The organism is Ruegeria sp. YTSC192 (assembly GCF_059609705.1).
Genome location: NZ_JBXWMG010000006.1, coordinates 168,117 through 223,010 on the forward strand (window position 1 = coordinate 168,117; position 54,894 = coordinate 223,010).

General features: G+C 58.2%; 61 protein-coding genes, 1 tRNA gene and 1 other RNA gene (2 of these 63 running past the window's edge). 25 read left to right on the plus strand and 38 right to left on the minus strand.

The window, feature by feature from the left end; genetic code table 11:
* The 3 genes from AC2FD8_RS10960 to AC2FD8_RS10970 all read right to left on the minus strand — a co-directional run.
* On the minus strand, window positions 1-208 hold the 5' end (the start) of the coding sequence (locus tag AC2FD8_RS10960; RefSeq protein ID WP_496856044.1) for a 50S ribosomal protein L21. The gene continues 431 nt to the left of window position 1, outside the view; only the first 208 of its 639 coding nucleotides appear in the window; it begins with the start codon at window positions 206-208; the stop codon falls past the left edge of the window.
* A gap of 219 nt (window positions 209-427) precedes the next feature.
* Window positions 428-1,228 carry a DUF2059 domain-containing protein gene (locus AC2FD8_RS10965; protein WP_496856046.1) on the minus strand — a complete coding sequence of 267 codons (801 nt, stop codon included), beginning with the start codon at window positions 1,226-1,228 and terminating at the stop codon, window positions 428-430.
* Window positions 1,228-2,070: a DUF2059 domain-containing protein gene (locus AC2FD8_RS10970; protein WP_496856048.1), complete on the minus strand. Its 843-nt coding sequence runs from the start codon at window positions 2,068-2,070 to the stop codon at window positions 1,228-1,230. The genes AC2FD8_RS10965 and AC2FD8_RS10970 overlap by 1 nt, the downstream gene beginning before the upstream one ends.
* Before the next feature lie 123 nt (window positions 2,071-2,193).
* On the opposite strand from AC2FD8_RS10970, the gene AC2FD8_RS10975 reads away from it, so the two are divergent.
* The 3 genes from AC2FD8_RS10975 to AC2FD8_RS10985 all read left to right on the plus strand — a co-directional run bounded on the left by AC2FD8_RS10975 (window position 2,194) and on the right by AC2FD8_RS10985 (window position 4,647).
* A tRNA-Ser gene (locus tag AC2FD8_RS10975) sits at window positions 2,194-2,283 on the plus strand.
* 606 nt (window positions 2,284-2,889) lie between these two features.
* Window positions 2,890-3,444, plus strand: a complete 555-nt coding sequence (locus AC2FD8_RS10980) for a hypothetical protein (protein WP_496856050.1) — start codon at window positions 2,890-2,892, stop codon at window positions 3,442-3,444.
* A gap of 174 nt (window positions 3,445-3,618) precedes the next feature.
* Window positions 3,619-4,647 carry an alcohol dehydrogenase catalytic domain-containing protein gene (locus AC2FD8_RS10985; protein WP_496856052.1) on the plus strand — a complete coding sequence of 343 codons (1,029 nt, stop codon included), beginning with the start codon at window positions 3,619-3,621 and terminating at the stop codon, window positions 4,645-4,647.
* Between the two features lie 62 nt (window positions 4,648-4,709).
* On the opposite strand, the gene rpsI is transcribed toward AC2FD8_RS10985, so the two are convergent.
* The 3 genes from rpsI to AC2FD8_RS11000 form a co-directional block, all read right to left on the minus strand.
* Entirely contained in the window at window positions 4,710-5,195 is a 486-nt protein-coding gene (rpsI, locus tag AC2FD8_RS10990; protein WP_170450743.1) for a 30S ribosomal protein S9, read from the minus strand.
* A gap of 6 nt (window positions 5,196-5,201) precedes the next feature.
* Window positions 5,202-5,660, minus strand: coding sequence for a 50S ribosomal protein L13 (rplM, locus tag AC2FD8_RS10995; RefSeq protein WP_298383233.1), 459 nt, complete (start codon window positions 5,658-5,660; stop codon window positions 5,202-5,204).
* 162 nt (window positions 5,661-5,822) lie between these two features.
* Window positions 5,823-7,226, minus strand: a complete 1,404-nt coding sequence (locus AC2FD8_RS11000; protein ID WP_496856055.1) for an aminotransferase-like domain-containing protein — start codon at window positions 7,224-7,226, stop codon at window positions 5,823-5,825.
* A gap of 99 nt (window positions 7,227-7,325) precedes the next feature.
* On the opposite strand from AC2FD8_RS11000, the gene AC2FD8_RS11005 reads away from it, so the two are divergent.
* Window positions 7,326-7,553, plus strand: coding sequence for a DUF1127 domain-containing protein (locus AC2FD8_RS11005; RefSeq protein WP_496856057.1), 228 nt, complete (start codon window positions 7,326-7,328; stop codon window positions 7,551-7,553).
* Between the two features lie 66 nt (window positions 7,554-7,619).
* Here the strand turns inward: AC2FD8_RS11005 and AC2FD8_RS11010 are convergent, their stop codons facing one another.
* Window positions 7,620-8,063 carry a PaaI family thioesterase gene (locus AC2FD8_RS11010; RefSeq protein ID WP_496856059.1) on the minus strand — a complete coding sequence of 148 codons (444 nt, stop codon included), beginning with the start codon at window positions 8,061-8,063 and terminating at the stop codon, window positions 7,620-7,622.
* A gap of 58 nt (window positions 8,064-8,121) precedes the next feature.
* Here AC2FD8_RS11010 and AC2FD8_RS11015 point away from each other — a divergent pair, with 58 nt between their 5' ends.
* From AC2FD8_RS11015 to gluQRS, 4 genes are all read left to right on the plus strand, one after another.
* On the plus strand, window positions 8,122-8,907 hold the full coding sequence (locus AC2FD8_RS11015; protein ID WP_496856061.1) for an enoyl-CoA hydratase: 786 nt from the start codon (window positions 8,122-8,124) through the stop codon (window positions 8,905-8,907).
* Window positions 8,908-9,177: 270 nt separating this feature from the next.
* Window positions 9,178-10,518, plus strand: coding sequence for a methylenetetrahydrofolate--tRNA-(uracil(54)-C(5))-methyltransferase (FADH(2)-oxidizing) TrmFO (gene trmFO, locus AC2FD8_RS11020; RefSeq protein ID WP_496856062.1), 1,341 nt, complete (start codon window positions 9,178-9,180; stop codon window positions 10,516-10,518).
* Between the two features lie 37 nt (window positions 10,519-10,555).
* Window positions 10,556-11,170, plus strand: coding sequence for a class I SAM-dependent DNA methyltransferase (locus AC2FD8_RS11025; RefSeq protein WP_496856064.1), 615 nt, complete (start codon window positions 10,556-10,558; stop codon window positions 11,168-11,170).
* Entirely contained in the window at window positions 11,167-12,039 is an 873-nt protein-coding gene (gene gluQRS / locus AC2FD8_RS11030; protein WP_496856066.1) for a tRNA glutamyl-Q(34) synthetase GluQRS, read from the plus strand. The genes AC2FD8_RS11025 and gluQRS overlap by 4 nt, the downstream gene beginning before the upstream one ends.
* Window positions 12,040-12,094: 55 nt before the next feature.
* On the opposite strand, the gene hisI is transcribed toward gluQRS, so the two are convergent.
* The gene (gene hisI / locus AC2FD8_RS11035) at window positions 12,095-12,484 is read right to left on the minus strand and encodes a phosphoribosyl-AMP cyclohydrolase (RefSeq protein ID WP_496856067.1); all 390 of its coding nucleotides are present in this window, start codon (window positions 12,482-12,484) and stop codon (window positions 12,095-12,097) included.
* Between the two features lie 48 nt (window positions 12,485-12,532).
* On the opposite strand from hisI, the gene AC2FD8_RS11040 reads away from it, so the two are divergent.
* On the plus strand, window positions 12,533-12,985 hold the full coding sequence (locus AC2FD8_RS11040) for an iron-sulfur cluster assembly scaffold protein (RefSeq protein WP_496856069.1): 453 nt from the start codon (window positions 12,533-12,535) through the stop codon (window positions 12,983-12,985).
* 58 nt (window positions 12,986-13,043) lie between these two features.
* Window positions 13,044-13,682, plus strand: coding sequence for a MarC family protein (locus AC2FD8_RS11045; protein ID WP_496856071.1), 639 nt, complete (start codon window positions 13,044-13,046; stop codon window positions 13,680-13,682).
* A 188-nt stretch (window positions 13,683-13,870) separates the two neighbouring features.
* Here the strand turns inward: AC2FD8_RS11045 and AC2FD8_RS11050 are convergent, their stop codons facing one another.
* The 5 genes from AC2FD8_RS11050 to sciP form a co-directional block, all read right to left on the minus strand.
* On the minus strand, window positions 13,871-13,993 hold the full coding sequence (locus AC2FD8_RS11050; protein WP_419737977.1) for a hypothetical protein: 123 nt from the start codon (window positions 13,991-13,993) through the stop codon (window positions 13,871-13,873).
* A gap of 113 nt (window positions 13,994-14,106) precedes the next feature.
* Window positions 14,107-16,197: an ATP-dependent DNA helicase RecG gene (gene recG, locus AC2FD8_RS11055; protein WP_496856073.1), complete on the minus strand. Its 2,091-nt coding sequence runs from the start codon at window positions 16,195-16,197 to the stop codon at window positions 14,107-14,109.
* On the minus strand, window positions 16,194-18,446 hold the full coding sequence (gene ligA, locus AC2FD8_RS11060) for an NAD-dependent DNA ligase LigA (protein ID WP_496856075.1): 2,253 nt from the start codon (window positions 18,444-18,446) through the stop codon (window positions 16,194-16,196). Before ligA ends, recG begins: the two co-directional genes overlap by 4 nt.
* A gap of 125 nt (window positions 18,447-18,571) precedes the next feature.
* Complete coding sequence (ctrA, locus tag AC2FD8_RS11065) at window positions 18,572-19,288, minus strand: response regulator transcription factor CtrA (RefSeq protein ID WP_170466869.1); 717 nt, start codon at window positions 19,286-19,288, stop codon at window positions 18,572-18,574.
* Window positions 19,289-19,372: 84 nt separating this feature from the next.
* Window positions 19,373-19,666: a CtrA inhibitor SciP gene (gene sciP / locus AC2FD8_RS11070; protein WP_496856077.1), complete on the minus strand. Its 294-nt coding sequence runs from the start codon at window positions 19,664-19,666 to the stop codon at window positions 19,373-19,375.
* A 128-nt stretch (window positions 19,667-19,794) separates the two neighbouring features.
* Here sciP and mnmA point away from each other — a divergent pair, with 128 nt between their 5' ends.
* Window positions 19,795-20,940 (plus strand): tRNA 2-thiouridine(34) synthase MnmA, encoded by a 1,146-nt coding sequence (mnmA, locus tag AC2FD8_RS11075; RefSeq protein WP_496856079.1) that lies wholly within the window; start codon window positions 19,795-19,797, stop codon window positions 20,938-20,940.
* On the opposite strand, the gene AC2FD8_RS11080 is transcribed toward mnmA, so the two are convergent.
* From AC2FD8_RS11080 to AC2FD8_RS11170, 19 genes are all read right to left on the minus strand, one after another.
* Window positions 20,937-21,482: a carboxymuconolactone decarboxylase family protein gene (locus AC2FD8_RS11080; RefSeq protein ID WP_496856081.1), complete on the minus strand. Its 546-nt coding sequence runs from the start codon at window positions 21,480-21,482 to the stop codon at window positions 20,937-20,939. The genes mnmA and AC2FD8_RS11080 overlap by 4 nt on opposite strands.
* A gap of 80 nt (window positions 21,483-21,562) precedes the next feature.
* On the minus strand, window positions 21,563-22,138 hold the full coding sequence (locus tag AC2FD8_RS11085; RefSeq protein ID WP_496856083.1) for a hypothetical protein: 576 nt from the start codon (window positions 22,136-22,138) through the stop codon (window positions 21,563-21,565).
* Window positions 22,131-23,297, minus strand: coding sequence for a lipid-A-disaccharide synthase (gene lpxB, locus AC2FD8_RS11090; protein WP_496856084.1), 1,167 nt, complete (start codon window positions 23,295-23,297; stop codon window positions 22,131-22,133). Before lpxB ends, AC2FD8_RS11085 begins: the two co-directional genes overlap by 8 nt.
* On the minus strand, window positions 23,297-24,091 hold the full coding sequence (locus tag AC2FD8_RS11095; protein WP_496856086.1) for an LpxI family protein: 795 nt from the start codon (window positions 24,089-24,091) through the stop codon (window positions 23,297-23,299). Before AC2FD8_RS11095 ends, lpxB begins: the two co-directional genes overlap by 1 nt.
* 4 nt (window positions 24,092-24,095) lie before the next feature.
* Entirely contained in the window at window positions 24,096-24,881 is a 786-nt protein-coding gene (gene lpxA / locus AC2FD8_RS11100) for an acyl-ACP--UDP-N-acetylglucosamine O-acyltransferase (RefSeq protein ID WP_496856087.1), read from the minus strand.
* Window positions 24,878-25,351, minus strand: coding sequence for a 3-hydroxyacyl-ACP dehydratase FabZ (gene fabZ / locus AC2FD8_RS11105; RefSeq protein ID WP_496856089.1), 474 nt, complete (start codon window positions 25,349-25,351; stop codon window positions 24,878-24,880). The genes lpxA and fabZ overlap by 4 nt, the downstream gene beginning before the upstream one ends.
* 75 nt (window positions 25,352-25,426) lie before the next feature.
* Entirely contained in the window at window positions 25,427-26,011 is a 585-nt protein-coding gene (locus AC2FD8_RS11110) for an OmpH/Skp family outer membrane protein (RefSeq protein ID WP_496856091.1), read from the minus strand.
* A gap of 6 nt (window positions 26,012-26,017) precedes the next feature.
* The gene (gene bamA / locus AC2FD8_RS11115) at window positions 26,018-28,336 is read right to left on the minus strand and encodes an outer membrane protein assembly factor BamA (RefSeq protein WP_496856093.1); all 2,319 of its coding nucleotides are present in this window, start codon (window positions 28,334-28,336) and stop codon (window positions 26,018-26,020) included.
* 170 nt (window positions 28,337-28,506) lie between these two features.
* Window positions 28,507-28,635: a hypothetical protein gene (locus AC2FD8_RS11120; protein ID WP_496856095.1), complete on the minus strand. Its 129-nt coding sequence runs from the start codon at window positions 28,633-28,635 to the stop codon at window positions 28,507-28,509.
* Window positions 28,636-28,715: 80 nt separating this feature from the next.
* Window positions 28,716-30,068, minus strand: a complete 1,353-nt coding sequence (gene rseP / locus AC2FD8_RS11125) for an RIP metalloprotease RseP (protein ID WP_496856096.1) — start codon at window positions 30,066-30,068, stop codon at window positions 28,716-28,718.
* Between the two features lie 4 nt (window positions 30,069-30,072).
* Complete coding sequence (gene dxr / locus AC2FD8_RS11130; protein ID WP_496856098.1) at window positions 30,073-31,245, minus strand: 1-deoxy-D-xylulose-5-phosphate reductoisomerase; 1,173 nt, start codon at window positions 31,243-31,245, stop codon at window positions 30,073-30,075.
* On the minus strand, window positions 31,245-32,027 hold the full coding sequence (locus AC2FD8_RS11135) for a phosphatidate cytidylyltransferase (RefSeq protein ID WP_496856100.1): 783 nt from the start codon (window positions 32,025-32,027) through the stop codon (window positions 31,245-31,247). The genes dxr and AC2FD8_RS11135 overlap by 1 nt, the downstream gene beginning before the upstream one ends.
* Window positions 32,024-32,755, minus strand: a complete 732-nt coding sequence (gene uppS, locus AC2FD8_RS11140) for an undecaprenyl pyrophosphate synthase (RefSeq protein ID WP_496856102.1) — start codon at window positions 32,753-32,755, stop codon at window positions 32,024-32,026. Before uppS ends, AC2FD8_RS11135 begins: the two co-directional genes overlap by 4 nt.
* A gap of 10 nt (window positions 32,756-32,765) precedes the next feature.
* On the minus strand, window positions 32,766-33,329 hold the full coding sequence (gene frr / locus AC2FD8_RS11145; protein WP_170373774.1) for a ribosome recycling factor: 564 nt from the start codon (window positions 33,327-33,329) through the stop codon (window positions 32,766-32,768).
* Between the two features lie 168 nt (window positions 33,330-33,497).
* A complete protein-coding gene (gene acuI / locus AC2FD8_RS11150) occupies window positions 33,498-34,493 on the minus strand; it encodes an acryloyl-CoA reductase (RefSeq protein WP_496856104.1) in 996 nt (331 codons plus the stop codon).
* A 101-nt stretch (window positions 34,494-34,594) separates the two neighbouring features.
* Window positions 34,595-35,698: a dimethylsulfoniopropionate demethylase gene (locus AC2FD8_RS11155; RefSeq protein ID WP_496856106.1), complete on the minus strand. Its 1,104-nt coding sequence runs from the start codon at window positions 35,696-35,698 to the stop codon at window positions 34,595-34,597.
* The gene (locus AC2FD8_RS11160; protein ID WP_496856108.1) at window positions 35,699-36,226 is read right to left on the minus strand and encodes a DinB family protein; all 528 of its coding nucleotides are present in this window, start codon (window positions 36,224-36,226) and stop codon (window positions 35,699-35,701) included.
* A complete protein-coding gene (locus tag AC2FD8_RS11165; protein ID WP_496856110.1) occupies window positions 36,226-36,930 on the minus strand; it encodes a DUF1326 domain-containing protein in 705 nt (234 codons plus the stop codon). Before AC2FD8_RS11165 ends, AC2FD8_RS11160 begins: the two co-directional genes overlap by 1 nt.
* 4 nt (window positions 36,931-36,934) lie before the next feature.
* Complete coding sequence (locus AC2FD8_RS11170; RefSeq protein ID WP_496856112.1) at window positions 36,935-37,726, minus strand: DUF2182 domain-containing protein; 792 nt, start codon at window positions 37,724-37,726, stop codon at window positions 36,935-36,937.
* 84 nt (window positions 37,727-37,810) lie between these two features.
* Between AC2FD8_RS11170 and AC2FD8_RS11175 the strand changes: the two genes are divergently transcribed.
* The 9 genes from AC2FD8_RS11175 to AC2FD8_RS11215 all read left to right on the plus strand — a co-directional run bounded on the left by AC2FD8_RS11175 (window position 37,811) and on the right by AC2FD8_RS11215 (window position 44,721).
* Window positions 37,811-38,542 (plus strand): FadR/GntR family transcriptional regulator, encoded by a 732-nt coding sequence (locus AC2FD8_RS11175; protein WP_496856114.1) that lies wholly within the window; start codon window positions 37,811-37,813, stop codon window positions 38,540-38,542.
* Between the two features lie 127 nt (window positions 38,543-38,669).
* On the plus strand, window positions 38,670-40,070 hold the full coding sequence (locus AC2FD8_RS11180; protein WP_496856115.1) for a selenium-binding protein SBP56-related protein: 1,401 nt from the start codon (window positions 38,670-38,672) through the stop codon (window positions 40,068-40,070).
* A 13-nt stretch (window positions 40,071-40,083) separates the two neighbouring features.
* A complete protein-coding gene (locus AC2FD8_RS11185; RefSeq protein ID WP_496856117.1) occupies window positions 40,084-40,734 on the plus strand; it encodes a hypothetical protein in 651 nt (216 codons plus the stop codon).
* A 75-nt stretch (window positions 40,735-40,809) separates the two neighbouring features.
* On the plus strand, window positions 40,810-41,460 hold the full coding sequence (locus AC2FD8_RS11190; RefSeq protein ID WP_496856118.1) for a TenA family protein: 651 nt from the start codon (window positions 40,810-40,812) through the stop codon (window positions 41,458-41,460).
* A gap of 18 nt (window positions 41,461-41,478) precedes the next feature.
* Window positions 41,479-41,841, plus strand: coding sequence for a DUF4345 family protein (locus AC2FD8_RS11195; RefSeq protein WP_496856120.1), 363 nt, complete (start codon window positions 41,479-41,481; stop codon window positions 41,839-41,841).
* A gap of 25 nt (window positions 41,842-41,866) precedes the next feature.
* Window positions 41,867-42,239, plus strand: a transfer-messenger RNA (tmRNA) gene (gene ssrA, locus AC2FD8_RS11200).
* A gap of 100 nt (window positions 42,240-42,339) precedes the next feature.
* The gene (locus AC2FD8_RS11205; protein WP_496856122.1) at window positions 42,340-42,771 is read left to right on the plus strand and encodes an ester cyclase; all 432 of its coding nucleotides are present in this window, start codon (window positions 42,340-42,342) and stop codon (window positions 42,769-42,771) included.
* Between the two features lie 161 nt (window positions 42,772-42,932).
* Window positions 42,933-44,186, plus strand: a complete 1,254-nt coding sequence (gene chrA, locus AC2FD8_RS11210) for a chromate efflux transporter (RefSeq protein ID WP_496856124.1) — start codon at window positions 42,933-42,935, stop codon at window positions 44,184-44,186.
* Between the two features lie 76 nt (window positions 44,187-44,262).
* Window positions 44,263-44,721 carry an SspB family protein gene (locus AC2FD8_RS11215; RefSeq protein ID WP_496856126.1) on the plus strand — a complete coding sequence of 153 codons (459 nt, stop codon included), beginning with the start codon at window positions 44,263-44,265 and terminating at the stop codon, window positions 44,719-44,721.
* 29 nt (window positions 44,722-44,750) lie between these two features.
* Here AC2FD8_RS11215 and AC2FD8_RS11220 read toward each other — a convergent pair whose 3' ends face one another.
* Window positions 44,751-45,266, minus strand: a complete 516-nt coding sequence (locus AC2FD8_RS11220; protein WP_496856204.1) for a hypothetical protein — start codon at window positions 45,264-45,266, stop codon at window positions 44,751-44,753.
* A 240-nt stretch (window positions 45,267-45,506) separates the two neighbouring features.
* Here AC2FD8_RS11220 and fumC point away from each other — a divergent pair, with 240 nt between their 5' ends.
* From fumC to AC2FD8_RS11240, 4 genes are read left to right on the plus strand one after another with little or no spacing between them, the layout of a single operon-like run.
* Window positions 45,507-46,901: a class II fumarate hydratase gene (gene fumC, locus AC2FD8_RS11225; protein WP_496856128.1), complete on the plus strand. Its 1,395-nt coding sequence runs from the start codon at window positions 45,507-45,509 to the stop codon at window positions 46,899-46,901.
* On the plus strand, window positions 46,901-47,077 hold the full coding sequence (locus AC2FD8_RS11230; protein WP_496856130.1) for a DUF4169 family protein: 177 nt from the start codon (window positions 46,901-46,903) through the stop codon (window positions 47,075-47,077). Before fumC ends, AC2FD8_RS11230 begins: the two co-directional genes overlap by 1 nt.
* Window positions 47,074-47,295, plus strand: coding sequence for a ribbon-helix-helix domain-containing protein (locus tag AC2FD8_RS11235; RefSeq protein WP_496856132.1), 222 nt, complete (start codon window positions 47,074-47,076; stop codon window positions 47,293-47,295). The genes AC2FD8_RS11230 and AC2FD8_RS11235 overlap by 4 nt, the downstream gene beginning before the upstream one ends.
* A gap of 58 nt (window positions 47,296-47,353) precedes the next feature.
* On the plus strand, window positions 47,354-47,956 hold the full coding sequence (locus tag AC2FD8_RS11240; RefSeq protein WP_496856133.1) for a DNA-3-methyladenine glycosylase I: 603 nt from the start codon (window positions 47,354-47,356) through the stop codon (window positions 47,954-47,956).
* 3 nt (window positions 47,957-47,959) lie between these two features.
* On the opposite strand, the gene AC2FD8_RS11245 is transcribed toward AC2FD8_RS11240, so the two are convergent.
* From AC2FD8_RS11245 to AC2FD8_RS11260, 4 genes are all read right to left on the minus strand, one after another.
* Window positions 47,960-48,841: a fructose bisphosphate aldolase gene (locus AC2FD8_RS11245; protein WP_496856135.1), complete on the minus strand. Its 882-nt coding sequence runs from the start codon at window positions 48,839-48,841 to the stop codon at window positions 47,960-47,962.
* 73 nt (window positions 48,842-48,914) lie between these two features.
* Window positions 48,915-50,264, minus strand: a complete 1,350-nt coding sequence (locus AC2FD8_RS11250) for a cytochrome P450 (protein ID WP_496856137.1) — start codon at window positions 50,262-50,264, stop codon at window positions 48,915-48,917.
* Window positions 50,261-51,463, minus strand: a complete 1,203-nt coding sequence (locus AC2FD8_RS11255) for a hypothetical protein (RefSeq protein WP_496856138.1) — start codon at window positions 51,461-51,463, stop codon at window positions 50,261-50,263. Before AC2FD8_RS11255 ends, AC2FD8_RS11250 begins: the two co-directional genes overlap by 4 nt.
* Before the next feature lie 55 nt (window positions 51,464-51,518).
* Complete coding sequence (locus tag AC2FD8_RS11260) at window positions 51,519-52,271, minus strand: cytochrome c biogenesis CcdA family protein (RefSeq protein ID WP_496856140.1); 753 nt, start codon at window positions 52,269-52,271, stop codon at window positions 51,519-51,521.
* A 105-nt stretch (window positions 52,272-52,376) separates the two neighbouring features.
* On the opposite strand from AC2FD8_RS11260, the gene AC2FD8_RS11265 reads away from it, so the two are divergent.
* Entirely contained in the window at window positions 52,377-52,610 is a 234-nt protein-coding gene (locus AC2FD8_RS11265; RefSeq protein ID WP_496856142.1) for a sulfurtransferase TusA family protein, read from the plus strand.
* Window positions 52,611-52,661: 51 nt separating this feature from the next.
* Here the strand turns inward: AC2FD8_RS11265 and AC2FD8_RS11270 are convergent, their stop codons facing one another.
* Window positions 52,662-54,894, minus strand: the 3' portion of a protein-coding gene (locus tag AC2FD8_RS11270) for an Rne/Rng family ribonuclease (RefSeq protein WP_496856143.1). It continues 611 nt past the right edge of the window; the window shows 2,233 of its 2,844 coding nt (coding positions 612-2,844); its start codon lies off the right edge, out of view; it ends in the stop codon at window positions 52,662-52,664.

Sequence of the window (54,894 nt, forward strand, 5' to 3'; positions counted from 1 at the left end):
TGTCACCTTTGATCTGATCGATCACTTCGGCCTGTACGCCTGCGCCATCAACGAAAGGCGCACCAACAACAGGCGCGTCGCCGCCCAGCATCAGAACATCGTTGAATTGAACTTTTTCACCTGCGTCGGCAGCCAATTTTTCAACACGGAGCACATCGCCCGCCTGAACCTTGTACTGCTTGCCGCCAGTCTTGAGGACCGCAAACATGCGTCTTTCCTTTTCTAACCCGCGTTCTGTGGTCCCCTAGCGGGTGTTTTTGGCCCCAAGAAACTTGCAAGCCACCTCGAACAGCGTGCCCTGTTTGGGCTATGTGGAAGACCCCGCGAGGTTTCGAAGGGTCATATAATAACGACACCCGGCGCGGAGAACCGGCCGGGATGCGCGCTTATCCACATAATGAAAAGCAAAGTCAACACCCAAGACCGGTCATAGATCCGAGGATTGCCACACCTGCGCCACCGCCGCGCCCAGACGGTACGAGATCCCATCAAACATCTCGTCAAAGCCGTTGAACAGGGCCGCGTTCAGCGCCTGCCCGGTCTCGGTGCGGGAAAACGCGATATTCTCACGCATCTCAACCTCGTCCAGCGGTTGATAGGCCATAAGCAGAAAGGAATACAACCATGTGGTCGTTTCAGCCGTCACTGTGTCTTTCTGCGCCAGCAACCCATCCAGAACCTCTTCGTATTCAGCCAGACTGTCGCCGTAGAGTCCCAGGAAGAAGTTGTAGTCCGCACTCAGCGAACCTTGGACATTCTGGTCAATCAGGTCGTTCGCGCGGATATATTCCTCGACCAGTTCGAACCGGGGCGAGTCGGGTTCCGTGCCCTCATAGGCCTCATTCGCCATCTCTTCGATCGCCTCATCGGCAAAGGCTTTGCGGGCAGAATTCTCCAGCGTAACGATCGCCTGCCCCAGATCGCTCTCGAAGAAAACAATTGCCTGATCCATCTGCTCTTTCGTCATACCCTCGGCGAAGGCTTCGGTCAGACGGGACTTCATCCAAGAATGGTTATAGATCTCCTCAACCTGATCGTGAAACAGCGGGCCTCCGTCACCATCCAAAAGGCTCTCTTCGAGTTCCTGCTGATGGACCATGCCTTCGTCGATCAAAATTCTCACAACCTGATCCAGCTTCATGGCATGGGCCAGCCGATTGGCCCGCTCATTCGCGACAGCTGGCAACGCGCAGAGAAACGCCACGACTAAGGCAAGTGCCAGACGCATCAGATATCCTGAGCCGGATGAAGGTCAGCCATCCGAACTGCCAGAACCTCGAACCGCATGGCCATGATCTCGTACTGGATCGCGTTCAAAAGCTCATAGACCTCTTGCATCAGGGGCTGTTCAAGCGCCTCGGCATAAGCCTCGACCTCGGCGTCCGAGAAATCCTGATAGGTGTAAGCCGCCCCTGCCAGCGCCGACAGCTGCAAAGCCTGACGCATCCCGGCCTCATTCTGCCGCAGCATCAACCGCAGCTCATCCGCGTCCAACTGCAGATCGATCACACCAGACGCACTGGCCGCCAAAAGAAACCGCAATTGGATTTCCTGCAAGGCGCGCAGCGAGGTCCCGCTGGCATCTATCGCAGTGTTCATCCGCTTGAGCTGCTCCACCCGGGGCGAGCCATCCTGCACCAGGCCAGCCACGATCTCCTGCCCCTCCTGCTGCTTGGCCTCTTCATCCTCATTCAAATGCGCGGCGTTTTCGACCTCGACCAGTCTTTGCCCCAGATCCGAGGCATAAAACTCGACCGCATGGGTCAGCGCCTCATCGCTTAGCGTCTCTTCGAGAATCGAGACTGCCGTTTCGTGCATGAGCTTGGTATCGAACACCTCTTCGGTCAGGCGGGTCCAGTCCGATCCGAAGCCATCAGGATCAATGCCTAGCATCTCGGGGGCAGATCCCGACGCCAGCGCGATACTTTCCAGCGCGACATCAAATCCGGTGGTATTCAGGAAAGCTTCGATCCGGTCGCGATTGGCCGCAGCCGAAGAAACAGGGACCAAAACAAGCGCGACAAGCAGCGCGAGCAATGGGACAACAGAACGCTCAACTCGATTTCTCATACTTATCAGCCTAGGTGTTTTGTTGCGGCTGGCAATGGAAAATCCAAGGAATGTGAATTCTGGGAATTTTCTGCTTGCACCCCTGCGCGTTCCTCACTAAATCCCCCCCTCACAGACCCCCGCGGAGAGGTGCCGGAGTGGTCGAACGGGGCGGTCTCGAAAACCGTTGTGGGTGCAAGCCCACCCAGGGTTCGAATCCCTGTCTCTCCGCCATAATTTCCACATGGCAGCTTTGTTTCACAGACTGACAGGTCCGTCGTCGTTTCACAGACCGACAGGTCCGTCGTCGTGCACAAAGAGAGGGGCTGGCTAAGACCCCCTCATCCAGCCCCCCTCACACCACCCCTCACATTCAACCACAAAGTGAGAGATCAGTGCCTCTATAGGCCGTTAGGCCAATTTCTTAAACAAGACGTTACTGGCTATTTCGGCAAACGAACCCGATAGCAATCCCCAAAATGTCTCAATTACCCTGTCTGACAGGAGCGTCGGTCATTTCGAGATCATTGGCAGTGAAGTCGATCACACAAGACAATAAATTCAACCAAGCGGTAAAAATAATCTTGAGCAGGCTGCACTTAGCCCAGCTCTCTCGTGCGTGGCCACTTCTGCAACGGCTGGACAAGACGGGGCGCTGCGATATCTTCGAAACGCAAGGCAAGGCTGTGACCGGTTGGCGTTTTGTTGCCATATCGGGCCGCCCAATCAGCGTAGCTTGGCCCAAACAGGTATTCTGCTGAGAAATCACAAGAATTCCCCCTTTGCGTCGTCCTAGAATTGAAACATCCCAGCGACACAAATTCCAAAAGGAGACACATAATGTCGCGCACTTTTCTAATCATCATCGTCCTCGTCGGTCTTGGCGCGGGCGGGTATTTCTATCTCAACCAACCCGAACCAACCCCGGCTGAAAGGCTTGAGGCCGCAGCCCAAGATGCAGGCGACGCGGTCAGCGAGGCGGCCTCGGCCGTACAGGATGCAGCAAATGAAGCGCTTGAGTCGGCTTCCGATCAAGCCAGCGAAGCGGCGTCATCCCTGACTGACCAAGCGTCAGAGGCTGCGTCATCTGTCGCGGATCAGGCCACGGATGCAGCCAACTCGATCGCGGACCAAGCGTCTGAGGTCGCGGATCAAGCCGGCGATCAAGTTGCTTCGCTGGCCGGGCAAGGCCAAGAGCTGTTCAATTCCTGGGTTCAGGACGGCATGCTGACAGCTCAGAGCTTCGACTATGAAGCCATGGTCGCCTCGGTCCAAGACAGCGAGATGGCACAGGGTGTCAAAGATCAGGTGATCAAGATCCTGGACGAGATCAAGGCCTCGCCCGAGGCAGTTCTGACCAAGCTTCAGGACCTGCAAAATGCGATGAGCCAATAAGGGGCGGGCCGTCCCTGGCGGCCTTCACCACATGCCGCAACGTTAGCTTGCAGCAGAATTGACGCGGCGCGGGGCTTTTGTTTGGCTTGATCCAACCAAAACCCCGCGCCGCTTTTCTTTGCCTTAGGGCTGCAACCTGACCCGGTTGCCCAGGCGCAACTCAAGGACCGAGAAATGACCGATTTGCCTTCCTCGATGCGCGCCGTTGTCTTGAAACATGACGGCTATTCCGGAACCATGACAGGCCCCGCAATCAAAGACGCCGCCGAGTGGTTGGATGATGCCGAATTGCCCGTCCCTGCCCCTGGTCCGGGACAAGTTCTGATCCGGCTGCGCACTGCCTCGGTCAATCCGTCAGACATTCACTTCATCAAAGGCGAATATGGCCAACCCCGTACCAGAGGCGCCGCTGCAGGCTTTGAAGGCTGCGGTGATGTCGTGGCCGCTGGAAAAGGGGCGGAAGGCCTGCAGGGCCAGCGTGTCGCCTTTGTCGCCGCCGGTTCAGGGGCGTGGGCCGAATATGTCGTGACCCAGATGCAAATGTGCATCCCTCTTCGACCGGACATCTCGGACGATGACGGGGCTGCGCAGATCGTCAATCCTCTGACCGCGATGGCCATGGTCGATATGGCCAGGGAAGACGGCGACGCGTTTGTTGTTTCAGCCGCCACAAGCCAATTGGGCAAGCTGATGTGCAGCCTTGGGCGGGATCTGGGCTTGAAACCCATCGCCATGGTGCGGCGCGCTGAAACTGCTCCGATGCTGAAAGAGCTGGGTGCAGCGGAAGTTCTGGTCACAACGGATGCTGACGTTACGCACCAATTTGCCGAACTGAGCGCCAAACTGAAGCCACGCGTCTTTCTCGACGCCGTTATGGACCCGCTATCCGAGCAGATTTTCTGCGCCATGCCCAATCGCGCGCGCTGGATCTGCTATGGCAAACTTGGCAGCGACGCCCCGACCCTGACCCAAACGGGGCAGCTGATCTTCATGGGCAAACGGATCGAGGGGTTCTGGCTGACCAACTGGATGATGACCACCCCTCCGGCTGACCAGATGCGCGTTGTGGCCGAGGTTCAGGCACGCTTCGCGGACGGGCGCTGGAAAACGGATGTATCCGAGCGTCTGACGCTGGGTTCCCTGATCTCCAACCTTGCGAACGCTTTGAAAACGAGCGACGGGAAAGTGATGATCACGCCCTAACCCCTTAAACAGAAAAAGGGCCCGCGCTTGCGAGCCCTTTTGAAATTCGTTTTTCGCAGCGATTAACGCTTGGAGAACTGGAACGAACGACGCGCTTTGCGCTTACCGTATTTCTTACGTTCCACAACGCGGCTGTCGCGGGTCAGGAAGCCAGCGGCTTTCAGAGCACCACGCAAGCTGGGATCGTACAGCTGCAGCGCTTTCGAGATGCCGTGCTTGACCGCACCGGCCTGACCGGTCAGGCCACCGCCTTTGACGGTTGCGACAACGTCGAACTCACCTTCTACACCGGCAACCTGAAACGGCTGGCGCAGGATCAGCTGCAGAACGGGACGCGCGAAATACTTGTCCTGGTCTTTGCCGTTCACGGTGACCTTGCCGGAACCCGGCTTGATCCAAACGCGGGCAACAGCGTCTTTACGCTTGCCGGTGGCGTAGGAGCGGCCCAGCTCGTCACGCACGGGTTCACGCGCAATGACTTCCTCAGTCACGGTTTCAACGCCTGCGACGGCGCTCAGCTCTTCGAGAGTATTGATCTGATCAGCCATCGGTCATTAGCTCCGGGTGTTTTTCTTGTTCATGGACTTCACGTCCAGAACTTCGGGCGCTTGCGCCTCGTGGGGATGCTCGGCACCGGCGTATACGCGCAGATTGGTCATCTGCTGACGTGCCAGACGGTTGCCCGGCAGCATGCGCTTGACCGCCTGGGTCACGACGCGCTCGGGGTACTTACCTTCGAGGATCTGCTGCTTGGTGCGCGACTTGATGCCGCCCGGGTGGCCAGTGTGCCAGTAGAAGTTTTCTTCACGCTTCTTGCCGGTCATCTGGATTTTGTCAGCGTTGATCACGATGACATTGTCGCCCATGTCCATGTTCGGGGTGAACGACGCTTTGTGCTTGCCACGCAGGCGCATGGCGACGATCGAAGCAAGACGGCCCAGAACAACGCCCTCGGCGTCGATCAGGATCCATTTCTTGTCGATGTCTGCAGGTGTTGCAGAAAAGGTTTTCATGGCAGGAGAGTCCTGTTTGATGTGAAAGACCGCCCCAAGACAGAGCGGTCCGAATTCGATGAAGGGGGTTTAGACCCGCTTGGAATACGCGTCAACACACACAACCAAGTTTTTATTAAGCATTTTCAGTGCCTTATAAATTAGGTATTATTTTACCCCACACTAAACGCTGATTTGCTCAGGTGGATTGTCCAGCAACGCCCGCAGGCGCAGCATCGCGTCCTCGAACCGCTGCAGCGAGACATGCCCATTCATGGCAATGCGCACCGCGTTCGGAGCACGCCCATCACGCAGGGCGAACTCATCTGCCGATCGCAGTTGAATACCCTCACGCTCAGCCGCGCGGCTGAATGCGGCTGCTCGCCAACCCGACGGCAAATGCAGCCAAACAAACGGCACATCGGGCGCCCAGTTCAGATCGAACCCGCCAAGGGCATTCACCGTCACCCGCACATATTCGCCCATCCGCGAGCGTACATCCCGCGCAATCTGGCGCGTACGGAGGTCAGACAGCAGCAAGCGAGTCAATTCCGCGAGAGGCTGCGCAAGACCGAAATACCCATATTCGGCCGAGCGGCGCAGATCCACACTCCGGTCTCTGGGTGCGATGGCGAAGCCGACGCGCAGCGATGGTGTCAGTACTTTCGAAATCGAAGACACGTGCCATCCCCGCTCAGGCGCGAGCGCGCGAAAGCTTGGCTCCTTCGCGTCTCCCATCCGGTAGCAGTCGTCCTCAACGATCTGCACGTCGAATTTCCGTGCGACTTCTACAACTTCCTTGCGCCGCTCCAACGGGGTGTGCAGCCCGGTCGGGTTCTGAACCTCGGGCGACACACAGACCGCCTGCGCTGGTGTCTGACGCAGAACATGTTCCATCGCCGTGGGATCGATCCCCCATTTATCCATTCGGATGCCAACTACATCAGCCCGCATCAACTCTGCCGCACGACGGAACCCGGCATAAGAGAGGTCTTCGACCATCACCACCGGTTTCGGACCCTGCAGAATGGTCTGGAATACAAGGCACAGACCGTTCTGTCCCCCGTGCGTCAGAACAATGTCATCGTCGCTCAACTTGCCGAGCGGCAGGTCCGACAGCCACTCAACCACCGCCTGACGCATGGGTTTGTACGCATCCCGCGTTGGATAGTTCATGAACAAGGCCGGATCAGACTGCGCGACCTTTGCCAGACATTCGCGGATCAGTGACACTTGCCCCATATCCGCAAGCCGTGGGCTGAACAGACTGACATGATTGTCATTCTGCGCTTCCGCCAGATGAAGCTGCCTTGACCAGACATCGTCCAGAATCGGAGATTTCGGAGGCGCGACGAATGTACCACGCCCGACCTCAGCTTGTAGCAAGCCCTCTTCGGTCAGAATCGTGTAAGCTCGTGCGACAGTTCCCGGAGTGATCTGAAGGCGATACGCAAGATCGCGCACAGGAGGCAGTTTCGCGCCGATATCTAAGGCTTTGCTTTCAATTGCTTTTCGTATCGTGTCGGCCACCAGAGTGTACTTGGGACCTTTGGATTTCGGCAATACCTCTGGCCAAATTGTATCCATTACAATTCTTCCTTTGCTTTCGACACAATTGGGAATGTATCAATATTTTGTACCAGGCAGTATTACTTTGTGTCAATACAATTTGAAAGGAAACCCAAGATGACACGCACAATGCACACCCCCGCCCTTACGCTACTGAACGCCAGCCCCCGGCTGCCGCTGATCGCTGTGCTGGCCGTGCGGTTTGCTGCAGCGGTCACTCAATGGGAACGCCGTCGTCGCAGTCGCGTCAATCTGGGAAAGCTGGATGACAGGTTGCTCAAGGATGTGGGCCTGACCCCCGCGCAGGCCGACCGCGAGATCAAGCGCTATTTCTGGCAGTATTAACCCATCCCCAGTCCCAAATTCTTTTTGGGACCTCTTCCCTGGCCGGGGTTCGCCCCCGGCCTTTTTTTATCCGAATTTTGCAGCCGAAGACCCGGCCGGCGGAATGGAATAGGTCATACTGGCCCGAGCAACCGGCAAATCTGACCCGACCGAGTAAATCAAAACATCGCCAACCGCCAAAGTCCGCCCCAGCTTCAGCAGACGACATTGAGCAACCAAATCTGCACCTCCCTCGGGCTTGCGCAGGAAATCCAATGAGCTACTGGTCGTCACCGCCAGAGCTTGGCGCCCCTTTCGCGCCAGAACCATGGCATAAACACAAACATCCGCCAGACCGAACATCGAAGGCCCTGAAACCGTACCACCGGGGCGCAAATGACGGTCTTCTACCACAAGGCGCATGGTGATCGTTTCTTCGGTCAGGTCTTCGACCACGAAGTCGCGATGTACCTGCGGGAACACCTCTTCAAGGTACTGCGACAGCTCGTCTTTGCTAAAAGCCAATCCCATGCTTCCCCTCCTTCACTTCTCACCCTAGAGTTGGCCCAACAGCCAGCGGGAGGGCAAGATGGCAATTTTGGAACGTAACGACACAGGTGCCATCGCGCGGCTGCACATGAACGCACCCGAAAGACTGAACGCGCTGAGCGACGAGATGCTGGCCGCCTTGCAGGCTGAGTTCGACACGCTGCGCGATGACCGCACAATCCGGGCTGTTATTCTCTCAGGCGAGGGCAAGGCCTTCTGCGCAGGCCACGATCTAAAGCAGATGACAGCCGGTCGTCAGTCCGAGGATGGCGGCAAAGCCTATTTTCAGGACCTCTTTAACCGTTGCGCGCGGATGATGATGTCGATTCAATCCCTGCCCCAGCCCGTTATCGCGCAAGTCCACGGAATTGCCACGGCTGCCGGTTGCCAATTGGTTGCCACCTGTGATCTGGCCATCGCCGCCGAAGGCACACGCTTTGGGGTGAACGGCGTGAATATCGGCCTGTTCTGCTCAACCCCTATGGTCGCGCTTAGCCGCAATATCCCAAGAAAGCAGGCGTTTGAGATGCTGACCACCGGAGGTTTCATCTCGGCCGAGCGCGCGCAGGAGCTAGGGTTGATCAATCGGGTTGTCCCTGAAATGCAACTCAACGACCAAGCCCTCGCCTTGGCCGAACAGATCGCAGACAAGCTGGGCGTCGCCGTCAAAATCGGGAAAGAGGCGTTTTATCAGCAACTTCAGATGCCGCTGGATCAAGCCTATGCCTATACCGGAGAGGTAATGGTGCAGAATATGCTGCATCGCGATACCGAAGAAGGCATTTCTGCGTTTATCGAAAAACGCCCCCCGAATTGGTCTCAATAAGACAATTATTCCGAACATTTTTCACTACTGTCGTCATTTTTGCACTTTTCAAAAGGGCAACACTGTGGCAATGCTGGGACGAGGCTAAGGCCTCAGCTACACTTTTGGGTCGCCGTGGGCGGAAGGTCCCTCCAAGCTGGTTTCTCTCACTGGCGTTGACATTCCCGCAGCGGCGACCCCAAGACCTTCACCTTAAGACCCCCCTAAAATCTGAACCATTTGACGGTTGCTCAGTTGCGCCTGCTTGGGCTCTGCCCTATGTGGCAGCGCATGACACAAGCATTGCATATCGTGGGCGGCGGCATGGCCGGGTCCGAGGCCGCATGGCAGGCGGCGGAAATGGGCGTGGATGTTGTGATCCACGAGATGCGTCCCACTGTGGGCACCTTTGCGCACCAGACTGGCAATCTGGCCGAGATGGTGTGTTCCAACTCGTTCCGCTCGGATGATGATGAACAAAACGCTGTGGGTCTGCTGCATTGGGAAATGCGCGCCGCCAATGGTCTGATCATGAATACCGCTGATGCCCACCGCCTGCCCGCGGGCGGAGCACTCGCCGTCGACCGCGACACTTTTGCCGAGGCAGTCACAACCAAACTGCGCGCGCACCCCCGGATCACGGTGACAGATGAAGAGGTGACCTCTCTTCCCGACGACGGTCAGTGGATCTTTGCCACCGGTCCCCTGACCTCGGCCAAGTTGGGTGAAGCTATTCAAGCTGAAACCGGATCAGACGCGCTTGCGTTTTTTGATGCCATCGCACCGATTGTCTATGCCGACAGCATCGACATGAGCCAAGCCTGGATGCAGTCCCGCTATGACAAGGGCGAGACCGAGGAAGAGCGTACCGCCTATCTGAACTGCCCTATGGACCGCGATCAGTACGAGGCTTTCATCGACGCCTTGCTGGCCGCCGACAAAACCGAATTCCACGAGGGCGAAACCGCCGGTTATTTTGATGGCTGCCTGCCGATCGAGGTGATGTCGGAACGGGGTCGTGAAACCCTACGCCACGGTCCGATGAAACCCGTTGGTCTGACCAACCCTCATCAGCCTGACGTGAAACCGCACGCCGTTGTGCAGCTGCGTCGCGACAACGCTCTTGGCACGTTGTTCAACATCGTGGGTTTCCAAACCAAGATGAAATACGGCGCCCAAACCGAGGTGTTCCGCATGATCCCCGGCCTGGAGAACGCCAGTTTTGCGCGCCTTGGCGGGATACATCGCAATACGTTCATCAACTCTCCAACCTTGCTGGACGCACAGATGCGGTTGAAATCAAAGCCCAATATCCGGTTCGCCGGTCAGATCACCGGCGTCGAGGGTTATGTCGAAAGCGCGGCCATGGGGCTTTTGGCAGGTCGACTGGCAGCCGCTGAAATTCTGGGTAAAACACTGCCCGAGTTACCGCAGGACAGCGCCATGGGCGCATTGATCCATCACATCACCGGCGGCGCAGAAGCCAAGACATTCCAACCGATGAACGTCAATTTCGGCCTGTTCCGCCCGGTAGATGGCCTGAAAGGTGGCCGCCGAGGAAGAAAAGACCGCTACAAAGCCTATACGGACCGCGCCAAAGCCGAATGGACCGAGTGGCTCGTACAAAGCTGACTGGACGTTCTGGCACCCGGCAGCTTAACATGCGGATATGAGTGACAAGTTTTTCAAGAACACATACGGGTCGAAATCACCGCAAGACACCCAGGCACACTACCAGAAATGGGCCGCTTCGTATGAGGATTCGGTGGCGGAACAGGGCTATGCCACTCCGGGCCGCGTCGCCAAAGCACTGTGGTCCAAAAGGCCCGAGGCACAGTCCCCCATTCTCGACTATGGCTGTGGCACAGGGTTGTCTGGCCAGGCTCTGCGCTCAGTCGGGTTTGAAGTGATCGACGGAATGGATCCCACGCCAAATATGCTTGAAGAAGCGCGCGCGAAAGAGGTCTATCGGTCGCTGACCGGCTTTGACATCTCTGATCCCGGACCCATTGAACAGGGCGCTTATTCAACCATAACCGCCATCGGAGTGATCGGTACAGGGGCTGCTCCGCCTGAAACTCTGGACCTCCTCATGCACGCGCTGCCAAAGGATGGTCTATTGGCATTTTCTTATAATGATCATACACTTGCCGACCACTCTTATACTTCACGCCTGAACGATTGGCTGGATATGGGGGCCGCGCGCCTGCTGTTTCGGGAATACGGGCCCCACCTGCCCGGTATGAACATGAATTCTGACGTGTACATTATTGAAAAGACGTGAGTTTTAAAACGCGCTTTGCGCCTTCTCCAACGGGTCCCCTGCACCTTGGCCACGCCTATTCGGCGATGCTGGCAAGCGATATGGCTGCGTGCGAAGGAGGCACTTTCCTGCTTCGGATCGAGGATATCGACCAGTCCCGCGCGCGACCACAGTGGGAGGATCAGATCTACGCAGACCTCGAATGGCTTGGCCTTAGCTGGCCGGCCCCGGTTCTGAGGCAATCTGAGCGTATCCAGATCTATGAACAGGCCCTCGATACCCTATGGGCGCGTGGCCTTTTGTACCCCTGCACCTGCAATCGTAAGGATATCGCTGCGGCAGCCAGCGCCCCTCAGGAAGGGGCGCCTCTGCATGGGCCGGATGGGATTATCTATCCCGGCACCTGTCGACAAACAGCCAGCCGACACAGTGAAAAACGGCCTAGGAACACACCACTGAGGCTCGACATGGCTGTAGCGGCGCAATCCGTTCTGTCACAAGAATGCGGCAGTTTTCTTGAACTGGGCATCGGCCCAAATGGGGAAACCGGACGGGTTTCTTTCGACAAAAGCGAATTGGAATCAACGATCGGCGATGTCGTTCTGTCCCGACGCGGCATGGGAACCTCGTACCATCTGTCCGTCGTTCTCGACGACGCGGCACAGGGCATCACCCATGTTGTTCGCGGTCAGGACTTGTTTGAGGCAACGCGAATTCACGTCCTCCTGCAGGCTCTTCTTGACCTTCCGACACCTGCATATTTGCATCACCGCCTGATCCGCGACCCGAATGGCAAACGCCTCGCCAAACGAGACGACGCGCGCGCCATAGCCAAATACCGGGCCGAAGGTGCGACCCCTCAGGACATTCGAACAATGGTCAGTCTTTGACCTGACTTCATCTTTTTGAAAATACTCTCGCCGAAGGCAATGGCGTACGCGCCGTTCACTCCATCGGTTTCATCAATTCGACTTCCTCACCTTCGCGCACAGCCCTGTAGAAACAGGTCCGGCGGTTGGTGTGACAAGCAGCACCGGTCTGACGGATCAGGACCAACAGGCAATCCCGGTCGCAATCAAAACGGAAATCGACCAGCTCCTGAATATGCCCGGACGTCTCGCCCTTGATCCAGAACGCCTGACGCGAGCGCGACCAATAGGTGACGCGGCGCGTCTCTAACGTGCGTTCGACCGCCTGCTGGTTCATCCAGGCCATCATCAACACCTCGCCCGAGGCGTGATCCTGCGCAATGGCCGGGATCAACCCGGCTTCGTTATATTTCAGATCAGACGGATCGAACGTGACTGTGTCAGACATGACAAAAACCTTTTGCATCCCGAGGGCTGACCACTATGTATGGGGAACACGGAACGAGGAAAAGCCATGAGCGGCGAGAACGACCTGATAAAGCTGTACTCCGGGCGGATTCTGGCGCTGGCGGCTGATATTCCGCATCTGGATCGGCTCGATCAACCCGATGCGACAGTCAAGAAACGCTCGCCGCTTTGCGGATCAACCGTAACCGTCGATGTAAAGATGGAAGACGGTCGCGTCAGCGAATTCGGACAGGACGTCAAGGCCTGCGCCCTGGGTCAGGCGGCCGCCTCAGTGGTTGGTGACGCAGTGATTGGCGCCACGCGGGTGCAAGTTGAATCAGCCCGTGATCAGTTGAAAGCTATGCTGAAAAAGGACGGCCCTGCCCCGGAAGCCCCGTTTGATGGCCTCGAGGTTCTGATTCCCGCCCGCGAGTACAAGAACCGCCATGCCTCGATCCTGCTGGCACTTGAGGCAACGGCCGAGGCGATGGAACAGGCCGAACAATCAAACTGCGCCTAAGCTTGGCGTTTAACGCCAAACCTGTTTAGTTTCTCCAATCTTCAGTGGAGGAATAGACTTGAACAACCTGCTCGAACAATTCGTGACGTTGTGGGTTGTGATTGACCCGATCGGAACAATACCTGTTTTCATCGCCGTCACCGCTGGCCTCGGGGCGGCTGCGCGGCGCAAAACGGCGATGCTCGCGTCGCTGATCAGTGCCGGCGTGCTGCTGTTCTTCCTTGTCTTCGGTCAATTGCTGATCGAGGCGCTGGATATAGGGCTGAACTCGTTCCAGGTTGCCGGAGGGATCATCCTGTTCCTGTTCGCATTGACGATGATCTTTGGCGAAAGCAAACAAGAGATCGAACAGCGTGCCGCCGAAGACGACAAAGAAGACAAGGCCCATACACACAACCCGGCGATCTTCCCTCTGGCTGTGCCATCTCTGGCCTCACCCGGTGCGATGCTGGCGATCGTGATCCTGACCGACAACCACCGCTACAGCGCAGCCGACCAGGGGATAACCGCTCTGGTCATGCTGTCTGTCTTGCTCTTCGCCTTTGTTCTGATGCTTCTGGCTGAGCCGATCATACGCCTGATCGGTCATTCCGGCGCGGCGATCATCAGCCGGGTCATGGGCATGATATTGGCCTCGGTCGCCGTGAATTCCGTTCTGTCCGCCATGTTGGAAATCATCCAGACCGGTCAACTATAAAAAAAGGCCGCCGCACCTTTCGGGCGGAAAGGGCGGCGGCAGGCAATGCGTTTCTCGCGTGGGGTCCGGGTCACCGCGCGGGGCCGAGGCATGGCCCCTCAAGGGGTTTGGGACAGGCAGGTCCCCCTTGATTTCACTGGGGATGACAGGCGCGGGCTATTCGGCACGAGATCGCAGGCAAAAAAGGGTTAGAAGCCGACCGGCAGGTGAAGGGCAACCATCAGCATAACGACCAGAGACGCAACACCTGCTGCATCCTGCAGGATGGTCGAGTGCGAGCGCGTGAATACGGTCTTGATCTGGGTCAGCATGGGTCACCTCCGGGTCAGAGAATTAATCCTTTGTTGACCTTTTGTTCTCATATTTCCCCGAGTCGGTAAAGAACTTTTTGAGAACATTTGTGAACTTTATGGATACTTCTGTACTAACCCACTGAAATCAAACGGATCGCCTGATCCTGTTTCATCAGCCAAAGCAGAACACGCGCGGCTTTTCCCCGGTCCGAGGTCAGTTTGGGATCGGCATTCAACAACGCCCGCGCGTCAGATTGCGCCACGGCCATCAATCCGGCCTGCCGTTCCAGATCCGCAATGCGAAACTTGGGCAGGCCCGACTGGGCGGTACCAATCAGATCACCGGCGCCACGCATCTGCAAATCGGTCTCGGAAATGCGAAAGCCATCCTCGGTTTCGCGCAGGACCTCCAAGCGCTTGCGGCCACCCTCACTCAGCGGCGCCTGATACATCAGCAAACAGGTCGACTCCGCATCCCCCCGACCTACCCGTCCGCGCAACTGGTGCAGTTGAGCCAGACCAAAAATCTCGGCCCGTTCGATCACCATGATCGTGGCATTCGGGACGTTCACGCCCACCTCAATCACCGTTGTTGCCACCAGAACCTTGGTTTCACCTGTCTGGAACGCGATCATCGCGGCATCTTTTTCGGCAGGCGGCATTTGCCCGTGGACCAGACCAACGGTGCCCTCGCCCAGGATGGCGCGCAGCCGTTTGAACCGCTCTTCCGCCGCTGTCAGGTCGGACACTTCGGATTCGTCGACCAGCGGACAGACCCAGTAGCATTGCCGCCCTTCCTCAATGGCGCGGCGCAGATGGGCGACGACCTCGTCCATCCTTTCCGTACTCACAACCGCGGTCTTGATCGGCTTTCGCCCCGGCGGCTTTTCATCCAGAACCGAGACATCCATGTCACCATATTGCGCCAGTGCAAGACTGCGCGGGATCGGCGTGGCCGTCATGACCAGAACATCGGCACCCTGCCCTTTTTCCGAAAGCTCCATCCGCTGGCGCACGCCAAAGCGATGCTGTTCGTCGACAATCGCCAGACGCAGCGCCTTGAACGCCACATCATTTTGGAACACCGCATGGGTACCCACGAGTATCTGGATATCGCCAGCCTGCAAAGCGGTGAGCTTGGCCCGACGCTCGGCCCCTTTGTCACGTCCGGTCAGGATTTCCAACACGACGCCAGCCTCTTCGGCCAGGGGGCGCAGTCCTTCAAGATGCTGGCGCGCCAGAATCTCGGTCGGAGCCATCATGACCCCCTGCCCGCCTGCCTCGACCGCGACCAACAGGGCCATGAAAGCCACCAGAGTTTTGCCCGCACCTACATCGCCCTGAAGCAACCGATTCATGCGCGCATCCGAGGCCATATCGCCCACGATTTCATCTATCGCCCGCGCCTGTGCACCCGTCGGCCGGTAAGGCAGGCTCGCCAGAACCTTGGATTGCAACGCGCCCGTGCCGACACTGACAATTCCGCGCGCCTTGCGTTCCCGCTGTCGCGCCAGAGCCAGTGTCAACTGATGCGCCAGCAACTCATCATAGGCCAAACGCGCGCGCGCGGGTGCGAAGGAGGCCACGTCATCTGCCCCTTGAGGGTTGTGTGCGGCCTGAATTGCTGCGTGCCATGCAGGCCAGTTCTGGCTGCTGATCTGCGCCGGATCAGCCCATTCGGCCAGCTCTGGAGCGCGCGCCATTGCGCTGCGCACGGCCTTGAACATGGTCTTTTGCGTGATCCCCTGCGTCAGGTGATAAACCGGCTCAAATTCCGGTATGTCCGAGGCTTGATCTACAGGCAGCATGTGATCGGGATGCACCATCTGCGCCATGCCGTCGAACAGTTCCAACTTGCCCGAGATCACACGGCGCGATCCTTCCGGAAGGATTTTCTTGAGGTAGTCGCCACGCGCGTGAAAGAACACCAGTTGGAAATCGGCCTGACTGTCCTCGACATGGACCCGATACGCACCGCCCCTGTTCCGAGATGGACGATGCGGGCCGACCGTCACCTCAACCGTCAACGTCGACGGCAGATCAACCCCTTGGATCGTGTCGCGCCTGCGTCGATCAATCACCGCGTATGGTAGGCCAAACAGAACATCGCGCGGGCTTTCCATCCCGGCCTGCGCCATCGCCTGAGCGGTCTTCGGGCCAACGCCTTCCAAGGTTTCGACCCCTGCAAACAGGGGAAACAGGGGTTCCGGCCGTCCGCTCATGCGCCGTCGATCAGCTGCAACCAGCCATCCTCATCGAGGGTTTCGATCCCCAGCTCTGCCGCTTTTTTGGCCTTCGAACCAGCACCCGGCCCCGCAACCAGAATATCGGTCTTCTTACTGACCGACCCTGAGACTTTGGCCCCCAACGCCTCGGCCCGTGCCTTGGCTTCGGCGCGTGTCATCTTTTCGAGCGTGCCGGTGAAAACCACGGTCTTGCCCGCCACCGGGCTTTCCGACGCAGGCGCATTAGGTGGCACGACAGTCAAATACGCCTTGAGCGCATCAAAGGCCTGTCGTTCCTCAACATTGGCGAAAGCGTCGGACAGAGCCAGACCGACCGTCGCACCGATCCCGTCAACCGCAATCAGATCCGACCACGCGGCCGAGGCCTCCTCGGGCACGGACATTTCCGCGATGGTGGCGGTGCGGCTTTCCTTGATCCGCGCCCGACGCCCTTCAGCGGCCGCGGCCATCCGTTCCGCTTCTTCCGCTTGATCCGCGGCGCGATACGCAAGCGCCGCCGGTCTCGCGGTATCGACCGCTTGGGACATTGCCTCCCAGTCGCGGTAATGCAGCGCAAGATCACGCGCGACGACCTCGCCTACATGACGGATGCCAAGGCCGAACAGCAAGCGGGCAAAGGGGATGGTCCGCTTCTCATCAATGGCCGCAAACAGATTGCTGGCCGAGGTATCCCCCCATCCTTCGCGATTTTTCAAACGGGACAGCGCACCGGAGTCCCGTTTTTGCAGATCGAAGATATTGGCAGGCGTTTTGATCGGCAGGACGGGATCTTCATAGAACATCTCGATCTGTTTTGCGCCCAAGCCCTCGATATCGAAGGCCTTGCGAGACACGAAATGTTTTAACTTCTCAACAGCTTGCGCCGGGCATATCATGCCGCCCGTACAGCGCCGCACCGCGTCACCTTCTTCGCGTACCGCCGCACTTCCACACTTCCCACACTCATGAGGGAATTCATACGGAACTGCATCTTCGGGTCGTTTCGACAGGTCGACATCGGCGATCTTGGGGATCACATCCCCGGCGCGATAGACCTGCACCCAGTCCCCCTCGCGAATGTCCTTGCCATCCCGGATGGTGCCCCCCTTGGCGTCACGCCCCGCGATATAGTCTTCGTTGTGCAGCGTAGCATTCGACACCACAACTCCACCAACCGTAACCGGATGCAAACGCGCAACGGGGCTGAGCGCGCCGGTGCGACCAACCTGAATGTCAATCGCTTCAAGCCGGGTCCAGGCCAGCTCGGCTGGGAATTTATGCGCGATGGCCCATCTGGGTGTCGTCGATCGAAACCCGAGACGGGCTTGCAGGCCAAGGTCATCCACCTTGTAGACCACACCGTCGATATCATAACCAAGCGTCGCGCGCTGTTCTTCGATCGACCGGTAGTGCGCCAACATATCCTGCGTTGTTTTGCACAACCGTGTCAGCGAATTGGTCGAGAACCCATAGCTTTTCAGACGCTCAATCGCCCCATCTTGCGTGTCTGCCAGAGGCGCCGACAGCTCTCCCCACGCGTAGGCAAAGAATTTCAGCGGTCGTGCGCGGGTGATTTCAGCATCGAGCTGTCGCAGGGAACCGGCCGCAGCGTTGCGGGGGTTAGCGAAGGGTTTGCCGCCAGCCTCGGCCTGACGTTCATTTAGCGCTTCGAAATCCGCATGAGACATGTAAACCTCACCACGTACTTCCAGAATATCGGGAGCATCTTGGATCGTATGCGGAATATCAGAGATTGTTCGGGCGTTCGCCGTCACGTTCTCACCCACCTCACCATCGCCCCGTGTGGCGGCTTGAACCAGGTTTCCTTCTTCATAGCGCAAAGACAGAGAAAGTCCGTCGATCTTGGGTTCAGCCGTGTAGGACAAGGGCGCATCCGTCGACAGGCCAAGATATTTGCGAATCGAACGGTCGAAATCGGCGACATCTTCATCATCAAACGCATTGCCCAGTGACATCATGCGCTGGGCATGCGTTACTTTGGAAAACCCATCGGCAGGGCGCGCACCAACCTGTTCGCTTGGACTGTCAGAACGTTTGAGATGGGGGAATTTCTCTTCTATTTCGACATTTCGCCGTTTCAGCGCATCGTATTCGGCATCCGAAATCTCGGGCGCGTCTTCCCCGTGATACAGCCTGTTGGCCTGCAACAACAGGTCTGAAAGACGCGCAAGTTCGACGCGCGCCTCACCTTCTGTCAGGTCTGCTATCGAGATGGAATTGCTCATGGCCCCGCCCTGTCACTTTAGTCTGGACCTCAGTGATAGGGCGAGGTCATGGCCAGGTCCAGATGTGCTGAGCCGTGAGTGGAGATGCCACCCTCTGGACCATAGGTGGCAAGTGTCTTTGGGCGTCAGGCGTTAACCGCCATCCGCGTCTCATCGAGGGAGTTGCTTTGCGGGTCGCGCAACACATAGCCGCGTCCCCAAACGGTTTCGATATAGTTGTCACCGCCCGTCGCATTGCTAAGCTTCTTGCGCAATTTGCAGATAAACACGTCGATGATCTTCAACTCGGGTTCATCCATCCCGCCATAAAGGTGGTTGAGGAACATCTCTTTCGTGAGGGTTGTACCCTTTCGCAGGCTCAACAGCTCGAGCATCTGATATTCCTTGCCGGTCAGATGCACCGTCTGACCATCAACTTCGACTGTTTTTGCATCCAGATTAACCGCAACCCGGCCGGTATGAATCACCGATTGCGAATGGCCTTTAGAGCGGCGAATAATGGCGTGGATACGGGCGACCAATTCTTCGCGGTGGAACGGTTTGGTCAGATAATCGTCTGCGCCGAAACCGAATCCCTTGATTTTGCTTTCGGTGTCATCAGCACCGGACAGGATCAAAATTGGCGTTTCCACCCGTGCGATACGCAACTGGCGCAGAACCTCATGCCCATTCATATCCGGCAGGTTCAGGTCCAAAAGAATGAGATCGTAGTCATAGAGTTTCGCCAGGTCGATCCCTTCTTCCCCCAGATCCGTCGCATACACGTTCAGGTTTGCATGCGTCAGCATCAGCTCGATGCTCTTGGACGTGGTCGGATCATCCTCGACAAGAAGTATTCTCATTTCACTGCTCCAATTCGGGTCAATAATTCCAATTAAAATCAAACCTGACCAAGAATGGTTAATCTTGCGTTACCGTTGAATCATTTATTCACCCTCATCCTTAGGTTGTCGATACTTTTTAAGCGCGGTGACTTTCAATGCCTCAACGCCATGCTCGGCCACGGCGGATACCCAGATGTTGAACTCCTCATCGCTGATGCCATACCGTTTCTTGGCCTCGGACAAGGAAATAAGGCCATACAACACCCCGCGCACGACCAGAATCTTGCGCGACGCCACCCAACGCCGCGTATCCGGCGGCGGCAGATCGGCTTGCGACAAAATCGTGCCATCCGGCAGATTTACGGACCGCGGACCTTCAACTTTGTGCAAATACATCTCTCAACCCTTTTCTGTTGCGACAAAGCTGACACCAGCCTACTTAATGCCGCGTGAAACCGCCCCTTGAGAGTGTCTAGAATTTTCCTATATTCTGCCGGTCTTTCTTAACCCGGACTGGAATCGCTATGGCCCTCGCCGCCGAGACCCAACTCAATTCGCTTGGCTTTGCCAAACCGCCCTCGGAAACGCGGGTGGTGGTTGCTATGTCAGGCGGCGTCGACAGCTCGGTCGTGGCCGCCTATCTGGCGGATCAGGGCTATGATGTCGTGGGCGTCACGTTGCAGCTGTATGACCACGGCGCTGCACTGGCCAAAAAAGGTGCCTGCTGTGCCGGGATCGATATCCACGACGCGCGCCGTGTGGCTGAAGAGCGTGGTTTCCCGCACTACGTTCTGGACTATGAGAACATCTTCAAGGACGCGGTGATTGACGAATTTGCCGACAGCTATCTGGCGGGCGCGACACCAGTGCCGTGCATCCGTTGCAATGAGCGGGTGAAATTCAAGGACCTACTGGAAACCGCCAAGGACCTTGAGGCCGACTGCATGGCGACCGGTCACTATATCCAGCGCATGATGGGGCCAAACGGGCCTGAGCTTCACAGCGCCGAGGATGCGAACCGCGATCAGTCCTATTTCCTGTTCTCGACCACGCCCGAGCAGCTGGATTTCCTGCGCTTCCCTCTGGGGCACCTGCCCTCGAAGGATGCGACCCGTGAAATGGCGGCGCAATACGGATTGGCCGTGGCGGACAAGCCCGACAGTCAGGACATCTGCTTTGTGCCCGACGGCAACTATGCCAGCGTCATCGAAAAGCTGCGCCCCGGTGCAGCCGAACCCGGTGAGATCGTCCATGCCGATGGCCGCGTTCTGGCACAGCACAACGGCGTGATCCACTACACGATCGGTCAGCGCCGCGGGTTGGGCATCGGAGGCCTGAGCGAGCCGCTTTACGTGGTGAAACTGGATGTCGACAAGAAGCAGGTCGTCGTCGGCCCGAAAGAGATGCTGGCCACCCGAACCGTTCCCGTGCGTGAGATCAACTGGCTGGGCGATGAACCCTTCACCTCACGCGACGAGTGGCATGTGTCGGTCAAAGTCCGCTCGACCCGCCCCCCGCGCGAGGCGATCATTCGGCCCCTGTCCGACACCACGGCCGAGGTCGAATTGCTGACACCCGAGGAAGGCATCTCGCCTGGTCAGGCCTGCGTGTTCTACGACCCCGGCAGCAGTCGCATTTTCGGCGGCGGCTGGATCTGGCGCGGCTATTAGGCCGAGACCGGTTTAACCTCGGGCTCGATCTGGATCTGAAGGGCGTCGTTGAATCGGTTGAACGCACCGCACAGGGCAATGCGCCATGTCAGCTCAACGATCTGCGCGTCGGTGAACCACTCTTTCAGGTCTAAGACCTCGGCATCGCGCATCCGGCCTGAGCGTGTAGTCACCGCTTCGGCATAGCGGACCACCGCCTTGTCACAGGCGTCCAGCTCGGGGTGATCCTCGACCTCCGGCAGCCGCGCCACGCCTTCTGCGCTGAGACCTGCCACGGTCAGCAAGGGCGTGTGATGCGACACGCAATAGTCACAGGCGTTCAGCTTTGAGACCGTGACCATCGCCAGCTCCAACGCGCGGCGCGGAAGGGTTGCCTGCGCGCGTAAGGTGGTGAGCATCCCGCTGACATGTTCCAGAACCGGAGGGCAATGCGCCGCCACCCGCGCCCAATTGTCAAAAGGCCCATATGCGCCCAATTCCGCATGCGCCGCGCGCGCGGCCGGTGTCATGTCATCGTCAGTCAAGGCGGGAATACGGGTCATCAGGGCTCTCCTTCTGGTGCCGGGTATCGCAAGCTGCGGGGCCATCCGCAACGCCGCCTTATTCACAACACCGGCAGCGATCAGAGTATATCGGTCGGCGAGTTCAGAAGAATGTAGAGCCCGACGCAGACCATGATATAGGGCGCGATCCTTTCTAACCGAGTGACGCGTGGGCCTAGTTTCTGCGCACGCGGTGCCCCCCATGCGGCGATGGCTGCCAAACTTGCCGAGGCACAACCCGCACCGATCAGGGCCGCCAACCGGAACGCGGGACTGGAATCTGCCAGCAAGGGTGTCATCACGGCGAATGTATCGACAGACAGGCTGAGGAACAGCGTCACAACCGAGGTCACAGCGCCCTTTGGCGCGTCGACTGTTTGCTCAACGCCTGAAATCTGGTGCCAGATACCGCGCAGGCCAAGTGCCAACGGAATGATCCCAAGATACCCGATCCACTCTGGCAGGCCGCTCTGGCTCAGGCCTGTGGCGATGGCCAGGGACAGGCACAGGACAATCCCATGCGCGACGGCAAACCCCATCACCGAGCGGCGATGATCCATCACCAGCATCAGCCCCAACAACACGGCCAGATTGTCGAGATTGGTCGACACCATCACAACCCCGGCCGAAATCGAAAAGAGCAGATACTCAAGCATCAGCCTTGGTCATCCGGGCCAATACGGCCTTGGCCGCGCGCAGGCCCGGTGCCTCTCCTCCTCGTCCCAGACGGTCCATCGTGACAGCCATGGCCTCATGCTGTGCCTCTGGGTATGCGGCGACGTGGGCCAGGGCTTCGGCGATCTGGTCGGACTGGCAATCGTCCAGCAGACACTCGGGCACTGTCCGCGTGTCCGAGACCAGATTGACCAGAGTCACCGTGTCCAGATGCACCATCCGCTTGGCGATCCGGGTTGTCAGCCAGTTGAGGTTATAGGCAATCACCATCGGCGTGGCCTGCGCGGCCAGTTCCAGTGACACAGTCCCTGACGCGGCCAAGGCCAGATCCGCCGCGGCAAAGGCCGCCCGCTTTTGCGCCACCGCCTGATCCGACGGCAATTCACGCGGATCAACCACCACGGGCGATCCGGGCCACGCGCGCAGATGCTCGGCCACCGTGTCGACCATATGGGCCACCGCCGGTACCACAACCCGCGTTTCGGGGCGGGTTTTCAGGTAGAGCGAGAGCGCCTCGCCAAATACCGGCGCGAGCCGATCAACCTCGCCCCGGCGCGACCCCGGCAAGGCCAACAACAGCGGCGCATCCCCAAGATCATAGGCGTCGCGGAAGGCCTTGATATCCTGTTCCGTCGCCTGCGGTTCGCTTGCTACCGGGTGGCCGACAAAATCGCACTCCATCCCCGCGCGCTCCATGTAGGATGGCTCGAAAGGAAGCAGAGCCAGCACGTGGTCGATCACCTTGGCCATCTTGTCGGCACGACCCGGACGCCAGGCCCAGACGCTGGGGGCCACATAGTGAACAGTGCGAATGTCGCTGCTCGCCTTGACCAGTTTGGCCACTCGCAACGAGAAATCGGGGCTGTCGATGGTGATCAGCACATCGGGCTGTGTCTCAAGCACGGCCTGCGCCGTCTCGGCAATTCGGCGCTTGAGGTGGAAGAACTTGGGCAGAACCTCAACCAGCCCCATGACGCTGAGTTCGGACATGGGAAAGCGGCTGTTCAGGCCCTGCGCCTGCATCAGAGGCCCGCCAACCCCGTCAAACGTGACATCAGGGATCAACGCCTTTAGCCCCTCCATCAACGCGCCGCCCAGCCGGTCGCCCGAAGGTTCCCCGGCGACCAGAAAAACGCGCATCAGACGGCCCGCTCGCGCACATAGAGGAACAGGCCAAGGCGGTTGCACTCGGCGACGACATGATCCCGCCGCAGCACCATCACACCGCCTTTTTCGATCACAATACCCGTCAGACCGGCGGCCACCGCATCGGTGACGGTTTCCGGGCCAATGGCAGGCAGATCAACGCGGCGATCCTGATCGGGTTTCGGGCCTTTGAACAGAACCCCACCGCCCGCATCCGGGCGCTGGGTCAACGATTGCAACATCCAGGCGGTGCCAAAAATGCTCTCAACCGCCAGAGCCTGCCCTTTCGAGACGGCACAAGCCTGACCGATATCCGCGCTGCCCATTGCGCGCAGAATACCTGCAGCGCGGTCGGCATCGCTCAGGTCGGCCTCGGACGGATGCGCCACGGTCAGGCATCCCAGCGGAGGCAGCAGATCCGGTGCGATCTCATGCGCGGCTTTGACGGTCAGGCCCGCATCTTCAAAGATACCAATCACAGCGCGCAATGCGCCATCATCGCCCGACATCATCGCCTTTTGAATGATCGGCACCAGAGGCATCGTAGCGGCATCGATCCGCGCCGGATCGACCTTGGGCCGCTGCACCGCACCCGCCATGCAGATCTGCGTCACGCCACGCGCCTTGAGATCCGCAAGAAAGCTGCCGAGCTGTTCCAGAGGGAAAACGATGTCCGCCGTCAGGTTCTCAGGCTCGAACCCCTCCATTGCGCAGACCAAGGGGCGCTCCGGCAGAGCGTCCACGACAGCCTCTGGCAGAACACCTGTTCCTGCGATCAAAGCCAGCATTTGTTTACTTCCTCGGCGTCAGGAACGAGCGATCTGACTGACCTGTGACGAACTCGACAATGCGCTGAACATATTCGCTGTCGGTACCCTCGCCCGCGCGATGAGCGCGTTCCTGAAAGGTCCCCTCGCCGCCGGACAGTTCCTTGAACGCCGCCCGCAAGGCCGAGATATCCTCACGCGATACACCGCGACGTTTCAGGCCAACAAGGTTCAGCCCGTCCAACTCGCCGCGTGGCGCTTGCACCAGACCGTAAGGAATGACGTCATTGGGCACCATGGTCAGCGCGCCGATAATGGCGCCACGACCGACACGTACCCACTGGTGCAACCCCGAGATGCCGCCGACGATCACGTCGTCTTCGACGATGCAATGCCCCGCCGCGCCCGCATGGTTCACCATGATCACGCGGTTGCCAATTTGTACGTCATGGGCCACGTGAACACCCGCCATGAACAGGCAATCGTCACCGATCCGGGTCACACCACCACCGCCTTCGGTGCCGGTGTTGATCGTCACATGCTCGCGGATGCGGTTGCGCTGGCCGATCTCAAGCCGCGTATTTTCACCCCCGAACTTCAAGTCCTGCGGAATCTCACCGATCACCGAGAAATTGAAGATCACAGTATCGTCGCCAACCGTAGTATCACCTGTGACGACCACATGCGTCTTCAGCTCGACCCGATCGCCCAGTTTGACCTGAGGACCCACGTAGCAGAACGGACCAATCACACAGTCCTGACCGATCTGTGCACCCTCTTCGATGATTGCGCTTGGGTGAATTCCGCTCATGTCGTTTTTTCCATGTCCCAATCGACATAGGCCGAGAATTCGGCCTCGGCTGCAACCTCGCCATTTACGGTTGCACGTCCGTGGAACTTGAACAGCTTGCCGCCCTTCTTGCCGCGCAGGGTTTCGACATGCATTTCCAGCACGTCACCCGGCACCACTTTGCGGCGGAATTTGCATTTGTCGATGCTCATGAAATAGATCAGCAGTTCGGTATCAATGACATCCATGCCGACGCCCAGCATCACGCCCGAAGTCTGTGCCATCGCCTCGACAATGGTCACACCGGGCATGATCGGCGTACCGGGGAAATGGCCCTGGAAATGAGGCTCGTTCATGGTGACATTCTTGATGCCTCGGGCTGAATGATAGCCGTCGATATCCACCACCTTGTCGACCAGCAAAAACGGATAGCGATGCGGCAATATCCGCTGAATCAGCTGAATGTCGGCGCTTTTGGTTTCCGTCGTCATCGTTCACTCGTCCCGTTGTTTGGATGTGTCAGTTTCCGCGTGGTTAGCAATACCGGCCCCCGAGGGCAAGCAAACCTATTCGCCTGTGCCGTCCGTCAGGCCGGTTCCATCGCCGATTGCGACATTGATGCGGGCAATCGCATCGTCGGTGATGTCGGACGTGTCGGCGCTGAGGAATACATTCGCGCGTTCCAGAACCACGGCGGCGCCCGTCTCGCGCATCAGTTCGATCAGAACAGGCTGCGCCAAGGCATAAAACGTCTGGCGGCTTTCTTCGCTGCGCCGGGCCAGAGCGTCCAGTTTGGCGCGCTGACCTTCACGATGCGATTGCACCTTTTCGTCGAAGGCCTGTGCCAGAGGGCGGAAATCCTCCGGGGTCAGCTCGGCGCGTTTCTGCGTCAGGTCTTTTTCTTCACTGCTGAGTTCCGCGACGATCCGCTCGTTTTCTTCCGCGAGCTGCGTGCCCTCCGCCTCGATCTCGCGCAGGACGCGCTGGCCGAAGGCCGAATCCGCGAACAACCGGTCACTTGAGATCGTCAGAACCAGCGGATCACGTACGCCCAATTGTTGCGCGGCTGCTTGGGACGCAAGCGCAAGACCCAGCAAAAGGCAAAGGGCCCGAACCGGGCCCCATGCTCGTCTGGTTATTCGCAACCGCATACCGGATCAGAACCGTGCCTGAACGGTGAGGTCAAAATTCTGCTCCTTGTCGAACTCTTCTTTTTTCAAAGCTTTCGAGAAGTTGAAGCGCAGCGGGCCGAACGGTGTTTCCCACAGAACCGACACACCGATGACGTGACGAATAGAGCCACCCGCCCCCACGATATTGGCACCCGCGGTATTTACGTCATTGACGTTGTAAAGGTTGCCGACGTCATAGAACAGACCGCCCCGCAGGCCCAGTTCTTCCGGCAGTCCCAATGGGAAGTCGCTTTCGAACCGCGCCACCCAGTAATAGTTGCCGCCGATCGCGTCGTCCTGTCCGTTGGACAGATCACGCGGGCCAAGACCGGCCGGTTCAAACCCTCGGAACGTGTTCGGCCCCAGTACGAAACGGTCGATGGTGCGGCTGAAGTCATTCCCCGACCAGTGCAGCGCACCGGCTTCAAGGGTTGCACGCAGAACGACCTCTTCATTCCACACTCGAGTTTGCGCAATACTGCGTGCCGTGGTCTTGAAGTATTTGTTGTCGCCACCCAAGCCCGCTGCATCAAATCCGAGTTCGAACAGAACACCGGCATTGGGGTTCAGGCCACCGATACGGCTGTCATAGACATAGGTCAGACCAAAAGAGCTGGTGACCCTCTCACCCTGTGCGATCTCTGATGTGATGACCGCGCCGTTCACTTCGTTGTCCTGCTGGGTCATTTCCGAGCGTTCCCAGCCATAGCGAACGCGCAGGGCCGAAAGCTCACCAATCGAATAGGTCAACTGTGGGTTAAAGAACACGCGGTCTGTATCGTAGCTGGCAAAGCTGGAGTTCGTGGTGGCAACCCCAAGCCCCAGGTCAAAGCGCAGCTTACGGCCCAATAGATACGGCTCGGTAAAACTCAGCGAGTATTGCTCAGAATCTTGCGCGGTCGAGATGGTCAGACCAAGGTTCTGACCCCGTCCCAGAAAGTTCGATTCATTCAAGCCGATGGCAACACCGAAACCATCCGAGACCGAGTAGCTACCCCCAAGACTGAGAGAGCCGGTCGGCTGTTCCTCGACATCCACATCCAGAATTACCTGACTGGGCGAGGAACCTTCACGCGGCTCAACCTCGGCATTGGCAAAGAAGCCCAACGCGTCGATCCGCTCGGCTGCCTGACGGATTTCACGCGGGTTGAACGGGTCGCCTTCGACTGTGTCAAACTGACGACGGATCACCCGATCCAGCGTGGTTGTATTGCCCTCGATATCAATGCGTTCCACGAAAATCCGCGGTCCACGGCTGAGGACGAATTCTACATCCAGCGTCAGATCACGCGGGTTGCGTGTTACACGCGGCTCGACCCGCAGGAAGTCCACGCCCTGCTTCAAGCCCAACCTTTCCTGACGCGCAATCGAGTTCTCGATCAGGGTCGGCGAATAGGTCACGCCCGGTTTGATTTTCAAGGCATCTTGATAGATCGACGCATCCACACCCGGGATCTCGCTGACGGTAGTGATTTTCCCGAACGAGAATTTCTGCCCTTCGGTGATATTCATAACCAGGAAAAAGGCATCCCGTTCGCGGGTAAATTCAACGTTTGAACTGTTTATGCGGAAATCAACATATCCGCGCGACAGGTAGAAATCCCGGATGACCTGCTTGTCGAATTCGATCCGGTCCCCGATGAACGTATCGTTGCGGAAGAACGTCCGCAGAAAAGTCGCCTGTTTGGTTTCAAGTACACGACGCAGACGGCGGTCGGAATAGGCCCGGTTGCCGACGAAACTGACACGCTCGACCTCGATCGTGGTACCTTCTGCAATCTCGAACACAAGATCGACGCGGTTGTCGTTCCGGCGGATGATGCGCGGGATCACGGTTGCCGACACCCGACCTTGGGCAGAGTACACTTCGGCAATCAGATCAGCGTCGGCCTCGGCCGCCTGTGGTGTGTAGACACGGCGCGGCTCGGACGAGATCACATCCAGCAGAAGGTCATCTTTGACGCGACGATTCCCTTCGATGCTGATCTGGTTGATTGTCGGATATTCCTGCACCTCGATCACCAGAGTCGAGCCCCGAGGTGTCAATTCGACTGTTTCAAAAACACCACTGTCAAGCACGCGCTGATACGCGTCATTCAACTGACCGGCCGAGACCGTCTGCCCCGGTTCGATTCCCGTCCGCTGGATGATTGTGCCCGTTTCGATGCGCCGGTTCCCCTCAACCTCGAACGAGTTGATGGTGAAATTTTGCGCCTGCGCAGACTGCGGCAAGGCCAGCAAACCTATTGCCGCAGAAAGAAAAAGAAATGATCGTGTGCGCCACAAAATCTTGTTTGTTGTCATCTGCCCTCCGCAGGATGTACCCGCGCCTCGCCCGTCAGCCATTTTTTCTCAACCCAAAAATTTAGGACTTTAATGCTGAGTAACGGGATTGAATGCGCTTGTCAAAACTCCAAAACCATCAGAGCGACGATAGGTCACCTGACACGCATTCTTGAAGAGTTTTCGGGGAATCAGAGACCGGCGAGATAAGCGCCGCCAGCTAGCGCCAGCGCCGTCAGGCCAAAGCCCAAAAGAAGGTCCCAGTTCAGAACAAACAGAACGCTGACACTCTGATAGGATTTTTGAATAGCTTTGGTCATGGCCGCCTCATTTTCAGCGGCCATTTTCTACGCCCGAAATGCGGCATCAATGCGGCGCGAATGCGCCCCTTGCGCCACAATCAGCAGAACAGATCGTTACTGACCGAGAAAACCATGAGGCTGAGAACAACCGTAATCCCGAGGGTCATCAAAATCCGCAGGGCCTTGTCGCTGGGCGGTTTGCCCGAAACGGCCTCATAGGCGTAAAACACCAGATGCCCTCCGTCCAAGGCCGGGATCGGGAACAGGTTCAGCAGACCCACAGCGGTTGAAAGGACCGCAATGAAAAAGATGAAGTTCTGCGCACCCTGACTGGCCATGGCGCCCGAGGTCTCGGCGATTCCGATGGGCCCCGAGATATTGCAGGTGCTGATCGCGCCGGTAACCATATGCCACATCCCGGACAGAGAGCCTTCGATGATGCGCCCGGTCTGCCCCACACCGCCAACCAGCGAATCCCAAAGACCCGCAGGCTCGGTCGCGGGTTGCAGCATCATGCCGCCGACAATCCCGATCCGCCAATGGGTGACGAAACCTCCATCTGGCTGCGGCTCGTCAGTGCGACGCGGGGCGAGCGCGAATTCAAGATCGGCGCCATCGCGCCAGACATTCAGCAGCAACACCCGACCATCCGAACCTTCGACATGTTCTTTCAGCTGCTCGAAAGCGAAGATCGGATCTCCATCGACCGAGGTGATGACGTCGCCACTTTCCAACTGGATATCGAACGCTGCGCTGCGCGGCGTAACCTGCTGAATCAACGGCGGGAACAACCATGGGGCCGAAACATCCAGCGTTTCGCCGTCGCGCAGGACCGTATAGTCCAACACTTGTTCGACGGGCAGCGCATCGGTGAAATCGCTCCACGCGCCTTCTTCATCGAAGTCAGGGACTTCAATCCCGGCAATTGCCAGTATTTCATCACCTTCGCGCAGCCCCTGCTCAGTTCCTGGCAGCGGCTTCAGTTCGCCAACCGTCAGTGGCTCACGCGTGACGCCCTGAGACCAGAAGATCAGGCCAAAGACCAGAATGGACATGACGAAGTTGAACACCGGCCCCGCCGCCACAGTGGCGGTTCGCGCCCACAGGGGTGCGCCGTGCATAGTATGGCGCAGATATTCCGGCTGCTGCTGCGCGATGTCATCCATCGCATCTTCATCCTTGCCCGAGGCCGCATTGGCATCGCCAAGGAACTTCACATAGCCACCAAAGGGCAACAAGGCGATCTGCCACCGCGTGCCGCGCTTGTCCACGCGGCTCCATAGGACAGGGCCGAACCCAATCGAGAACACCTCGGCATGAATGCCGGACCAGCGGCCGACGATGTAGTGCCCGTATTCGTGAACCGCGACGATCACGGACAGGGCAATTACAAAGGCCACAATCGTCCAGAGCAAATTTCCGAACTGAGGGATCAGCGAAAGTACGTCCAAAATTCTATCCTGCTCGTTTGATCACGGCTTCATCCGCCCACTGCCGTGCGAGATGGTCCGTTTGCTGTACGTTATCAAGGGTCAAAGGGGCGTTAATAAGGCCATCCTCGGCGTCAAAACGGTCCAGAACACGCGAAACGACATCCGCCATATTCGTGAACCCGATCTGGCCCGCGATGAAGTGATCCAGCGCGCGCTCTTTTGCGGCGTTGAAAACGGCCCCCGAAAGGCCACCGCGCGCCATCACATCGCGCGCCAACTGCAGCGCGGGATAGCGGTTCAGGTCGGGATGGGAAAAGCGCAACTGGCTGAGCTGAGCCAAGTCCACCCGATCAACCGGCAGGTTGCGCCGTTCGGGCCAGTGCAGAGCATAGCCGATCGCATGCCGCATATCCGGCGGGCCCAGATGCGCCATCAGCGCGCCGTCTCTGAACCCGACCATCGCGTGTACAATGGATTCGGGATGCACCAGAACCTCGATCTGGTCAGGGTCGACCCCAAAGAACTCTCGGGTTTCAATAACTTCGAGTGCTTTGTTGAACATCGATGCGCTATCAATCGTGATCCGCTGCCCCATGTTCCAGTTCGGATGGCTTGAAGCTTGCACGACGGTCGCAGATGCCAGATTTTCCAACGGCCAATCCCGGAACGCTCCGCCACTTGCGGTGATGATTACACGCTCAACCGCGTCCATATCCTCACCAACCAGAGCCTGAAACACCGCCGAGTGCTCACTGTCGACGGGCAGCACGCGCGCATTGTGTTCACGGGCCGTCTGCAACACCAGGGTGCCTGCACAGACCAGGGTTTCCTTATTGGCCAGCGCCAGCGTTGCACCCTGCTTCAACGCCTCAATTCCGGGGGCCAGACCAGCGGCGCCAACGATGGCGGACAACACCCAGTCCGCGGGGCGCGCCGCGGCTTCGGCGATCGCGCTCTGGCCTGCCGCAACCTCGATCCCGCTGCCGCGCAATGCTTCGCGCAGGTCCTGCAAGCGGTCCTCATACGCGGTGACGGCGAATTGCGCACCAAGCCGCCGGGCATCCTCGGCCAATTGACCGATATTCGCGCCACCTGTCAGGGCGACCACATCATAGAATTCTATATCTCGCGCAATGAGATCAACAGCATTCTGGCCAATTGATCCCGTCGCCCCTAGGATCGAGACTTTGCGCATCACATCTCTCCGGGTGCGTAAACCAGCCCTGCGATCAGCACAAACACCGCCGCACCCATCATGCCATCAAACCGGTCGAGAAAACCGCCATGCCCCGGTATGAGGTTCGAGCTGTCCTTGACGCTGAATTTCCGTTTGACCGCACTCTCAACGATATCACCTGCCTGACTGGCCATCGACGCCAGAACCGAAACCAGAACGAACGGAACTCCGAACCCGCCGTGCATTGCGAATCCCGCGCCAACAAGGCCCGCAGCGACCCAGCCACCAGCCGTACCCGACCATGTCTTCTTGGGGCTGACCTTGGGCCAGAATTTCGGGCCACCAATGGCCTTTCCCACGAAATACCCGGCAACATCCGTGGCCACGACGACGGCGATCAGCCAGATCATCCAGCCGAAGCCCATGTTTTCTCGAATGGAGATGAACCCCAGACCAGCGCCCGCGATCCACAAGGCGAACAGAAAGTACAACCCGCGCGAACGGGTGATCTGCCCTGCCCCAACCAGCGCCGGAGCTACCAGGAATGGCAGCTTGTAGAGCGGCGGCACATGAAAGCTGAGGATCACCGCAACCCCGGTCAGAAAACCAAGCTGCACAGCCATACCCACGCGCCGTGGTTCGATCATGCGCACCAGTTCCCAGGTCATTAGACCGCAGGCAACCGCGATGAAACTTTCGAACCACATCCCGCCCAGCCAGACCTCAACCGCGCCGATTGCGACCAAAACGATCGCCGACAGAATCCGTGCGGTCAGATCAGACCATCGGCCTTCGCTCATGCCAGAACCGCTCCGAAACGCCGCTCGCGCGAGCCATAGCTACGGCACAGACGTTCCAATTCCACAGCGGTGAAATCCGGCCACAGGGTGTCGATGAACTCGTACTCGGAATAGGCCGACTGCCAGAGGAGAAAGTTCGAAATCCGTGCCTCTCCGCTGGTACGGATTACCAGATCGGGATCGGGAAGAACACGTGTATCCAGATACTTGGGCAGGGTTTCTTCATCCACATTTTCAGGCTTCAGCCGTCCTTCGGCCACATCCCGTGCCAGACGTTTCGTAGCCCGCGCCACCTCATCCCGGCCGCCATAGTTCAACGCGACGGTTAGGTGGACCAAATCGTTGCCCTGCGTCTCTTCTTCCAGCGAATCCATCAAATCGATCAGCTTGGCATCCAGCCTCAGCCGATCGCCGATAAAGCGCACACGAATGCCGTTCTCGGCCAGGGTGCGGGTTTCCTTGATGATATAGCGCCGAAACAGGCTCATGAGGCCAGCGACTTCGACCTGAGTCCGCTTCCAGTTTTCCGTCGAAAACGCAAAAACGGTTAGGTATTTGATGCCCAACCCCGGACAGGCCTCGACCACCTCACGTACGCGCCGCGCACCTGCGTGGTGACCAAAAAGCCGAGGGCGGCCACGCGCCTGCGCCCACCGACCATTGCCATCCATGATAATCGCGACATGCTTTGGGCCAGCCTGCACGTCCGTATGGGGATCCTTGGGCATCAGTACCGGCTCAGACCTGCATGATTTCCGACTGCTTGGTCTCAAGCGCGGCATCAACAGCTTTGATCATCGTGTCGGTCAGATCCTGAACTTCGCTCTCCCAGAACTTCTGGTCATCTTCGGACATTCCGTCCGATTTCGCTTTCTTGATCTGATCCATACCGTCCCGGCGCACGTTGCGGATCGAAACCCGCGCGCTTTCAGCATATTGCCCGGCAACTTTGCCCAGCTCGCGGCGGCGTTCTTCGTTCAACTCGGGGATCGGCAGCATGATAATGGTGCCGTTCAGCTGGGGGTTGATGCCCAGGCCGCTTTCACGGATCGCCTTTTCAACCTTGCCCACAAGGCCCTTGTCCCAGACATTCACCGTCACCATCCGAGGTTCAGGCACGTTGACCGTGCCAACCTGGTTGATCGGTGTCATCGAGCCATAGGCATCCACCATCACCGGCTCCAGCATCGAGGCCGAGGCCCGCCCGGTGCGCAGAGAGGCAAATTCAGTTTTGAGATTGGACATTGCGCCGTCCATGCGGCGTTTCAGATCGTCGGTGTCCAGTTCGAAGTCGTCAGACATGCTGCTCACTCCCCGTCTTCAAGTGCTGTTTGGATGGGTCTTAAGCCATCGCATTTGGGATGTATAGCAATCATGAGCATGAATTGTGGCAATGACCAGAACTGTTTCGGTCCTTTTGCCGCCCAGCAGGTTAAGCCAGGGCAGTTCTGCCCCGGCTATTTTCTTGAATCAGGCGTTTACGTCGACGACAACGCGCCCTTTGACCTGACCTTTCAAAATATCCGCGCCCAGTTGTGGCAAATCGGACAGAGCCGCCGGATGCACCATGGCCTCCAGCTTGTCCATTGGCAGGTCGGTCGCGATGCGCTGCCAAGCCCGCAGACGGTTGTCATAAGGCTGCATCACACTGTCGATCCCCAGAAGGTTCACCCCGCGCAGCAGGAAGGGAATCACTGTTGCAGGCAGCCCTGCGCCCCCAGCTAGACCAACCGCAGCGACCGAGCATCCGTACTTCATCTGCCCCAGAACACGTGCCAGCATGTCTCCGCCAACGGCGTCAACACAGCCCGCCCAGGTTTCGCTTTCCAGCGGGCGCTTCGTGGTCTCGTTCAGCTCTTCACGCGGCACGATGGTCGTGGCACCTAGCGATTTCAGGTAATCGCCGGTCTCGGGACGACCGGTCACAGCCGCGACCTCATAGCCCAGATTTCCCAAAATGGCCGTTGCCACCGATCCCACGCCACCTGCAGCACCGGTTACCAGAACGGGCCCGCGATCCGGCGTCAACCCGTGATCCTCCAGCGCCATCACTGCCAACATGGCCGTGAACCCGGCTGTTCCAACAGCCATTGCCTGCCGAGCGTCCAACCCATCCGGCAAAGGCACCAACCAATCGGCCCGCGCGTTGGCTTTCTGCGTGTAGCCACCCCAATGGGCCTCACCCACGCGCCAGCCAGTCAGAACCACCTTGTCACCGGGCTTGTAACGATCGTCCGACGACGCCTCGACGGTTCCGGCATAGTCGATACCGGGAATGTGCGGATAGTTCCGAACCAGGCCACCGCCCTTGGCCGACAAGCACAGACCATCCTTGTAGTTCACCGTCGAATACTCAACAGCAACCGTCACCTCTCCGTCCGGCAGATCCTCCAGCGAGAGCTGCTTGACCGAGGGGCTTGCCAGACCGCTTTCTTCATCCTTTTCCATAACCAAAGCATTGAACATATTGCTATCCTTTCATTTTTGGCGGCCAGCCCAATCCTTCACCTGGCCCAAAATACCTCGGGGGAGTCGCGCAGCGACGGGGGCAGAGCCCCCAGCCTCCGCTAGATCCAAAACTGCCCCTGCACCGTCGCGCCCCGCATTCCATCAGGCGTTTCAACCTCGACCCTGGTTCCGGCGTCCCAATGGCTCAACTTGACCATACCTATCGACACATTGGTCGCGAAATCCGGAGACCACGCCGAAGACGTCACCTGACCCACCTGCTTTCCGTCTGCAAAGATAGGCCAAGGCTGAACACAAGGCGGCACAGCATCACCGTCAATCGCGATCGGACGTATCTGCTGCACAGGGCCTTCCTTGGCCACACGCAACAACGCATCCCGGCCCACACAGCCAATGGCGGTATGCGTATTGCAGAACTTGCCCAGTCCACATTCATGTGGCGTGTTGTCGTCGGTCATATCATTGCCATAGGATAACAATCCGCCCTCAATCCGCTCGATCAGGTTGGGGCACCCGGCCCGCACGTTCAGGTCTTCACCCGCTGCGAACAAAGCATTCCACAGCGGCATACCGATGTCGCGGCCCTCAACGTAAATCTCGAACCCGCCCTGTTTCGAGTAGCCCGAGCGCGCAACAGCCAGATCGCGCCCTTCGAATTCGAACATGTCGAACTTGAAGAAACGAATATCGCGCACACGGTCCCCGAATACGCGCGCCATCAGCTCATTTGCCTTTGGCCCCTGAACAGCCAAGGGCGACACGTCCGGTTCATCAACTAGCACATCAAGACGATATCCGTTGGCCAACCCTTTGACCCAAAGCAACAAATCGCTGTCGGCGATAGAGATCCACCAGCGGTCCTCCGACAGCTTAACGGCCACGGGATCGTTCAGCATCCCGCCGGTTTCGTCCACAATCGGCACATAGAAACACTGCCCGGGCAGCATGCCGCGCAGGTCGCGCGGCGTCAGCATCTGCATCAAGCGCGCAGCATCCGGCCCGCGCAGCTCAACCTGACGTTCACAGGAGACGTCCCAGACCTGCACATTCTTTTTCAGGTGATGGTAGTCGGCCTCGACACTTTCAAAAACCGTCGGCAACAGCATGCGGTTATAGACCGTATAGCCTTTGACACCAGCGGCTTCGACGCCTTCGGAAAACGGCGTACGACGCAGGCGACGAGACAGGGATATTTGCGGCATTCAGCCCTCCTTTGGCATGAAGCAAAGATCGCTGACCGGAGCCTCGGATCCGGCTTCGGTCAGCATTTTGTGGAGTTGTCCACGATGATGGGTTTGATGGTTGAAGAAATGCATCACGCATTGTGCGTAAGGCAAAGTAACATCAGCCTCTTTTGCGGCTGAGTACCAAGTGAAAGGACCTGACAGAACCTCATCACCCAGCGTATCCGCCCAATCCGAGATCCGGTCATCCATCGTCACGCGCAGAGCCAGCCAGCTATCAAGGTCAGGGCAGAGATGCACGCTTTCGTGGATGCCGCCTCCGGGTCGGTGGATATTGCTCTCTGGTCCCGGCCCTTTGTCAAAACGCGACATCCAGATCCAGTCGCCCCACAGCAAGTGGTTTGCCGTGCCCATGATCGAGCCGAAAAACGCGCCGCGTTCCTGCATCAACTCCTCGGACGATAGCGCTTGAAGAAACTCAGACAACTGGCTGTTTTGCCAGTCGTTATAGCGCGCCATTTGTCGGGCAAAGGCTCCGGTGATCATCACTTGGGCCCGTGCCAGTCAATCGGGCAGATCTCGGCCGATTTACCGCCGAAGTCCCATACGCGGCCATAGTCGCGCACTTTCGATTTGTTTCCGCGCGCCACGATGATGTCCGGCCCCATCCAGTATTTGGAGTTCGACACCACCACCGGATGCTCAGGGTCTTTACCGCCCAGCATCTCGATCTCGCCTTGGATCTTGCGACCAATCGCGATTCTGCGCTTGTTGCCGTCCCGTTCGATCTGGACCGGAGCACGTTCGGCCCCGATGATCTCACTCACCAGCATGGTGAACAGGCCAGTGGTGCCGCCGGCCTGACCACTGAAAATCTGAAGCAGCCCGTTATAGGCCTTGCCGCTGGCGCGTTCATCGACATAGGCAGCGACTTTCCACTGCCCCTCGCCCATGCGGCCCGGAATATCGACCAGAAGACCAACATTCAGGCCCGACAGATCCTCGCCCTCGTAATGCCCTTCGTCGATGATCACACCCATCCACGCGTGGCAATGCCCCTCGGTCGGAGGGTGCGCGCCCAATGAGACCACGCAGGGACAGAACACATCGCATGAGCAGTTCAGGATCAGCTCGCCCTTGATGGACCAATCCGTCGGGCTCATCTCGCGCCGTTTGGGGTTGGGCATACGGCTGTCGATCCGCTGACTTATCGGTAGCCGGTCGGCCTCGGGTTTTCTGTTTTTCGCCATCAGCTTATCCTCCGTAAGCAAAGGGATAGATCAGCAGCACAACACCGCCTGCGATCAGTATGAACCCCATGGGTCGGGTCACAGCATGCCCGATCTGGGGGAGTTTTTCCAAAACCATGAACAAGGTCGCCAGCCCCATCCACAAAAGGCTCATGACGCCACCAACAAAGCCGAGCGCCATGAAGCCCCAGCAGCAACCGACGCAGAACGCGCCGAGCCCCAGCCCCATTCTCACACCGCCAGCGAAACCGGTTTTCCAATGGCTCAGGAAATACGTCATTGGAGCGTGACAGACACCGTGGCAGACCTCTTTCGCGCGGGTGAACTGGAAAGCGCCGACCACGATCAGCAGCCCTCCGGCCACCCAATGGGACTTGGCGATGCCCAGCATGTCGACAAACCCACCGAACAGCAGGGCTAGCTGTACACCCGCGATCAGCGCCGCAAACCCGACCCAGACGATGAAATACCCGGCCAGAACGCCCAGCCATCCAGCCCGCGTGCCATTGGCGCTGCGGATCAGGTCGTCATAGCTGCGCAGGGTTGGCACCAGTGTCGGCAGCATCATCGCCGCCATCATGATCGCCCACATCCAGAACAAAGGTCCGAACTCTGCCATGGGCATATACATATCCATGCGCGGGTCCATCGCTGCCATAGCCTGTCCCATCGGCCCCGGCCGACCAATGAAGTCGAGGTCCATGTCGCGGCTCATCGAGAACATGACCCACCACGCCCACAGGATCACAGCATAGAACGCCAGCCACATTCCGCTGCGGAATAATGCGCGACTCATGTGATCCTCCGACTCAACTCTCTTGCTTTTCAAATGTCAGACTTTTAAATGTCAGACAAATAAAATTTTCAGACCGGCCCCAAAATGAAGATAGACCCAGCCAATCCTGCAGACCTTTCTGCCCAGATCGCACAGGCCATTCGGAGCGCGATTGTGTCGGGCGAATTGATCGTGGATGAGCGCTTGCCCTCTGAGGCGGAACTTGCCGATCAATTTCAGGTGTCGCGGCCCACCGTGCGCGAGGCGCTAAAGCGTTTGGCTGCGCAATCCCTGATCCGCACCCAGCGCGGTGCAACCGGTGGGGCCTTTGTGAACCGGATCAGCTTTGAGGACGCCTATTCGCAGCAAATCACCACCTCGACCCTGCTGCTGTCGATGAACGCCGTCAGTTTCGACACGGCCTGCGAAGCGCGATACGCCCTGGAACGCGCCTGCGCAGCCTTGTCGGCCCAACGTCGCACCGCGGATCAACTGGCAACGATGCGGGCCGAGATCTTCCGTCAGGCCCAGCCGGGTCTGACAGATGAGGCCTTCTGCGCCTCGGACGTCGCCTTTCACCGTGCGCTGGTCGATGGCGCAGACAATCCGGTGCTGTCCTATCAACTGGCGGGTGCGGTCGAGGCCATGCAGCCGCTGATGAACATGATCACCTTCACCGCGCGCTCTCGCGAGGAGATCATCGCACTGCACACCAAGATCGCAGATGCACTTGAGGCGCGTGATGCCCCATCGGTGGACGCGACGCTGATCGAACTTGAAACCTATACACGCCAACTGGCCCTAGACGTGGCCGAGCGCAAACGTAAAACCGCCTGACACTCAGGCCCGAAATCTGACGCAGACCAACAGGCAGAAAGGAAGCACGAGCAGGCAGGATGTCACCCGGCACCAAGACCGGAACTCTCAGAATGAATTGAATATCAATGACTTACGGGAGGATGTTATGAATACGAGACCGGACCCAACCTTTTACCCATCCGCCAAGCTGGCGATGGAGGGGCCCACTGAGACGCTTGCTTTTACGCTGATGCTCAGCCCGGATTTTTCACAACCTGACGGGCTGGCCGTTGTAAATGTCGATCCGACTTCTGATGATTTCGGAAAGATCGTCCATCAGGTCATCATGCCGGAAAAAGGCGATGAATTTCATCACTTTGGCTGGAACGCCTGTTCCTCGGCGCTGTCGCCGCTGACGGGCCACGCGTTTCTGGAGCGGCGCTATCTGATCATTCCAGGCATCCGTTCAAGCCGGATCTATGTGATCGATGTGAAGAACCCGCTTGAGGCCAAAATTCATAAGATCATTGAACCGGAAGAAGTCTTTGCAAAGACAGGGTATTCACGCCCTCACACCATTCATTGCGGGCCCGAAGGCATCTATGTCAGCACCTTGGGCGGTGGCGGAGAGGACGGGACCGACGGCCCTCCCGGTATCTTCATCATGGATTGTGAAAGCTTCGAGATCATCGGACGGTATGAGATCGAACGCGGCGTGCAGGACAAGCACTATGATTTCTGGTGGAATCTGCCCCGCGACTACATGGTCAGTTCTGAATGGGGTCTACCGCCACAGTTCGAGAACGGGATCGTGGCCGAGGACCTGCTGTCGAACAAATACGGTCACAGCATCCATTTCTGGAACCTGCGCAGCCGCACCAATATCCAGACCATTGATCTGGGGGAAAACCACCAGATGGCGTTGGAGATCCGGCCCGCGCATGATCCGGTCAAACAGTATGGGTTCTGCGGCGTCGTTGTGGACACAACGAACCTGCAAGGTGCGATCTTCACATGGTGGCGAAACGAAGACGGCATGTTTGAGGCCAAGAAAACCATCACCATCGACCCGCAACCGGCTGACCCGGATGACCTGCCAGACTTGCTCAAAGGTTTCTCGGCTGTTCCACCGCTGGTGACGGATATCGACCTGAGCCTCGACGACAAATACCTCTATGTCGCCTGCTGGGGCACCGGTGAGATGCACCAATATGACGTCTCGGACCCGATGAACCCGACACTCGCGGGCAAGGTCGAAATTGGCGGGATCGTCAAAAAGACCAAACACCCGAACGGTCAGGACTTTGGCTATGGCCCGCAGATGGTCGAAATCAGCCGCGACGGCAAGCGGGTCTACTGGACCAACTCGCTCTATTCCACATGGGATGACCAATTCTATCCCGGCGAACGCGGTGCAGCCATGGTCAAGGCGGATGTCGGCGAGAACGGTGGCTTGACGCTGGACCCCAAATTCTGGGTCGAGTTCCCCGAAGGCTATCGCAGCCACCAGATCCGGCTGGAGGGCGGAGACTGTTCGACCGACAGTTTCTGCTACCCCTCGGTCTGAGTTGGACTTTCTGATGACATCAACGGCTGGCCTCTGGCTGGCCGTTGTTCTCAGCGGCGCCTATCACGGGTTGAATCCCGGCATGGGTTGGCCGCTTGCTGTCTCATCCGCCTTGATGGAGCAGCGCCAATCGGCCCTGTGGCGCGCCTTGGCCGCGCTAGCGGGCGGTCATTTCCTCGCGATGCTGGGTGTCCTGTTGCCATTTGCAATGATGGCCGTGTTGATCGACTACCAACGCGAAATCCGCATCGGGGCCGCGCTGATTGTCATCGCGATGGGGCTGTATATTGCAGTCACACGCAGCCACCCTCGGTTCTTGTCGCGCGTGCCGCCCAGCAAACTCGCGCTGTGGTCCTTTCTGGTCGCGCTCGCCCATGGCGCGGCCTTGATGCTGGTTCCGATCTATCTGGGCCTGTGCAACTTGGATGAGCTGGACGCCGGGCATCAGGCCATCTCTCAGATCATGACAACAAACACCCTGCTGGTTCTGGCCGTGGCCGCACTGCACACGGCGGCGATGATCCTTGGCGGCGGCCTTCTGGCCTTTGGCGTCTATCGCTGGCTTGGGCTGCAATTCCTCTCACGCACGTGGTTCAACCTTGAACTCATCTGGGCGCTCAGCCTGATTTTGGTCGGCGTGCTGGGGCTTTGGTCCGCAATCTAGTCACCGCACGATCACCTTGCACATGTCCTGAAAAACCGCTTTGTCCTGCTTTGAAAGAAGTTAGGAGTTCTCGAAGTGTCCAAGAACACGCGCCCCACGGAAATGCTGCGCCAGGGCAAGGCCGACGAATGGCAGGCGGCAACAACCCATGCCTTCACGCGCGAGCTGTCAGACGGCACCCTGCCCGAGGACAAGATGCGCTGGTATCTGCAACAGGACTATCAGTTCGTCGACGGCTTCGTCCGCCTGCTGGCCAGCGCCATCGCACACGCGCCCACCTTGGCCGACAGCGTTCCGGCCGCGCAGTTTCTTGCGGTGATCACCGGGCCTGAAAACACCTACTTCCTGCGTTCGCTCGAGGCGCTGGGCACCCAGCCCAGCACCGACCCTGCCCCCGCCACCAAGGCGTTTCAGGACCTGATGGCCGAGGCTGCGGCTTCGGGCCGGTATGAGAGCATGCTGGCAGTGCTGGTTGTCGCCGAATGGGTCTACCTCAGCTGGGCAAGCCCGGAAAATCCGCCGAAACCCGATCTGCCCTTCTGGTTCGCGGAATGGATCACGCTACATGCCGGAGAAGGCTTTGAAAGCGTGGTCGAATATCTGCGCGGGCAGCTTGACAAAACCTGGCCCACCTTGACGCCAGAAGCGCAAGCCGAGGTGACACGACTGTTCCACCGGGCAGTTGAGCTTGAGAAAGACTTCTTTGACGCCGCCTACGCGGTATAACCGGATAAAGGCACGATCATGGTACATATCCTCAACGTCATCGCGGCCCTGCTGACCATCGGCTTTGGCCTCTTTGGCTTTCTCGCGCCTTTGCACACTGCGACGGCGCTGGATCTGGCCCCGACCAACAGCACCATGGGCCTGAGCGAGATGCGCGCCTCGGTCGGAGGGTTGTTTGTGGTCACCGGCATTGCCGTGATCTGGCTGAACCACCCGATGGCCTATGCCATATTGGGCGTCGCCTATGCCGGAGCGGCTTTGGGGCGGTTCGTGTCGGTGCTGCTGGACAATCCACCGCTTGCCAAAGCCGTGATTTTCGGGGGAATTGAGCTGGTTTTAGCCGTCTGGCTGATCGCTGCAAATCTGAACCGTACCCCGTGATTTACAGTGTCCGGAGGTCATTTCCGGGTTTGCATCCCGAAATCTCCTCACCTATATAAGGTCTGTCCTTCGGGACTATGGACATAAACGCGCTCGTAATAAGCGGATCGGACCCGGGGGCGGTACCCGGCGGCTCCACCATTTACCTTCTGGGGGCATCCTTCGTTTGAGGATCACTTTCAGGATCGGGGGGCCGAAATAGGATCGACGAACGTCTAAAGGGGTTAGCTTTGTCTCGGCTGTCTGCCACCGTTACCGGCGAAACTAGTACAATTGCAAACGACAATCGTGCTCCGGTTGCAGTTGCTGCGTAAGCAGTAACAAGACCGAAACTTAAGCCCTTGCGCCTAGCCGCGTAAGGCGGGGTTCGCAGGTACCTGGCAACAGAAACCTGCATTTCCCCCATTTTATGTCTGCTTTTATTTTTATTTCCGCACGGATTCAGAGTTTATTCATCCCTTTTGTCCAAAGTCATCTCAGACAGACAGGAGGGCCGGGATGACCCACTCAGATATCTTGAAAGCGTGGTATGCCGAAGTTTGGGAACAAGGGAATACCGATGCGATTGATCAGTACTTTGCGCCGGAAACCATGGCCGAGGGGCTGATCCCCGAAATGCAGGTTGGGGCCGATGATTTTCGCGACCTGGTGATGGCTTTCCGGCACATTCTGGGTGAAATCTCGGTCGAGCTGCCAAAAATTATCGAAAACGGGGATTGGGTGTCTGCCATTTTGCACGTCAAAACCTTCCGTGCTGACAATGGTGCTCCGCTGGAGGTGACGGGCCAGGTCATGGCCCGCTTCAAAGGCGACAAGATGGTCGAAGCCTACAACCAGTTCGATTTCATATCGTTTTTTGAACAGCTTGGTCAGTTTCCGCAGGATACCCTGCCCGTCTGCATGACAGGTCAGCAACTGGAATGGAGCTGAACACCCAAGCCACCTTGACCCCCAAGTTTCCAACGCGATAGCTAAGGCCATACGTACTGCGCGTATTCGGTGCGCGGCTGTTATTGCAAGGAAATGGATCATGCTTCGTGATCAAAAAAGCCAGCTGCCCGAGCGTATTTTGACCGTTGGGCTGACGTGATATGACGCCTACGGTACGAGACCTAGTTCTGGTCTTCGGCAGAATTGGTCTTTTGTCCTTCGGCGGCCCTGCGGCGCAAATATCCTTGATGCATCAGGAGTTGGTGGACCGTCGCGCCTGGCTGTCCGAGGAAACCTATTTGCGCGCCTTGTCCCTATGCATGTTGCTGCCGGGTCCAGAGGCAATGCAGCTGGCCACCTATGCCGGCTGGCGTCTTCGCGGCGTGACCGGAGGATTGATCGCGGGCACCCTGTTTGTTCTGCCGGGTGCGGTGGTGATTGCGACGCTGGTGCTGCTTTATGCAAGCTTTGGCACCCTGCCCCTTGTGCAAGCGGGTTTTCTGGGGATCAAAACCACCGTTATCGTGATCGTCCTGCAGGCGCTACTGAAGCTTTCTCGGAAGGCTCTAACCAATATGGAACACCGCCTTGTCGCGAGTTTCGGATTCCTTGGCATTTTTCTGTTCAACCTGCCCTTTCCGCTTATCATTCTGGCGGCCGCGCTATGGGGTTATGTTACGTACAAAGGACCCGTTGCGCAGCAAGACACCACCTCTCATGCCAGCGTTAGCAGCACATTGCGCACGGTTGCGATTTGGGTACCGCTTTGGCTTGGACCATTGGTCCTCCTATCCATGACCGGTCATCAGTTGCTCAGCGACTTGGGATGGTTCTTCGCCCGTCTGGCCGCGGTGACATTTGGCGGGGCCTATGCGGTTCTGGCCTACATGACCCAGACAGTGGTCGATCAATACCAATGGATCAGCACCGGTCAGATGATCGACGCTTTGGGCCTTGCCGAAACCACCCCCGGACCGTTGATCTTGGTCACACAATTCGTCGCAATGCTGACCGGACAAATCAACGGAGGGGTCTCGCTGGCATTCGCCGCAGGTGCGGTTGCGTTGTGGGCAACGTTTGTACCGTGTTTCCTCTGGATCTTTCTGGCCGCCCCGTATCTGGACAAACTGGCCTCGCGCCCTCGGCTCTCAGCTGCTCTGCATGGCATCACGGCAGCAGTCGTAGGTGTGATTCTCAACCTCTCCGTGTGGTTCGCGTTGAACGTTCTATTCGGTGTGGTTACGCAGTACAGTTGGGGGCCTGTCTCGATACCTCTGCCTGGGTGGGACTCGCTAAACCTCACTGCGGCTGCCCTTACTATCGCCGCTGGAGTATTGATTTTTCGGATAAAATTAGGGATGGCATCGGTTCTGGCGCTGATGGCCGTCGCGGGCATCGCACTCCAGTTATTCTGATCAATCCGGCGATACCCGCCCTTTCGTTTCCAGACAAAACGCCTATGCTGGAGGCAACCACTTTCGAGGATGACACATGTCGCAAGACATCGACTATGGAAACCTGATGCATACCGCCATGCGCGGGCTGATCAAAACCGTTCTGACCGGCGTCTCTGAAACCGGGCTGCCCGGCGCGCACCATTTCTTTATTACGTTCGACACCCGCGAAGACGGCGTCGACATCGCAGACTGGCTGCATGACCGCTATCCCGAAGAGATGACGATCGTGATGCAGCACTGGTTCGAAAACCTTGAGGTCGGCGAAAACGGCTTTGCCATTACGTTGAATTTCGGCGACGCGCCGGAACCGCTCTACATCCCTTACACGGCCATCAAGACCTTCGTGGACCCGTCCGTTGAATTCGGCCTGCGTTTTGAAGGCCCAGAGGATGACGATATGGACGAGGATTTCGTAGAAGAGACAATCGAGGTTGAAGAGCCCGAGATCCAGCGCGACGCCGATGTCGTCTCATTGGACAGTTTTCGCAAATAGGCAATCAAGCCCCGCGCCCGTCGCGGAGCTTATTGTTTTTGCAGAAAGGTCTCGACCGCGCGGGATTTGTTTCCGTTGATGAAGCGCGAGAAAGACAGGTTCAGCCCGCCTTCGGCCAGAGTACGATCATATTGCTGCAACTCGTAGCCACCCTGCGCATCAATAAACAAGGAAAACACGGTCAGCGTGTCCCCTTCGATCCGACCCCAGACAAAGGGCTCACCTTTCATGGGATTCAGCGGCACCTCGTGACCGAACACGTTCCGTTGCATGGCAGCCGAAAACACATCGGGCCGATCCGAGGGCACAAAATCCACCGAAAATTTCTGTTGCTTGACCCGCCCGTCCAGCTTGTAGGTCGTAGTGGTCCAGCTGACATTGAACCCGTTGCGGATCTCGTGAATCGACACGCTCATATCCCGAGGTGTCGCAGATCCATCCTCGTCAACAACTTTGGCCGACCCGGTGTAATTCCCGACGAATGGCGCGATATTCGCAGCGTTCACGAGCGTTCCAAGCAGGATCAACCCTATGGCCAACAGCATGGTTTTCAACGGGATCATCCGAACTGACATTGGCATTTCATCCTCCACCATGGCCACTTACACATTGTAGCTCAGCGGCAGGCGCGCACAATGGGCTTGCGTACGTGATTGGAACAATTTCACCCGCCTTGCGCCTATACCTTGGGTTTTGTTGAGTTTAAGCTGCGCGCAACTGGCCAATTGCGTTGCGGCGCTGCCTTGGCTAAACGGCATACAACTGCATACCAGACGGAGTACCCGATGTCTCAGACCCGCACCGAATCCGACAGCTTTGGCCCGCTTGAGGTTCCCACCGACAAGTACTGGGGCGCTCAGACACAGCGCTCGATCATGAACTTTCCCATCGGTTGGGAGAAGCAGCCCGTGGCCATCGTGCGCGCGCTGGGCGTGATCAAAAAAGCCTGCGCGATGGAGAACAAGGCGACCGGCAAGCTGGACGCCAAAATCGCCGACGCGATCATTCAGGCCGCTGGTGAGGTGATCGAGGGCAAGTTCGACGACAACTTCCCTCTGGTCGTATGGCAGACCGGTTCGGGCACGCAGTCCAACATGAACTCCAACGAAGTAATCGCAAACCGCGCGATCGAGATACTGGGCGGCGTGATCGGCTCGAAAGACCCGGTTCACCCCAATGATCACTGCAACATGGGCCAGTCGTCGAACGACACGTTCCCGACCGCCATGCATATCGCGACCGCCATGAGCGTGCGCGACGTCCTGCTGCCGGGGCTTGAGAAACTGGCATCCGGGCTGGAGCAGAAAGCGGCAGAATTCAAAGACATCATCAAGATCGGCCGGACGCATACGCAGGACGCGACGCCTCTGACCCTGGGTCAGGAATTCGGCGGCTATGCCCATCAGATCCGTCAGGGTATCGCCCGCGTGCAAGCCGCCCTGCCCGGCATTTATGAGCTGGCGCAAGGTGGTACGGCCGTGGGTACTGGCCTGAACACGCAGAACGGCTGGGGCGAAGCCGTCGCAGGACACATGGCCGAGATCACCGGCCTGCCCTTTGTCACAGCGCCCAACAAGTTCGAGGCCCTGGCAGCCCATGACGCGATGGTCTTCATGTCGGGCGCTTTGGCAACAATTGCGGGTAGCTGCTACAAGATTGCCAACGACATTCGCTTCCTCGGTTCCGGTCCCCGCTCGGGTCTGGGTGAGCTGATCCTGCCGGAAAACGAGCCCGGCTCCTCCATCATGCCCGGCAAGGTGAATCCGACACAGGCCGAGGCGCTGACCCAGGTCGCCGCACATGTGATGGGCAACAACGCCGCGATGACCTTCGCCGGTTCGCAAGGCCATTTTGAGCTGAACGTCTACAACCCGATGATGTCCTACAACCTGCTGCAGTCGATCCAACTGCTGGGCGACGCAAGCGACAGCTTTACCGAGCGGATGCTGCTGGGCATCAAGGCCAATGAGCCGCGCATCGAAAAGCTGATGAAGGAATCGCTGATGCTGGTGACCGCTCTGGCCCCGACCATTGGCTATGACAACGCCACCACGGTTGCCAAAACCGCGCATAAGAACGGCACCACCCTCAAGGAAGAGGCCATCGCGCTGGGCTTTGTCGATGCAGAAACCTTTGACGCCGTTGTGCGCCCCGAACAGATGATCGGTCCGAAAGACTGATGGGAAAGCCGGTCAACCTGAACCGGTATCGGAAAGAGAAAACGCGGGCCGAAAAAAAGGCCCGCGCGGATCAGAATGCGGTCGCCTTCGGGCGTAGCAAAGCCGAAAAACAGGTCGTGAAGCTGCAAAAAGACAAGCAGACCCGCGATCTGGACAATCACGAGCTGGATGAATGAGCGGACGACCGGTCAAACGCTCTCTGACCCTTAAGGGGCACCGGACATCGGTCTCGCTTGAGGATGAATTCTGGCGCGCGTTTCGCGATATTGCCGAGGAAAAACAACAGCCCATCAATGCTTTGGCTGCAGATATTGATGTCGCACGCGACCCTGATACAGGGCTGGCATCGGCCATTCGTGTTTTTGTTCTGAACTGGTACCGCGACAAGCTTTGACGCTTGTCTCAACCTAAGTTCTGAGTGTATCCTGACTAAGAACAAAATAGGTACATTCATGAGCAAAACCGTTTTGGGCCCTGATGGCCTTGCCCGATGCGCGTGGTGTCAAGCAGCGCCTGAGTTCTTCGACTATCACGACACAGAATGGGGTTACCCGGTGTCCGATGATCGACGACTGTTCGAAAAACTGTGTCTTGAAAGTTTTCAATCCGGCCTCAGTTGGCGCACGATCCTGAACAAGCGCGAGAATTTCCGTCGGGCCTTTTGCGACTTTGATTTCGATAGGATGGCAGAATTTTCTGAGGCAGATATCGAACGTCTATTGCAAGATGCAGGCATCATCCGCCATCGCGGCAAGATCGAAGCTGTGATCAACAACGCCAGATGCGCACAGGAGTTGGTGGCGCAGGAGGGTTCCCTTGCGGCCTATGTCTGGCGGTATGAAGCGACCTCACCGCCAGAACCACAGACCGCCAGCACCTCAGCCGAGTCAGTGGCGATGTCGAAAGACCTGAAGAAGCGGGGCTGGAAGTTTGTCGGCCCCACCACCGTTTTTGCCTTCATGCAGGCGATGGGGCTGATCAATGATCACGCAATGGGCTGCATCAGCCGGGAAAAAGCGGCACAGATGCGCCGCGATTTCGTCAAACCTGTCTAAGCGTTATGCCGACGCTTTGAAGATCTTGTCGATATTGCTGCCGAGGGCCGCGTTGAATTCGGCATCCGATTGCTGTTTCGAAAGCCCTTCGGTCAGCGCCCGCGAGAAAGACGCGATCATCTTGCCGTTCTGACCCAGCAGATCGCAGGCCTGCTCGGTCGAGTAACCACCCGACAGGGCCACGACACGCAGAACACGCGGGTGATCCGCCAACTCGTCATAGAGGTTCGCAGCGCTTGGGATGGTCAGTTTCAGCATGACCTCCTGCCCCTCGGCCAGTTGGTCCAGGTTTTTCAGGATTTCGGCTTTCAGGATATCCTCGGCCTCGGCCTTGGTATCCGAGTTGATATTCACCTCAGGCTCGACAATCGGCACCATGCCGGCGTCGGTCACAACGCGGGCCACGTCGAATTGCTGGGCAACAACTGCAGCGATGCCTTCGGCGTTGGCTTCGTGGATAACCGAGCGTTCCTTAGTGCCAAACACGCCTTCTGCTTGGGCCAGAGTTTCGGCCAGCCCCGGGATCGGCTTCATCATCTGCACACCGTTTGCAGTGTCTTCCAGACCCTTGTCGATTTTCAGGAACGGAACGATGCCTTTTACGGACCACAGATAGTCAGCCACCTTGCGGCCGTCGATCGATTCGCCAAGGGTGCGTTCGAACAGGATCGCGCCGATTACTTTGTCCTTGGTGAAGTCATCCGCCAGGATGATCCGTGCGCGCATGTTCTGGATTTCGCCGAACATCTCTTCTTCCGAGGCGTATTGCGCCGCGTCCACACCATAAAGCGCCAGTGCTTTAGGGGTTGATCCGCCACTTTGATCCAGTGCTGCAATAAAGCCTGCTCCGTCTGACATCTGCGCGCGCTGTTCTGCTTTGGACATAGTATTTTCCCGTTCAAGACTGATTCCGATTTCCTTCACCGCATACAGCACAGTACCGGGTGATGGTAGTTTGTTAGCGCTCAACCACGCGCAACCAAATGCCATCTCGCGATCTGACCGTCAGATGAGCCACCGGAACAGGCGTTTTGTCGGGGATTGTTTCGAATCTGAAATGGCGCAGCAACGTGGACAGGATCAAAGGCCCCTCGACCATCGCGAAACCGGCACCCGGACAAACGCGGGGGCCGGTTGAGAACGGGATATAGGCCTCTCGCTGGCACGTTTTACCGTTTTCCGTGCCCCAACGAGTGGGATCGAAACCATCCGGGTTGTCCCACAGCCGCTCCTGCCGGTGCAGATGCCACGGGCTGATCACGATCTGCGCTCCCTTTGGAATGTCCCGGTTGCGAAACCTCTCGGGACAACTGGCCTGCCGGACCATCATCGGCACCGGCGGATAGAGCCTTAGGGCCTCGCGGAATACATCCCGGCTGAGCCTCAGCTTGGACATCACCCCAAAGGACCGATCCTCAAGCGCTTCAGCTTCTTTCGCCAGTCTCTCCTGCCACTCGGGGTACAGCGCCATCAGGTAGAGCGTCCACGCCAGTGCTGAGGCGCTGGTTTCGTGTCCGGCCAGAAAGAAGATCGCAACCTGATCGACCATCTCCTCCGGTTCAAAACACTTGCCGGTGTCCGGGTCCGGTGTCGTCATGATCTTGGTTGCCAAATCATCGGGCGCGCGATCCGCAGCAATCGCCGCAGCCCGATCTTTCGTCAGTTTGGCAATCAGGGCGCGGATCTCTCGCGCGGTTCCACGCGTCTTTCGCGAGTGAAACCGGGGCAACCAACGCGGGAGCGGCACGAAGGCGGCGAGGTTCAACAAAGGCTGCTCGCGCTGATACGCTCGGAACCTGTCAAATACCTGCGCGGCAATGTCGTGTTCGATGGGCACAGAAAACAGGGTTCGGAAAATCACATCGGCGGCAGCATGGCTGGTGATCTGTTCGCACTCGACCTGTGCCCCCGCCATGGGGCGCAGCCGATCCGCACAAGCGTCAGCGGCGGCGCGCATGGCCGGGAACGTATCCTTCAGCCGACCGCCCTCAAATGCGGGGTCAATGATACGGCGCTGGCGTTTCCATGTCGCGCCGTTGGTCAGAAACACGGAATCCCCCAGCAACGGCCGCAACCCCTCGCTTATGCGGTTGGATTTCGGAAAATCATCAGGGCGTTTCTTGAGGACCTCATCCACCAAATCCGGCTGATTGATCATGAAGGACCGGAAGAACGGCGTGCGAAACTCGGCCATCCACGCGCGATAGAGGCGCTGAGGCTGCGCCGACAGCAGATCCTGCCGGAACAGTTTCAGATAGCGCCAGAGAGAGACTCGATCCGGGCGGGATTGCGGCTTGGGCGGCTTCATCGGCTCGTATCCGTGTATTTGGAAACCGGCATCTCGATCCGGCTGTTCGACGGCGCGCGGCCTTTGAACCGTTCTGCCAATGTCAAAGGGCCGGCAGTGATGCGAAAATAGTCATAGGTTCCCGGTCGGTCAAAGGCGCAAAGATATTGAAAATGCAGCCGAAAGAACCTCCACCGCAGGGCTTTCCACCGATCGGGTGACAGCGTCTGGGTAAAGGCAGCTGACAGGACCAGAGGCCATTTCTTGTCTGGACCAGCGACGCCGCTGACGGCGACCGGATCACATAGGGCGAAAGAACAGCCATCGCCGGGGGCTGAAACATCCACCCACGTCAAAGCCGTTTGCGTGGACAGATACTGAAGGTCCGACCTGAGTTTCACCGCTTTGGGCAGGAACGAGACCATCGGCACCACATGCCCAAGCGTTAGAAACGACAATACCGGCCGGTCCCGGCCTCTGTTCTGTCTGCCCAGAACATCCGCAAGAACCGAAACCCCAAGATGCGCGCCTGAACTGTGGCCGATGACCAGAACCTCATCCACATCCGTTTCCAGCGCGGCCTCGATCAACTCCGCGAACCCTTCCAGACGATGTCGGAGCTTGTCTGGCGTCTCGCCCTGCAACTGCGCCGAATAGGCGTAGTCATGCATCAGGTAATACGCGAAAAGCCGATTGTCGATTTTGCGAAACCAAAGCAGAAGGCCATAGGCCAAAGCCATGCCGGGCAGCAGCCCCCACCCTCCGACCAGAATGACCGAAAGTATCACGACGAAAACGGCGGCGAGCAGTTGCAGCAGCAGCATCCCCACCGGATAGAGCGCCGCAATCACTGGGCCTTTTCTGAGTTGCCGAAGCCTCTTTAACGTTCCTGTTGAGATATAGGTCCACGCGGTCTGGCCAAGCTGGCGATAGGTCGCCAGAATCGAGCGCGACATGCTGTCCTGCACGATATCGGACCAGACCAGAACCTCGATATCCGTTTGAACCTCAACCCCATCCTGAACAGAGGAAACATGCCAGCCAAACGGGCCATCGCCCGTCTTGGGCGCAAGCGTGATCTGATATCCCGAGATTTCAGCCTGCGCTTGCGACTCAGTCCGGTACAACTCGCGGTAACGCCGCGCGGGGATCGGGTCGTAGCCGGGAATGTAAAACACATGCCGCCGGCGCAGCTGTGGCTGATTTATCTGACTGCTCATGGCCTTACCTTCTGCTGCGCAGGTTAACGCAGCATTGCGGCCAAGGTAAGGTGGATCAGCCCAGAACCGCCAGCGCCGGGAAGGTTTCCAGCAGCCACCAGCTGAATTCGGTGAACAGGCCGGTGATCAGCATGATGCCAACGAACAGAAGCAACCCACCCATGACCTTCTCGATCGTGCCCATGTAAGGCTTGATCCGGTTCATGACACTCATTGAACGGTTCAGGAACATTGCGGCCAGCAGGAACGGTATACCCAGACCCGCCGCATAGACACCCAACAACAAGGTACCCCGCGCAACCGATGCCTCAGACGCAGCCAGCGACAGGATCGCACCCAACTGAGGGCCAATGCACGGCGTCCAGCCAAAGGCAAAAGCGAGACCCAGAACATAGGCGCCAAAGACTGAACCGCCGGAGTCTCCGGTTTCAACCCGTGCTTCACGGTCAAGCAGAGGGATGCGGAAAACGTTCAGAAAGTGCAGGCCAAAGACAATCACCACCGCACCCGAGAGCTTGGCAAAAAGCACCTGATTTTTCAGAACAAACGCCCCGAAGGCCGAGGCGGTAAAGCCAAGCAGCAGGAACACGGTCGACAGGCCCAGAACAAAGAACAAGGCGGTCAAAGTCGCCTTGCGCCGAGCGCGGGCCTGATCCTGCATCTCGTTGATGCTGACGCCGCTCATATACGCCAGGTATGGCGGCACGATGGGCAGCACACAGGGTGACAGAAAGCTGATCAAACCGCCGATCAGGGCGATGAACATGGCGGGCAGCAGACCCGCGTCGATGATATCTATTCCGAACATGTTTCAGCACATATGGTATGAAGACGGTTTCGTCACGGGGCTATTCAGTCACATCCTCGTGGTTGCGCGCTGGACACTGAGCCTTGCGCGAAATATCTGAGCCTTATGTCAAACCCTACTGAAACCCTCGATGCCCTGGGCCTTCTGTGCCCTTTGCCTGTGTTGAAAGCACGCAAAAGGCTGAAATCCTTGCCCGGTGGCGCAATATTGCGCGTGCTGGCGGATGATCCTGCGGCGATTATTGATGTCCCGCATTTCTGCTCGGAAAGTGGCCATACCCTGCTGTCGCAAGACGAGGAAAACGGCCATCAGGTGTATCTGATCCAGAAAGCCGGCTAAGCCTCGTACAGTCAAAACGAAAAAGGCGGGCCGCAAGCCCGCCTTTTCATTTTAGCTTCCCAGCGACCACCAGCCGCGCCGTTTTGGCTTGGGCGGCTCAGCCGGTTGTTCCGGCTCTTCCGCAACCGTTTCCAGAACGGGTTCAGCAGGAGTTTCCTCAACCGCGGGTGCAACTTCAACCTCAGCAGGCTCTTCAACCGGGGTGGGCTCCTCAGTTGGTTGAGGGTCAACCGGCTCTTCTGCATCCACCGTCTCAGCAGCCTCTGTCGCTGCAACAGCCTCAGAAGGCTCTTCGGCATCTTGCACCGGTTCCGGAGTGGCTTCTGCAACCTCAGCGACTTCTGCCGGAGCGACTTCCACCGGTTCCGGAGCAGGCTCAGCGGTCACTTCAACTGCTGCCGGGACCTCTTCCTGAGCCTTAGCACCCTGATCAGCGGCGTCCTGCGCCTCAGCCTCCACGTCGGTCTTCTTGCGGCGAGGCGCACGGCGACGCTTGGGCTTAGCGGGTTTTTCTTCCGCGTCAGATGCTTCTGCGGCGTCTTCCGTCTTGGCTTCTTCCGCAGGAGCTTCGGCAGCAGTGTCTTCTGCCGCATCCGATGCCTCAGCCTCTTGCTGATCGCCACCGCCCTTCTTGCGACGACGACGACGGCGCTTGCGCTTGGGCTTGGCTTCTTCTTCAGCCTGAACCGCTTCTTCTTCGGTCTCTTCCTCTTCGGTCGCGTCGACCAGATCCATCAGCGATGCGTCAACCGAGACAACCGGAGCAGTCGCTTCGGGCACAATCCGGCTGGCGGTCTTGAACTTCTCCAGCGAGAAATCGGGGCTGACCAGATGCATATCCCCTTCAACCCGCACCGACAGACCATAGCGCGACTCAATCTGAGCGATATGTTCGCGCTTCTGGTTCATCAGGTAGTTGGCAATACTGACCGGGCAGCGCACCAGGACCTCGCGTGAGCGGCGGCGGGTACCTTCCTCTTCGATCTGACGCAGGATCGACAGCGCCATGTTGTCGTCCGAGCGGATCAGACCGGTGCCATGACAGGCCGGGCACGGCTGCGTTGTCGCTTCTAGCATGCCGGGGCGCAAACGCTGGCGGCTCATTTCCATCAGGCCAAAACCCGAGATGCGGCCCATCTGAATACGCGCGCGGTCGGTCTTGAGCTTGTCTTTCATCCGCTTTTCAACGGCCGAATTGTTCTTGCGCTCGTCCATATCGATGAAATCGATGACGATCAGACCAGCAAGGTCACGCAGACGCAACTGACGCGCCACTTCCTCGGCGGCCTCAAGGTTGGTCTTGAGCGCGGTTTCCTCGATCGAGCCTTCCTTGGTCGCCCGGCCCGAGTTCACGTCGATCGCTACCAGTGCTTCGGTCACGCCGATCACAATGTAACCACCCGATTTCAGCTGTACGGTCGGGTTGAACATCCCGGCCAGATAGCTTTCCACCTGATAGCGCGCGAACAGAGGCAGCGCGTCTTCGTACCGTTTCACGTTCTTGGCGTGGGACGGCATGATCATCTTCATGAAGTCCTTGGCGATGCGATAGCCGCCTTCGCCTTCGACCAGAACCTCGTCGATGTCGCGGTTATAGAGGTCACGGATCGACCGTTTGATCAGGTCGCCTTCCTCATAGATTTTTGCGGGTGCGATGGATTTCAGAGTCAGCTCGCGAATCTGTTCCCACATGCGCTGCAGGTATTCATAGTCGCGCTTGATCTCGGATTTCGTGCGTTTGGCGCCTGCGGTCCGGATGATCAGACCCGCGCCCGTTGGCACGTCGATCTCGGCCGCGATTTCCTTCAGCTTCTTGCGGTCCGGTGCATTGGTGATCTTGCGGCTGATACCGCCGCCACGTGCTGTGTTGGGCATCAGGACGCAATAGCGACCAGCCAGCGATAGATAGGTGGTCAGCGCGGCCCCTTTGTTGCCCCGCTCTTCCTTGACGACCTGCACCAGCAGAACCTGACGCACCTTGATCACTTCCTGGATCTTGTAACGACGCGGGCGCGGCTTGCGCGGAGGGCGGATATCCTCGCTGTCATCCTCATCCGCGACCGATTCAATCGAATCATCCTTGGCGGTCGCATCCGGCTTTTTCTCATCCTCGTCTGCATCGTCGCCTTCGGCAGGCTCCGCTTCGGAGGTTTCTGCCTGAGGCTCAGCCTGTGCGGCGTCCTCAGAGTCAGCCTCGGCTTCTTCCACTTTAGCTACAGCTTCGGACTGTTCTTCGGCCTCGGTTTCGGCCTGCTCGTCAGTGGTCACCTCAACAGTCTCGGCC

Bases quoted from the DNA above. Each gene is read 5' to 3' on its own strand.
- ctrA (WP_170466869.1), bottom strand. From the start codon at position 19,288: ATGAGAATACTTCTTGTCGAGGATGATCCGACCACGTCCAAGAGCATC.
- AC2FD8_RS11185 (WP_496856117.1), top strand. From the start codon at position 40,084: ATGACATCAACGGCTGGCCTCTGGCTGGCCGTTGTTCTCAGCGGCGCC.
- AC2FD8_RS11110 (WP_496856091.1), bottom strand. From the start codon at position 26,011: ATGCGGTTGCGAATAACCAGACGAGCATGGGGCCCGGTTCGGGCCCTT.
- trmFO (WP_496856062.1), top strand. From the start codon at position 9,178: ATGACACAAGCATTGCATATCGTGGGCGGCGGCATGGCCGGGTCCGAG.
- AC2FD8_RS11230 (WP_496856130.1), top strand. From the start codon at position 46,901: ATGGGAAAGCCGGTCAACCTGAACCGGTATCGGAAAGAGAAAACGCGG.
- dxr (WP_496856098.1), bottom strand. From the start codon at position 31,245: ATGCGCAAAGTCTCGATCCTAGGGGCGACGGGATCAATTGGCCAGAAT.
- AC2FD8_RS11240 (WP_496856133.1), top strand. From the start codon at position 47,354: ATGAGCAAAACCGTTTTGGGCCCTGATGGCCTTGCCCGATGCGCGTGG.
- AC2FD8_RS11135 (WP_496856100.1), bottom strand. From the start codon at position 32,027: ATGAGCGAAGGCCGATGGTCTGATCTGACCGCACGGATTCTGTCGGCG.
- AC2FD8_RS11260 (WP_496856140.1), bottom strand. From the start codon at position 52,271: ATGTTCGGAATAGATATCATCGACGCGGGTCTGCTGCCCGCCATGTTC.
- AC2FD8_RS11000 (WP_496856055.1), bottom strand. From the start codon at position 7,226: ATGGATACAATTTGGCCAGAGGTATTGCCGAAATCCAAAGGTCCCAAG.
- recG (WP_496856073.1), bottom strand. From the start codon at position 16,197: ATGAGCGGACGGCCGGAACCCCTGTTTCCCCTGTTTGCAGGGGTCGAA.
- lpxA (WP_496856087.1), bottom strand. From the start codon at position 24,881: ATGAGCGGAATTCACCCAAGCGCAATCATCGAAGAGGGTGCACAGATC.
- AC2FD8_RS11180 (WP_496856115.1), top strand. From the start codon at position 38,670: ATGAATACGAGACCGGACCCAACCTTTTACCCATCCGCCAAGCTGGCG.
- AC2FD8_RS11250 (WP_496856137.1), bottom strand. From the start codon at position 50,264: ATGAAGCCGCCCAAGCCGCAATCCCGCCCGGATCGAGTCTCTCTCTGG.
- AC2FD8_RS11005 (WP_496856057.1), top strand. From the start codon at position 7,326: ATGACACGCACAATGCACACCCCCGCCCTTACGCTACTGAACGCCAGC.
- AC2FD8_RS11025 (WP_496856064.1), top strand. From the start codon at position 10,556: ATGAGTGACAAGTTTTTCAAGAACACATACGGGTCGAAATCACCGCAA.
- AC2FD8_RS11040 (WP_496856069.1), top strand. From the start codon at position 12,533: ATGAGCGGCGAGAACGACCTGATAAAGCTGTACTCCGGGCGGATTCTG.
- frr (WP_170373774.1), bottom strand. From the start codon at position 33,329: ATGTCTGACGACTTCGAACTGGACACCGACGATCTGAAACGCCGCATG.
- mnmA (WP_496856079.1), top strand. From the start codon at position 19,795: ATGGCCCTCGCCGCCGAGACCCAACTCAATTCGCTTGGCTTTGCCAAA.
- AC2FD8_RS11220 (WP_496856204.1), bottom strand. From the start codon at position 45,266: ATGCTGTTGGCCATAGGGTTGATCCTGCTTGGAACGCTCGTGAACGCT.
- AC2FD8_RS11015 (WP_496856061.1), top strand. From the start codon at position 8,122: ATGGCAATTTTGGAACGTAACGACACAGGTGCCATCGCGCGGCTGCAC.
- AC2FD8_RS11235 (WP_496856132.1), top strand. From the start codon at position 47,074: ATGAGCGGACGACCGGTCAAACGCTCTCTGACCCTTAAGGGGCACCGG.
- fabZ (WP_496856089.1), bottom strand. From the start codon at position 25,351: ATGACGACGGAAACCAAAAGCGCCGACATTCAGCTGATTCAGCGGATA.
- AC2FD8_RS11170 (WP_496856112.1), bottom strand. From the start codon at position 37,726: ATGAGTCGCGCATTATTCCGCAGCGGAATGTGGCTGGCGTTCTATGCT.
- AC2FD8_RS11155 (WP_496856106.1), bottom strand. From the start codon at position 35,698: ATGCCGCAAATATCCCTGTCTCGTCGCCTGCGTCGTACGCCGTTTTCC.
- AC2FD8_RS11050 (WP_419737977.1), bottom strand. From the start codon at position 13,993: ATGCTGACCCAGATCAAGACCGTATTCACGCGCTCGCACTCGACCATC.
- fumC (WP_496856128.1), top strand. From the start codon at position 45,507: ATGTCTCAGACCCGCACCGAATCCGACAGCTTTGGCCCGCTTGAGGTT.
- AC2FD8_RS11165 (WP_496856110.1), bottom strand. From the start codon at position 36,930: ATGGCGAAAAACAGAAAACCCGAGGCCGACCGGCTACCGATAAGTCAG.
- bamA (WP_496856093.1), bottom strand. From the start codon at position 28,336: ATGACAACAAACAAGATTTTGTGGCGCACACGATCATTTCTTTTTCTT.
- AC2FD8_RS11195 (WP_496856120.1), top strand. From the start codon at position 41,479: ATGGTACATATCCTCAACGTCATCGCGGCCCTGCTGACCATCGGCTTT.
- AC2FD8_RS11175 (WP_496856114.1), top strand. From the start codon at position 37,811: ATGAAGATAGACCCAGCCAATCCTGCAGACCTTTCTGCCCAGATCGCA.
- AC2FD8_RS11080 (WP_496856081.1), bottom strand. From the start codon at position 21,482: ATGACCCGTATTCCCGCCTTGACTGACGATGACATGACACCGGCCGCG.
- AC2FD8_RS11010 (WP_496856059.1), bottom strand. From the start codon at position 8,063: ATGGGATTGGCTTTTAGCAAAGACGAGCTGTCGCAGTACCTTGAAGAG.
- AC2FD8_RS10985 (WP_496856052.1), top strand. From the start codon at position 3,619: ATGACCGATTTGCCTTCCTCGATGCGCGCCGTTGTCTTGAAACATGAC.
- uppS (WP_496856102.1), bottom strand. From the start codon at position 32,755: ATGCCCAAGGATCCCCATACGGACGTGCAGGCTGGCCCAAAGCATGTC.
- lpxB (WP_496856084.1), bottom strand. From the start codon at position 23,297: ATGCGCGTTTTTCTGGTCGCCGGGGAACCTTCGGGCGACCGGCTGGGC.
- AC2FD8_RS11215 (WP_496856126.1), top strand. From the start codon at position 44,263: ATGTCGCAAGACATCGACTATGGAAACCTGATGCATACCGCCATGCGC.
- AC2FD8_RS10970 (WP_496856048.1), bottom strand. From the start codon at position 2,070: ATGAGAAATCGAGTTGAGCGTTCTGTTGTCCCATTGCTCGCGCTGCTT.
- AC2FD8_RS11085 (WP_496856083.1), bottom strand. From the start codon at position 22,138: ATGCTTGAGTATCTGCTCTTTTCGATTTCGGCCGGGGTTGTGATGGTG.
- AC2FD8_RS11245 (WP_496856135.1), bottom strand. From the start codon at position 48,841: ATGTCCAAAGCAGAACAGCGCGCGCAGATGTCAGACGGAGCAGGCTTT.
- rpsI (WP_170450743.1), bottom strand. From the start codon at position 5,195: ATGGCTGATCAGATCAATACTCTCGAAGAGCTGAGCGCCGTCGCAGGC.
- AC2FD8_RS11160 (WP_496856108.1), bottom strand. From the start codon at position 36,226: ATGATCACCGGAGCCTTTGCCCGACAAATGGCGCGCTATAACGACTGG.
- rplM (WP_298383233.1), bottom strand. From the start codon at position 5,660: ATGAAAACCTTTTCTGCAACACCTGCAGACATCGACAAGAAATGGATC.
- AC2FD8_RS10965 (WP_496856046.1), bottom strand. From the start codon at position 1,228: ATGCGTCTGGCACTTGCCTTAGTCGTGGCGTTTCTCTGCGCGTTGCCA.
- acuI (WP_496856104.1), bottom strand. From the start codon at position 34,493: ATGTTCAATGCTTTGGTTATGGAAAAGGATGAAGAAAGCGGTCTGGCA.
- chrA (WP_496856124.1), top strand. From the start codon at position 42,933: ATGACGCCTACGGTACGAGACCTAGTTCTGGTCTTCGGCAGAATTGGT.
- AC2FD8_RS10980 (WP_496856050.1), top strand. From the start codon at position 2,890: ATGTCGCGCACTTTTCTAATCATCATCGTCCTCGTCGGTCTTGGCGCG.
- AC2FD8_RS11120 (WP_496856095.1), bottom strand. From the start codon at position 28,635: ATGACCAAAGCTATTCAAAAATCCTATCAGAGTGTCAGCGTTCTGTTT.
- AC2FD8_RS11205 (WP_496856122.1), top strand. From the start codon at position 42,340: ATGACCCACTCAGATATCTTGAAAGCGTGGTATGCCGAAGTTTGGGAA.
- AC2FD8_RS11255 (WP_496856138.1), bottom strand. From the start codon at position 51,463: ATGAGCAGTCAGATAAATCAGCCACAGCTGCGCCGGCGGCATGTGTTT.
- sciP (WP_496856077.1), bottom strand. From the start codon at position 19,666: ATGTATTTGCACAAAGTTGAAGGTCCGCGGTCCGTAAATCTGCCGGAT.
- AC2FD8_RS11265 (WP_496856142.1), top strand. From the start codon at position 52,377: ATGTCAAACCCTACTGAAACCCTCGATGCCCTGGGCCTTCTGTGCCCT.
- AC2FD8_RS11095 (WP_496856086.1), bottom strand. From the start codon at position 24,091: ATGCTGGCTTTGATCGCAGGAACAGGTGTTCTGCCAGAGGCTGTCGTG.
- hisI (WP_496856067.1), bottom strand. From the start codon at position 12,484: ATGCAAAAGGTTTTTGTCATGTCTGACACAGTCACGTTCGATCCGTCT.
- ligA (WP_496856075.1), bottom strand. From the start codon at position 18,446: ATGAGCAATTCCATCTCGATAGCAGACCTGACAGAAGGTGAGGCGCGC.